Raw genomic sequence first — 57671 nt, forward strand, 5'->3', positions numbered from 1 at the left:
TCAAAGCGACTTTTTGCCGAATTTTTCGGTACTTTTTGGTTGGTGTTCGGTGGTTGTGGCAGCGCAGTGCTGGCCGCAGCGTTTCCACAATTAGGTATTGGTTTTGCTGGTGTTGCTTTAGCGTTCGGCCTTACCGTGGTAACCATGGCCTATGCTGTCGGCCATATTTCTGGTGGGCACTTTAACCCAGCGGTCACTATGGGATTATTTGCAGGCGGCCGTTTCCCTGCCAAAGACGTTATTCCCTACGTGGTTGCACAGGTAATTGGTGGTATTGCTGCCGCCGCGGTGCTTTATTTAGTCGCCAGCGGTAAAACCGGTTTTGATGCAACTGCCAGCGGTTTTGCTTCTAACGGCTACGGTGAGCATTCACCGGGTGGCTATTCTTTGCAGGCCGCCATCGTTATTGAATTAGTGTTGACCGCATTCTTCCTGATTGTGATCCATGGTGCGACAGATAAACGCGCACCGGCAGGCTTTGCGCCTTTGGCCATCGGCCTGGCGTTGACGCTGATCCACCTGATCAGTATTCCTGTTACCAATACCTCAGTTAACCCGGCACGTAGTACCGCCGTGGCAATCTTCCAGGGAACCTGGGCGTTGCAACAGCTGTGGGTATTCTGGCTGGTGCCGTTGATCGGCGGTGTTATCGGTGGTTTGATCTACCGTTGCCTGTTGGAAGACAAGAAGTAAGCATGGATTTTCAGGGCAGCCCGCAGCGGCTGCCCTGAAATATTATCCTTTCACGGCTTCAAACATCATGATGTCACTGGTAAATGAGCCGTCGTCCTGAATGGCAAAATGTTGGTGAACATCTTCTGCCACCCCCTGCTGTAATGCACGGATCGCCGTGACAAAATGTTCAGGCGTACGCATCCGGGCCACCCAACTGCTGAACTCCAAATCCAGGCGATCGGCCGTTACCTTCCGCACCAGCAACCCAGACTCGGTAAACATACTCAGCCACTCACCCGGAGCATAGTTGCGCACGTGCGAAGTATCCCGCAGCACTTCGACCGTTTGCAGATAGATATCCAATAAAGGATGCCCCGGGGAAACCACATCCATAAAGATGGCTCGCCCGCCTGGTTTCAACACCCGTTTAACTTCACGCAGTGCTCGCCCCACATCGTGCCAATGGTGCGCCGAGTAACGGCTGATCACCACGTCAAAGCTGGCATCATCAAAGGGTAAGGACTCCGCCACGCCCTGCTGCACCTGAATATTCGTCAATCCCTTTTCCTGTGCCGCGTTGCCGACCACCGTCAGCATCTGCGCCGACAGATCGTACGCCACCACCTGCCCGACATGGGCCGCAGCGGTAAAGCTGGCGTGCCCTGCCCCACACCCCAGATCGAGCAAGCGGGCATCGGAACTGCCTGCCAACAGCTTGGCCAGGCGTTGCAGGTCTTTCCCTTGCGCATGTACCGCACTGGTCAGGTAGGCATTGGCCTGTTCGCCAAACTGGCGGTCGACCGCATTTTTATGGCTGTTGCTGATGCTCATAGCTGCTCCCATTATTATCTGGCTTATGCCGGTGCCGAGATGGCTGGTAATGACTATAATCAAGCAGCTATACGGGTACAATATGAGCAGTTATCCTAGTATAAACAGGTACCACCCTAATGGAATCAGACGCAATTTCCAGCCAGAAAGCCCTTGGTGCCTTTTTACGTGCGCACCGCGAGCGGATCACGCCAGAAATGCTGGGCCTGCCCACCGCCACACGTCGCCGCACCAGTGGTTTACGCCGTGAAGAGCTGGCACAAATCAGCGGCATCAGCGCCACCTGGTATACCTGGATAGAACAGGGGCGCGAGGTGTCGATTTCCCCCTATACGCTGGCACGCATCGCCACCGCGTTACGGCTGGGCCATGCCGAGCGGCACTACCTTTTCACCCTGGCACATATCACCGATCCTGAAAAAGAACAGCCGCAGGAAACGGTTAATGCCGCCGTGCTGAAAAGCGTGCACCAAATGACCGTGCCCTGCTATCTGCTCGATCTCACCTGGAATATGATGGCCTGGAACCCACAGGCGGAGGAGCTGTTTTGCGATTGGCTAAAGCAGGCAAAAACCCCCAATCTGCTGCACTTCATGTTTTTTCACCCTCAGGCGAAGGTGCTGGTCAGTGACTGGGAAAATCGGGCTCGACGAGTGGTAGCCGAGTTTCGTGCCGAAACCAGCCATCATCAGGGAACGGAAGAGATACGCGCCTTTGTGCGCAATATGACCCACAACAGCGAAGCTTTTCATCATTGGTGGAAGCAGCAGGACGTCATGGCCCGTGAAGGCGGCGAACGCACCTTCAGCCACCCACAGCAAGGGGAACGGCATTTTCAACAGGTGACCTTCTACCCGGCGGAGCACAGCGGGTTGAAGTTGGTTATGTTAATGCCGTTATGCTAGCCCGGTGACTGCTTGCTCCCCGCCGCAAACGGCGTTAGGGGGTTTGGTCACTGTCAATCTTCGCCAGAACCTGGCGGTAGGCTTTGACTTTCTGGCGTTTCTTCAGCCAGGTGGTGATGGAAACGACAAAAATGGCACCGGACATGGCCAATACGCCAGTGGGATGACCATAAAACACCATCATGGCAAAGTAAGCGGCTGAAACAATCGCCACCCATTTCGCCGAATTGCCGACGGCATTTTTCTCTAGACTCAGCCGGCGGAGTGCTTCTTCTTCACTGATTCCCATACGCGCTCCTTGTGAAATTAACATTCCATTATATGTGGAAATACCGCTGCATTTTCAATCGCTTTCTCAGTAAAGAAGCGTAAATTTCAATACGTTGCCCGTAGAGCAAAGAGAGGGACCGGGAGTGGGGGAGAAATTTTATTGGAACAGGGCGCAGCTTGGCAGCTGCGCCACACCGATCACTTGCCTGAGGTCAGCGCACTGTAGCTAGTCATCAGGTTACGATAATCTGGAATATGGTTGGCAAACAGCGTCCCCAAGCCTTCGATGTCATTACGCCAGTCACGGTGCAATTCGCAAGCCACCCCGAACCAGGTCATTAACTGCGCCCCTTCGGCTTCCATGCGGCTCCATGCGGATTGCCGCGTCAACTCGTTAAAGGTGCCGGAGGCATCGGTCACCACAAAGACCTCAAAGCCTTCAGCCAGTGCCGACAGTGCCGGGAACGCCACGCAGACCTCCGTCACTACGCCAGCAATAATCAGCTGTTTGCGGCCAGTGGCTTTAACCGCCTTAACGAAATCTTCATTGTCCCAGGCGTTAATCTGACCAGGGCGTGCGATATAAGGTGCATCTGGGAACTGGGCCTTTAACTCGGGCACCAAAGGACCATTGGGGCCAGTTTCAAAACTGGTGGTCAGGATTGTCGGCAGATTGAAGTATTTCGCCAGGTCACCCAGAGCCAATACGTTATTCTTGAAACGATCGGGATCGATATCGCGTACCAGTGATAGCAACCCAGCTTGATGATCCACCAACAGCACGGCGGCCTGGTCTTTATCGAGACGCTTGTAATTTGCAGTCATGTTACAACTCCTTCCTAAGGGTAAGATCGGCCCGACGAATAGGGCCACGATACAGAGGTTGTCTTTAAGTAGGTGCCCGATACGGAGAACGTTTTCCGTATCGGGACACCGAGGTTACTGATTGCTGCCTGCGGTAGTCAGCGGCATCGCGCCAAACTGACCGCTGTTGAAATCACGGAAAGCCTGCTGGATCTCCGCCTCGCTGTTCATCACAAAGGGGCCGTAACCGACGATGGGTTCATCGATAGGCTCGCCGCTCAGCACCAGCAGGCTGACATCATTGTTGGCCTCAATCGTGATGGCATCGCCAGCGCGATCCAGCAGCACCATTTGCGTTTCCCGCACAATCTGCTCGCCGTTGACCAGAATCGCCCCATGCAGCATTACCACGGCCAGCGTATGCCCTTCCTCCACCTGCAAGGTAGTGGTATGCCCGGCGTTCAGCTTCATATCCCACACGTTGATCGGGCTGAAGGTACGCGCTGGGCCAGCATGACCGCCATAGTTCCCGGCTATCACCCTGACCTGCCCGGCGTTATCCGCCAGGGGCACGACGGGGATATCCTGGTTCAGCAAAGTCTGGTAACCCGGTGCCGCCATTTTGTCTTTGGCAGGCAGGTTGACCCACAGTTGCACCATTTCTATGGTGCCCCCTTTATGCGCAAAGTCTTTGGAATGAAACTCTTCGTGCAAAATGCCCGAGGCCGCCGTCATCCACTGCACATCGCCAGGGCCGATCACCCCACCGCTGCCGGTGGAATCACGATGCTCTACTTCGCCCTGATAGACGATAGTGACCGTTTCAAACCCGCGATGAGGATGCTGCCCTACGCCACGGCGACCACTGGCCGCACGGAACTTGGTTGGCGCAGCATGATCCAGCAGCAGGAACGGGCTCATCTCTGCCCCCAGCTCGTTATACGAGAACAGGGAATTCACCAGAAAACCGTTGCCGACCCAGTGAGCTTCCGGGCTGTTATAAACACCAAGGATCTTTTTCATCTTAAACTCCTGTTGCAGGCCACGCGGCCTTACGTTGATGACAGAAGTTTAATCCAAGGCGATTTGCCGCAGTAGTCGGCAAGATATACACTCAGTGTTCTATCAATAGAACGATAAGGGCACCGATGCAGACAGACCTGAACGATCTGTATTTCTTTGCCAGCGTGGTGGACCATCAGGGCTTTGCCCCCGCTGGGCGTGCGCTTGGCATTCCCAAATCGAAACTCAGCCGCCGCGTGGCGCAGTTGGAAGAACGACTCGGTGTACGCCTGATCCAGCGTTCAACCCGGCGTTTCTCGGTGACCGATTTGGGGCAAAGCTATTACGTGCACTGCAAGGCGATGCTGGTTGAGGCCGAAGCGGCACAGCAGGCGATCGAACAGACCCGGGCGGAGCCTTGCGGCACGGTACGCATGTCTTGCCCGGTGGCGATGTTGCATACGCGTATCGGTAGCATGGTGGCCCGGTTTATGGCGGATTATCCGCGGGTGACGGTGCATCTGGAAGCAACCAACCGCCGGGTCGATGTGGTGGGTGAAGGGTTGGATCTGGCGGTTCGCGTCAGGCCACCGCCGTTAGAAGACAGCGACCTGGTATTGAAAATCCTGGCTCAGCGCCGCTGGTGCATCGCAGCCAGCCCGGCATTGGTACGTACCATAGGGGCTATCGATTCACCCGTTGGACTACAGAATTACCCAACGCTCGATCTTGGCCCGGCCAGAACGCAGCATCAATGGCAACTCAGCGGCCCGCAAGGGCAGACATTCCAGTGGGAGCATCAACCCAGACTGGTCACCGATGATATGCTGATGCTGCGTACCGCGGCAATTGCCGGGGCCGGTATCGTTCAACTACCGACCATGATGATGCACGACGAGATCCTGCGGGGCGACCTGCTACAGCTGTTGCCCGGCTGGCAACCTCAGGGCGGCGTGATCCACATTGTCTATCCTTCACGCCGTGGCATGCTGCCAGCGGTTCGGCTGCTGATCGATTTTCTGGCTCAGCAGTTCGCCACCCTGGAGGAAACATGATCAGGCGGTGATTTCGATTGCATTGCCGTCTGGATCGCGCAGGGCCTTCTCTGTGGCAGACAGGCCCAATGGTAAGCGACCATTGACCTTTTCAGAGGAAGGGCCAGACCAATTCATCCGATCGGTGATAGTGAATTCTAGCCCCATGCCAGCGGGTTATTTTTTACTGGATGCAGCCCCCAAAGGGATCAGGAAATAAAGGATTTGCCCTGTTTCAGCACCAGATCGCAGGCTTTCTGCTTCACCTTCTCGGTAATTTGCGAGGTGCCAAGGCTATTGAGATCCAACGTGTTGCCCTTGCCGGTATTCAACAGGCCCCCCAGCCCTTGCTGATAATCTTCGCTCTTGGCATTGGCCGCGCTGGTGATGCCCAGTTTATTCAGCAGTTGGTCCTTCACCGCTTCGCTGCCGTTCGCCGACAGCACGTTATTCTGCACACAGTACTGCAATATCCCTGCCGCGTTGGTCATGCTGGAGGAACTCAGCGCTTTATCACCGCCGTTGAGTAATCCGCTGAGCGCAGACAGCGACATGCCGCCATTACTGGTGCTGCCGCCCGATTTACTCAGTTCAGTGGCGGCACTGCTGAGGGAGTCCATCAACCCGGCGGCCTGGGCGCTGCCCGCAGCCATTACCGTGGTCAAACTCAGGGCCAACAATAAGCGATATGGGGTATTCATAACGGTAAGATCCCTATTTAACTTCAAAATGACGATGCAATTAAACCCATGCTTAACTCGGACGCCGTGCCAGCCAACAAGTTCCTTTTATTCGGGCCGCAGCGCATTTTTCAGAATTCAGGCAAGTCGTCAGAACTGCCAACGTAACCAGGCGAAGAACACGTTGCCATTATTGTAAGTACCCGGAATATAGGTGGCCTGGAAGGTCAGTTGCTTATAGCCGATAGACGCCAAAGGCAGCGGCGCGGGGATCGGGATATATTTCCAGTTGTCACGCGCAGTCACGCTGGCGGTAAACCCCAGCCCCAGACGAAAATCCTGCCCTTCAATCGGTCGCCAGATATTCTCGTAGGCATAACCGCCAATCGGTTCCCACTTGTTAAAAGAGTCCTTGAACGCCATAACGTAGATCGCGTGCCAATCCCCATCGGCATCAAACCGCGAGATGCCATAGCCTGCTCCCCAGGGGCGCTCGTTGTACTCGTCGGTCTTTTCCTTGTCGTAGGTCCAGCGGTTATGCCAGGTGATCGCCGGGAGATAGAGCTCCTTATTGGGCGAGTTGTTCCAGGTTTCCGCCACGTTGCCGGTAAAACGCCCCCACCAACCCGGGTCTTCAACACGCATATTGCTATTTTCTGCACTAACCTCGGCGTATGAAGGCAGTGCAGGAAATATCAACGCCAACCAGCCAGCTAAAAAGATCCTTTTAACCATCATCTTTGCAACCCCTGTAAAAATCAAAGCCGGCGATTTTTACCGATCGTCCTATCTTGAGCAAGCCGTATCTCACTGACCCGATGTTTTTATCACCCCCCGTTGAGAGACGGTTAAGTTTGGCACCCAGCGGCGCGCTATCGCAAGTTATGCACCTGTCTACACGTTGTCTTTCAGAAAACTCCGGTTATCCTGCTTGCACCTCAACGGCTTATGGAGGACCCTTAGGTTTTATTTTCCGGGAGTGGGTATGGTTATCGGTCCATTTATTAATGGCGCAGCAATATTGGCCGGGGGCATTGCAGGGGCAATGTTGGGTCATAGGCTGCCGGAGCGGGTACGCCTGGCATTGCCAATGACCTTTGGTATTACCTCGATGGGGATGGGTGTCGTGCTGATCGGTAAGGTGGCTCATATGCCGGTTATGGTATTGGCACTGGTGCTGGGAGCACTGTTTGGCGAGCTTTGCTACATCGAACGGGGCATCAGCCGCATCGGTGGCTGGGCCCGTAATCTGATGGCCCCCAAAGGCGGTGTCAGAGGGGATCAGAAAGAATTTCTGGAGGCGTATGTCGCCATTATCGTACTGTTTTGCGCCAGCGGCACCGGTATCTTTGGCTCAATGCACGAAGGAATGACCGGGGATGCCAGCGTGCTGATCGCCAAATCTTTCCTCGATCTGTTTACCGCCGTGATTTTTGCTTCCACGCTTGGCCTGGCCGTAGCGCTGATCGCCGTCCCGCAGTTGGTCATCCAGTTAGCGCTGGCGTTTGGTGCCGTGTTCATTTTGCCGCTGACTACTCCGGCCATGCAGGCCGATTTCTCTGCCGTTGGCGGGTTGATGATGTTAGCCACCGGCTTGCGCATCTGCGGTATCAAGCTGTTTCCGGTAGCGAATATGCTGCCAGCATTGGTGTTGGCGATGCCGATTTCGGCGGCTTGGGTGATGTTCTTCTGAACGCCACCCCCCCTAAATTATCTTCCTCCTGGCGTAGCGAAAAATTGACGCCCAGCCAGGAGAAAAGTGGAGAAAGCGGAAAGTACCCGCCTGGCGCTTTCCTTCGGCCATTGCCGCAATTTTCAGCGGCCATCAGCGCAAGAAAAGTACCATCCCCCTGCGAGAACCGCCTTTGATACCCCTTTAGGGTCGTAAACTCCTTGATACGATCCGCAATAATCTCCCAAGTCCGCTCAACTTGAACAAGCCATCACTTTCACCAACTGTTAATGCTGACGCCCTACAAGCGACTCGCATTTTCAACGATTAACCGTGCGACATCGCCAGCCGTTCCCTGCTGCGCACGGTTAAATAACAATAAATTGACGTGAATGTGGAGCAATCAATGAGGATCACCATAGGTTCATTCATCCTGCAACAGCTGCGCGTCCTGAAAGTCGACCGCATCTACGGCGTGCCCGGCGATTACAACCTGGCACTACTGGAAACCATCGAGCATGACCCAGGCTGCGAATTTATTGGCAACTGCAACGAGCTGAACGCCGCTTACGCCGCCGATGGCTATGCCCGCCTCAAAGGCGCCGGAGCGTTGATCACCACCTATGGCGTGGGCGATCTGGCGGCTCTTTCCGGCATTGCCGGTGCCTACGCGGAATCGGCCCCGGTGATTTGCATTGCGGGCACGCCACCGCTGCACGCCATGCAGGGCCATGCGCTGCTGCACCACTCCCTGGCAGACGGCAATTTTGATAACGTGATGAGCTGTTTCCGGCAGTTCACCGTGGCACAGGCGCTTATCACCCCGGAAAATGCCGCAACGGAGATCCCGCGGGTTATCGCCTGCGCCTGGCAACGCAAGAAGCCCGTTTACCTGCAACTCCCCTCAGACATTTGTGAAGTGGAAATTGAGGTTGCCGATAATCCCGTCCCCTACCGCTTACCGAGCAGCGACGCCAGCCATCTTCAACTTGCCAGCGCAGCCCTGCTCGAACGAATTAACCTTGCTAAACGGCCAATCATCCTGATAGATCAGATGGTCGAACGGTACCAGCTTCAGGCGCAGGTGTTAGCACTGGCGGATAAATTCGCCATCCCGTTAACCAATATGCCCACGGCAAAATGCGCGATCTCGGAGAACACTCCGGGTTGGCAAGGTGGCTACGGCGGCGATCTGTCGCGCCCCGAGTTGTTTGAGTTGATGGCCCAGTCAGATTGCATCCTCAGCTTTGGCGTGCGCCTGGTAGATTCCACTACCGGTTATTTCAGCCAACAGATCCCGGCGCAGGCGGTGGTGGATATTCAGCCCTATTCGTTGAAGCTGGATAACCTCTCCTATCCAGCGGTAACGGCTAGCGAGCTGCTGCAAGACCTGCTGGATAAAGCCCCTATCACTAATCCGATACCACTGACTCAGCTACCCGATCCACAGCAAAAACTGGCTACGCCGAGCAACGCGCCACTCGATCAGGGCTATTTCTGGCAACGGATCAAACGCTTTATTCAGGTGGATGACGTGCTGGTCGTTGAAAATGGCACTTCTGGCGCAGCGATCGGCGGCATGCGGATGCCAAGCGGCGTTACCGTGATCAACCAACCGATTTGGGGATCGATCGGCTATACCTTACCGGCATTGCTCGGCACGATGATGGCCGCTCCACAACGGCGGCAGTTGCTGTTTATTGGTGATGGCTCCTTCCAGCTCACCGCCCAGGAACTCTCAACACTGTTACGCCATGAGCAAAAACCGATCGTCTTTCTGATCAATAACGACGGTTACACCATTGAGCGCCATATCCTTGGCGAAACGTCGTCTTATAACGATATTGGCTCGTGGGATTACGCCAAACTCCCGGCGGTACTAAGCCCGCAGAGCCAGGCGTTTTGTGTCACGGTAGAAACCGGCCAACAGCTGGAGATGGCGCTGGAGCAGGCTTCGCGTCAGGACCAGTTGGCGTTTATCGAGGTGAAATTACCGATGATGGATTCCCCACCGGTGATGAAAGAGTTCTGCCGCCGCTGCAATAGCTTTAACTTTGGGCTGCACAACCCAAGGCGCATTGCCTGATAAAACCAGGGCCTGGCGCAAGGATTCCGCCAGGCCAGGCTGAACGGGTATACTGTGCTCCTCTCAACGGCTAGGCAAAAGGCCAATAAAGATGTATTTTACATACATCAAATATAGAGGAACACCATGATGGATCAGCAGACCACCCTGCCAGAAAACTACTACACCCAAAAATACTCCCTGACGGCCACCCATTCCGAAGTCCTTGAGGCAGCCAGGCTGATCGCGCCCGGCAAGACGCTGGATCTGGGCTGTGGCAGCGGTCGCAATTCGCTGTATCTCAACCTGAAAGGTTTTGATGTTACCGCCTGGGACAAAAACGCGGCATCGATCGCCGCGATAAACCAGATCATAGCAACCGAGCAGCTTTCACACATCAACGCCAGCGAGCAGGATCTCAATACCCATCGCTTTAGCGGCCAGTACGACTTTATCCTGTCGACCGTGGTGTTTATGTTCCTGGATCGCCAGCAGATCCCGCATATCGTGCGCAATATGCAAGACAGCACGGTTAAAGGGGGCTACAACCTGATCGTCGCGGCCATGGATACGCCAGATTACCCCTGCACGGTGCCCTTCTCATTCACCTTCAAACCGGATGAGTTAGCAGACTATTATCAGGATTGGGACATCATCAAATATAACGAGAACCCCGGCGAGCTGCACCGCGTAGATGCCGAGGGCAACCGCATCAAACTGCGTTTCGCCACCTTGCTGGCGCGTAAATAGTCCGCCAGTGTCACGCAGTACAAACCAAATGTCAGGCAGATTAAAACCGCGTTGGGCATAACGCTATAAACTGTTAAGGGTAACGATCCGTTTATTCCCCTTAGGAGGGCGTATGCCTAATGTGACCATACTGGACAGCGTAGTCCGTTTCCTCGATCGTCAGCACGGCCTGTATATCAATGGCCAGTGGCAAACCTCACAGGCCGAATCGCGGCTGGCGGTCTATAACCCAGCCGACGGCAAACAAATCTCCTGCACCGCTGATGCCAACGCAGCCGACGTGGCGCTGGCGGTCACCTCGGCCCATCGGGCCTTTACCGCTGGCGTTTGGGCGCAGCGCCTGCCCGCCGAACGTGAGCGCATTTTACTGCGCTTCGCCGATCTGGTTGAGCAACACGCCGAGGAGCTGGCCCAGTTGGAAACCCTGGAACAGGGGAAATCCATCAACATCTCCCGCGCCTTTGAAGTGGGTTGCACGCTGAACTGGATGCGCTATACCGCCGGGCTGACCACCAAGATCGTCGGCCAAACCCTGGATGTCTCCATTCCGATGCCGCCGGGAGCCAAATATCAGGTCTATACCCGCAAGGAGCCGATCGGCGTAGTGGCCGGGATTGTCCCCTGGAACTTCCCGCTGCTGATCGGCATGTGGAAGGTGATGCCAGCGCTGGCCGCGGGCTGTTCCATCGTCATCAAACCGTCTGAAACTACGCCGCTTACCCTGCTGCGTATAGCGGAACTAGCCAGCGAAGCTGGCGTGCCACCGGGCGTGTTTAACGTGGTGACCGGCAAGGGAGCTATCTGCGGCAAGGCGCTGACGGAACATCCGCTCATCACCAAAGTGAGCTTTACCGGCTCCACGCCGGTGGGTAAAGGGATCGCACGCGCGGCGGCGGATCGCTTAACCCGCGTCACGTTAGAACTGGGCGGTAAAAACCCGGCCATCGTGCTGAAAGATGCCGATCTGCAACAGGTGATCGAAGGGTTGATGGCTGGCAGTTTCCTCAACCAGGGGCAGGTCTGCGCCGCCAGCTCACGTATCTATATTGAAGCACCGATTTACGATCGGCTGGTCGCCGGTTTTGAGCAGGCAGTGAAGTCGCTTTCTGTCGGGCCAGGGATGGATGGCAATGCCCAGATCAACCCGCTGGTGTCCAAAGAGCACCGTAACAAGGTGGCCGCCTATCTGGATGATGCCAGAAACAAAAGCGCCGAATTGATTACCGGTGCCGCCGGGCCTGACTTACAAGGCTTCTATATTCCCCCAACGCTGGTGATCAATCCAGACGATAGTCTGAACCTGACGCGGGAAGAGGTGTTTGGCCCGGTCGTCAACCTGATCCGCGTGGCGGATGCCGAGGAGGCGCTGCAGAAGGCCAATGATACCGACTATGGCCTGACGGCCAGCCTGTGGACCACCAGCCTGCAAGCGGCCATGGCTTATACGCCACGCATTCAGGCGGGTACGGTGTGGGTCAACACTCATACATTAATTGATGCCAATATGCCATTTGGCGGCTTCAAGCAGTCTGGCAGCGGCCGTGATTTCGGCCCGGACTGGTTGGATGCCTATACCGAATCCAAATCGGTGTGTATTCGCTATTAGTTAGCATTACATTGAAAGAGTCACGGGGGCGAATTCTCATTCGCCCCCGTGCTAGTAGCCGTCACCCGATATCGCTGTTCCCCCAAAAAGGAGAGGGGGCTTGTACGGCGCGGTGGTCAAGTACGGAAGTTAACCTGTAACACCTGCGATTATTGACCCCAACGGCTCACTGCTGCTTTTGCCCATTCAGATCCAGCGTTGGCGTTTCATCGAAGAAGTTCCAAGGTTTGAGCAAAGCGTGCACCCACTCGGTTGGCATGTTACAGATACTGCTTGCGGTATGCACTCGGCGAGACGCCAAAACGGGCCTTGAAGGCGGTGGAGAAATGGCTGTGATCGGTAAATCCCCAGTCATAACCTATATTGGCCAGCTTTTGCCGCTCCTTTGCCTGGCGCAAAACCTGGGCACAGAGATCCAGACGACGGTTTTTAATGTACTGCGCCACCACCAGCCCCTTGCGGGCAAATAGCCGGTACAGGCTACGCACAGAGACGCCGATCTCACTGGCAACCCATTCAGGGCGCAGCTGTTCAGACTGAATATGCTGGTCGATAAACGCCAGCGAACGGGTAAAAATGCGCTCATGGCTATCTTGCCCCTCATCTTGCTCCATCAGGGCTGGTTGTAACAAGGTGGCCACGGCGTTAAGTACCGCTTCGCTTTCCAGGCGGCTCATCTGCGTATTCTGCATACTGCCCAATACCAGTTGCTGGCTGAGTTTGGCCACCGCCGTATCGGCAGCAATGCGCCGCGCACCGGGCAGATCGGTAAAGCACAACTGCTGCTCGAGATAACTGCGTGGTAGCAACAGTGATAACTGGCGGGAACCCTGTTGGTAGGTAAAGCTGCTGGGCCGTGCGGCGTCGATCAGGGTGATATCCCCGGCAGACAGCACCGCCTGCCGATCGCCCTGCTCCATAACCGACTGGCCACGCAGTTGGAATACGGTAAAAAAGTGGCAACCGTCACTCTGCTCTACTTCTCGGTGGGTGCGGTAAAGCCGGGTCTGGGCAGCATCAACCACGCTCAGGCGTAATGCATGGGAGTGGAACTCCTGGATCGCACCGGCAAACCCAGGCGCCAGGGTTTTGGCACAAAACCGGCCACAGGCAGAATTGATTTGATCTAACCACTGTTCAAAACTGGCATCAGCGAGCCGGGTAGAGACTGCCATGATTAACCCCTTGAAACATATGTAACAAAAGAGAACAGGCTTATCGTACTGAGCTGCATGCCCCGGTATCTGCGGCGATTTGGGCATCAGTCAGGAAAGAAAACATAACAAATCACCAACATATGCACAACATTGTTCGGGGGGGGTTGATGCAGCGATCACAAACTACAGATAGAAGATAATTTTCGTTGCGGGGATAATTAATATTAATAATCGTAGAAAGACGGAAGAAGAGAATACCAAGAGGAAAAGGTACGGCACCATCCATAGTGCCATACCTTAACTATTTACTTACTTGCGATTAAGCCGCAGGGCAGCTAGCCAGATCGGCTGGCTCACGATTTACATATTCACCGAACTTACCTTGACAGGTAACAACACGACGGCAAACAGACTGCGTACCAACGGTTTGACGTTCAAAGTGACTAACGCAGCCAAATACATAGCCACCAATAACGTTTGAAACTTCTGATGTGTTTAATTTTTTCATAACAATATCCTTGTAGTGAGTAGTAAAACTAGCCTTGCGGCTATATTAAAAAAACCATCTTTTTCTTTATTGACAAGCCAGACTTGTCTTAAAGAGAAAAAATTATAGTAATCAAACAAACTTGCAGTCAACATTAAAACCTTATCCAAGCCACATTCTGGATTTGCCTTAATTCAAAATAGGCATTATCCTTATGCTTAATGAAAATATAAGCAAATCATATAATTACAAATTAAACCATCTGAGGGCATAGCTCGTAACATTAATAACAACAAAAGGCGTCACTTATTATCCATCGTCACGCCTAAAGCCAAAGAAATATGGGGGGCATATGCCTATGAATACGCAATTCGGGCTTTTAGCGATGACGTGCCAGTGTTCTGTATACCCCTACCAACAATGTGAGACGCACGGCTATTTAGCCAGCCAGCGCTATAGGTAGTGAACACAATTTGACAAAATTGTCTTTTTGCCATCTATTGAATGCCGCTGTTCACTCGGCCACGCTAGCCATCAGATCAGATAAAAAACTGATTAAGGCTGAAAAAACTATTTTTTATTTCATCAGGAAGGAAATATGCCGCTGCATTTACGCCATTTAGTCTTAATTCCGCTATTAACTTTGGTGGCTTGCCATCACCCCACGGGTCCCCATTCCACACAGCCCCTCGCCGTTACGGCTAAAAGTTCACCGGCGGTGGTAAGCAATGCCCGGTTGGAAATCTCGCAAAGTGCGCTGGAATACAACACCCACAAAATTCAGCAGTTGTTGGGCAATAAAACCACCCTTTGCGCCATTCTGAAAGGAGATGCCTACGGGCACGACCTTTCACTGGTGGCTCCCGTGATGATCAAGAACCACGTGCAGTGTATTGGGGTGGCCAGTAACCAAGAGCTGCAAACCGTACGCGAACTCGGCTTTAAAGGCCGCCTGATGCGCGTGCGCAATGCCACTGAGGCGGAGATGCGTCAGGCTACCGACTATGACACCGAAGAGCTGATCGGCAATCTGGAGATGGCGAAGCGCCTGGATGCCATTGCCGCCCAGCAGGGAAAAACCCTGCGTTTCCATTTGGCACTGAACTCTGGCGGCATGTCACGCAACGGGCTGGAAGTCAGCGATCGCGCCGGATTGGCCGAAGCCCAGGCTATCTCTGCATTACCTCATCTGAAAATGGTTGGCATCATGTCCCACTATCCTGAGGAAGATGCTGCGGCGGTGCGCAAGGATCTTGCCCGCTTCAAGGTACAGTCCCAGCAGGTACTAGACATTACCGGCATCAAACGCAGCGACGTAACCTTACACGTTGCCAATACCTTCGCTACCCTCACCGTGCCGGAGTCCTGGCTTGATATGGTGCGGGTTGGCGGGGTGTTTTATGGCGATACCATTGCCAGTAACGACTATAAACGCGTGATGACCTTCAAGTCATCCATCGCGGCACTCAACCATTATCCTAAAGGCAATACCGTCGGTTACGATCGCACCTACACGCTGAAACGTGATTCGGTATTGGCCAATATCCCGGTAGGTTATGCGGACGGCTATCGCCGTGTGTTCAGCAATGCCGGCCATGTACTGATCCAGGGACAACGGGTGCCCGTGGTCGGTAAAACCTCGATGAATACCGTGATGGTGGATGTGACCGACGTGAAAGGCGTCATTCCTGGTGATGAGGTGGTGTTCTTCGGCAAGCAGGGTAATGCCGAAATCACCGCAACCGAAGTCGAAGACATCAGCGGAGCGTTGTTTACCGAGATGTCGATCCTTTGGGGCGCGACCAATAAGCGCGTATTGGTGGATTAATTAACTCCCAGGCAACGGCTTGCGCCGTTGCCTGGGATGAAGCTATAGCAGCACGACTACTCGTCGAAGAACCAGTATCCCTGATTAACCAGAGCGGTTAACTCGGCAACGAACGCCGGGTTTTGCAACGCGCTCCCCAGCTCTCGTTTGCCGAGTATGGTATAGCGGCATAGGGCATCGGCGGCTTTAGGCTCGACGGTCTCCAGGCGTTCGCTGTTGATAAAGAAGCTGCCGCCAACCTCCAGCACTCTCAAGCCACTCAAGCGTGTCAGGACTGCCCCCTCCATCAGCGCTTCGATAACCTCATCCTGCTCGTAAGGCGGTTGCGCTGGGGCAATATCCAACTCGTGGCGTGGCGTCGTTACGAAGCGACCAAACCACTGTTTAAAATCTTCTGGCCGATTAATCATCTCGGTCATCATGCTGCGCAGGCGATCGAGCTCATACTCTTCAACCCGGCCGGGATGTTCCCGGCAGGTTAAATCAGGATCGCTGTAGTGCTCCCCCCCGAGATCGTTTTCCAGCGCATAGTCCGCAAAGCTGCTGATGAGATCCCTGCCGTTAGGGCCACGGAAACCAACGGAATAGTTAAGCGCGGTTTGGTGGGTAAAGCCGTCATGCGGGAAGCCCGGCGGAATATACAAGATATCGCCCGGTGCCAGATCTTCATCAATGATCGGCGTGAAAGGCTCAACGTGCAGCAAGGCCGGATGCGGACAAAACTGCTTCAGCGGTAGTTTGTCACCTACGCGCCAGCGGCGGCTCCCCATTCCCTGAATGATAAACACATCGTACTGATCGATATGTGGCCCAACACCGCCGCCAGGTACCGAGAACGAGATCATCAGATCGTCTAAACGCCAGTCTGGCAGCACGCGGAACGGGCGTACCAGTTCAGCCGACGGAGCATGCCAGTGGTTGACCGCTTGGGCCAACAACGACCAACCGCTTTCCCCCAGGTTATCAAAATGCTCGAACGGCCCGTGGCTGGCCTGCCATTGGCCATTGGTTTGGCTGACCAGACGGCTGTCTACCTCGACTTCCATCGCCAGGCCGGCCAATTCATCCGGAGTGATAGGATCGACAAAGTCAGGGAAGGCATTTTTTAATACCACAGGTTGTTTTTGCCAGTATTTTTCTAAAAATTCGGGCCAGTTAAGATTCAGTTGATAAGCCATGGGTCCACACCAGTGAGAAGACAAATGGGCTTGATTATAAAGAGGCTGACACTCGTGCCGCCTTGTCATTGGTCAATGACTGGGCGTTCAATGAGGCAAACGGGAATAGAGAGGCGCTGACGCGCCTCCTGATTTACTTAATCCGGTTGCCGGAGCCGTCAACAATCTTTTCGCCGTCCTCTTTGGCCAATGCCCCTATTTGCGGATCGGGCAGGATATCAAGCACCGTTTCAGAAGGGCGGCACAGGCGAGTCCCCAACGGCGTAACCACAATCGGCCGGTTAATCAGGATCGGATATTGCAACATAAAGTCGATCAACCGATCGTCGGTGAAGACATCTGCTACCAGCCCTAACTGCTCGTAGGGTTCCACGTTATTGCGCAGCAAGGCCCGCACGCTGATCCCCATGTCTGCAATGAGTTTCACCAATTCAGCACGGCCAGGAGGAGTCTCAAGATAATAGACGATCGTTGGCTCTGTACCGCTGTTGCGAATGAGCGCCAGCGTATTACGCGAGGTACCGCAGGCCGGGTTGTGATAAATCGTGATCATGGAAGTTCCTCGCTACAAAGTGATGGATAGACGTAACGCCAAAGCCGTCAGCGTGACCAACAACACGGGTACGGTCATGATAATTCCGGTACGGAAGTAATATCCCCAGGTGATCGTCATGTTCTTCTGTGACAAGACATGCAGCCAGAGCAGCGTCGCCAAGCTGCCAATCGGCGTGATTTTTGGCCCCAGATCGCAGCCAATAACGTTGGCGTAAATCATGGCCTCCTTAATCACTCCTGACGCAGCACTCCCCTCAATGGACAGCGCGCCAATCAACACCGTTGGCATATTGTTCATAACGGATGACAGGAACGCAGTCAGGAAGCCGGTACCCAGCGTAGCGGCCCATAAACCATTATCCGCCAGTAAGTTCAGCACACTGGAAAGGTATTCCGTTAGTCCGGCGTTGCGTAGGCCATAAACCACCAGATACATCCCTAGCGAGAAAATGACGATCTGCCAAGGCGCACCGCGCAACACCTTTCCGGTGTTGATGGCATGACCTCTTTTGGCCACTGCAAACAGGATCAGCGCCCCCACTGCAGCAATAGCGCTGACCGGAATGCCGAGCGGCTCCAGCACGAAGAAACCAACCAACAGCAGGATTAATACCACCCAACCAGTTTTGAACGTGGCCGGATCTTTAATGGCTTTCGCCGGTTGTTTCAGTCGTTCGAGTTCATAGGTCGGCGGAATGTCCCGGCGAAAGAACAGGTGTAGCATCACCAGCGTCGCGATAATCGCAGCGATATCGACAGGCACCATCACCGAAGCATATTGCGTAAACCCCAGATCAAAGAAGTCTGCCGAGACGATATTAACCAGATTGGAAACGATCAGCGGCAGACTGGCGGTATCAGCAATAAACCCGGCAGCCATGACAAACGCCAACGTGGTGCCTTTACTGAACCCCAGAGCCAGCAGCATGGCGATCACGATGGGGGTCAGGATCAGCGCCGCTCCATCGTTGGCAAACAAAGCCGCTACGGCTGCGCCTAGTAAAACAATGTAGGTAAACAGCAGACGCCCCCGCCCGTTTCCCCAGCGGGAAACATGCAGCGCAGCCCATTCGAAAAAGCCAGACTCATCGAGCAACAGGCTGATGATGATCACCGCGATAAAGGTCGCCGTGGCATTCCAGACAATATTCCACACCACCGGGATATCGGCAATCTGCACCACTCCGGTGATCAAGGCCAGCCCCGCCCCAAGTAGGGCACTCCATCCAATCCCCAATCCTTTCGGCTGCCAGATCACCAGCACAATGGTCAGGATAAATATCGCCCCAGCCAATAACATACTTACTTACCTCAAGTTTTATATATGTTTTTTCATATATGTTTGGACAAATATTTAGCTACACAGGGTTTTACCATCGCTGGAACAATTCGCCGCTGCCAGCTTACGCGCCATGGACAGGACTTCGTCGTGTTGGCTCAACCAGGCTTGTTCGACAACCAGGGCTGCCCAGGCAGGGATATGCGGGGAAAGACGATAATGCACCCACTTCCCCTGCTTACGATCCAGCAGTAACCCGCACTCTCTGAGCATCGCCAGATGGCGTGAGATCTTGGGTTGTGACTCTTCTAGCCCGGTGCAGAGATCGCAAACGCACAGTTCACCCAACTGTTTGAGCAGCAACACGATACCCAGGCGAGTTTCGTCCGACAGGATTTTGAACAGTTGCAAGGAAGTCAGGGCCATCGGGTTCTCCACTACGAAGGTGGACAAATCATACCCGCAAGCGCTTTCAAGTCAATAACACATTTGAATTTTCATATATGTAATCTCTCTCTTCCCTTGACTATAAAAGCTGTAAACGTTGTGTCGATACGTCGGTTAAACAGACGACTGTGGGGAAAAGGGACAGTACCCGCATTACGGATAAAGCAAAATGAAAGGCTCTGGCAACAGGGCTCGAACCTGTGTCCAGTCGGAAGGAGAGCCGACTGCTCTACCACTGAGCTATACCAGAGTCAGGGCTATTATCTACGAGCCGTCAGCCCGGTCAAGCGGGCTCAGCGCCTTTACCGGAAAAATAGCCCGCCTTGCGCAGTATCAGGGCTATTTCCGGTCGGGCTATCACCACGCCATGAACCAGCTCCGGCGTTGGGACAAAGGCCACCGCCTGCCGATTGCGGCGTGGGCTGATCCAACCCTTGCCATAAGGATCAACGCCAAACTGCGTACAGATCCGTTGCACATCTGCTTTAGTGCAACTTTGGGTTCCTGAAAATACCTCCCAGGGGAAAGGCAAATGCGCCCATACCTGAGTATCCGGCTCCAGCCCACCGCCCGTCTGATAGTGCCAGGCGGCGACGTCCCCGGCCATCAGGCGCAACACCTTGCCCAGGCACATCTGTTCGACCATCTCCTCCATGCCCAATACGTCAGCCAGCGCAAGCCACCCTTGCCGGGCGCTGTTCCAGGCTCCGGCCAGGGCATTCCAGGTGGAGGAATCATCGCCACGCTTCACAATCATGGTCTGGCGATTGAAGGTATTGCGTTGCCAGACCAATCGCAGCAATCCCGCCAGTTCGTTGAGCTGCGCCAGATAGTGGGCGAACAGGCTCAGCTTTTGCCGATCATCGAGGTGCTTTACGATGTCACGATCCGGCATGATATGGGCAATGGCATACCAACCCGCCGATGTCGGTGCCTGTTGTACCCGCGCCAGCAGCAACTCGGCAATCTGGTCAAAGGCGCGATCCTGTGCCTGGTTGGTAAACACGCTGCGGCGGTTCATACGGGCGGAAACCCAGACAATAAAACAGGCAACGTCCGGCGAGGAAGCAAAATCCTCATAGCGGATCAACATCGCCAGCCCGGATTTGGCCATCCGAGTCGCCTGATATTTTTGCGTTTCCAGTTGATAAGTCGCCAGTTTGCTCTCAAAGCGCTGCAGAAAACGGAACAGCTTGTTGTAGCGCCGCTTGGAGATATCCATACCCGCCTGCTGCCTCTGCGCACGGCTGAAACGGTCAGCGACAAAATTATTACTGCCCGGTATTTTCTGGATCTCCGTTGACAGTTGCGCAATCAACTGCCTGACCTGCTGAATATCACTGCAATCAATGCTGTCCAACACCGGCGCGCTAACAAACAACTCCCCCGCCTTCCGCACCTGCTTTTCTGGAGCGACCGGTTGACGAAACTCCTGCATCATCGAAGTCATCTGTACCAGGCCGGACTTCAGTGACCGGGCTGCCGCCTGCCGCAGCAGGGCCGTTTCCACCAGCGTCATGGAATCCCCCAGCTGCGTGAGGATCAATTCAGCCACATCTTCCGGACGTAAGCGGGTTTGCAGTGAGGAAAACAGCCGGGCAAGGTTATCCATCAGGGGTAATCCATTAAAAGTTAACGATCAGTTGGCACTGATTTCAGCCAGTGTGATAGATTCCTCCAAATCAACATCGCTCGTCAACCCGGCTAACGTGCCCCCAAAAACGCCATACTCCACGGTCGCCAGGAAAAAACAGAAGACCTCTCTGACCATATCGATAAAGCGGGGTTTAAGCTCGATGGTCTTGCCATCTTGCCTCAAGTTCAATAAATCCAAACGCTCGGCGGCCTGAAAACATCGCTTGATATGTGAGCGGGATACCGAAAACTCCGTCGATGCTTTTAAATAGTTGTATTGCACGCTTAAGGTTCCTTGCCTGAGACTTTCGATATACAGGTGAAACATCATCATGTGTCCCCCATCCTTGGTCAAAAATGCGCGGCTATCTGGCACCGCGTCATGCACAAACATTTCTTTCACTATGACCTGTGTATAATTTTTGAAAAAATCCGCCATGAAATCATCATGATCAACCATCTGTGCAAAATCGAATTCAGGGTAGATCATCGAGTAAGCCAGCAGCAGGCTACCAATCAACTCACGAACCTCATTCACTCCTTTGGCTGTCGGTTGGTAGGTTAATTTGCGTTTATCCTGTTCGTCACGCCCGATCGCCAAGCGTCCTCCTACCTGCAAGAAAGAGATAAATGAACCCACAGCATTAGCACTTAACAACTCATTGTTAATGCAAAGCTTCTTTACCCATTTAAAAGAAGGGCTTTTCAAGGTGTAATAGCCACCTAAAATGGCTAAAAAAATAACATTCCGGTTGGATTTAAACATCATCTTAAAATAGAGAGGGTGAGTCAGATAAATTTTCCGGGCCTCATTATAATAAGCCTCCACTGCAGCATCCAAGTCCTTACTTAGACCAATCTCACGCCTCCTGCCATTGATTATTGAAACGACCACACAATAAACTCCATTTCAGTTTCCCTATTGCTAAAAATGCGCAATAAATTAAAAAAACAACCTAGCGTTAATTTTTAACAATGTCAACGATTGTGGAAATTATTAAAAATTACATTAAAAAAAACAAACTAACACGTTAAATCAAAAGGATTTAATGAAATGTCCACCTTAAATTATAATTCATCAAACTTATAATTAACCATGATTATTACACATGCCAAAATTAACAACAAAAATAGACAGTGAGTAATCCAGGATACTGTGTGAGTCTGTCCCCCCCTTAAGGAAAGACCTGCTAAAGCTAAAAAGGACATCTAGCTAATGATTTATGGTTTTTAAGAGGTCTCACACCTGGCAACAAGATAAGGCGCTATGTGTGAGGCCTTTTATATAAGTAACCTCAAGGAAAGGTATAGCTGATTAATACCAAAGACAGCATGTATATATGGAGATTAAAAATGACTATCAAGAAAAACCTGCTAGCCGCTACCGTATTAGCCTCTTTAGCGCTGAGCGGTACCGTTCTGGCTGAAGTTCCCCCTGGCTCCCAAGGCAATGGCCAGATCCTGTTCAAAGGCTCGGTGTTAAAAGCCCCTTGCGGTTTAGCTCCAGGCATTGATGGCGACAACCAATCGATCAGTTTGGGGCAGGTTTCTGACGCCCAGTTGACCACTATCGGTTACAGCACCCCTATCGACTTTAAAATCAAACTCATCGGCTGCACATTCGATCCCAAGGCTGCCGCCGAAACCAAAGTCAACGTCCGTTTCGATGGCATGTCTGTCGGTGGTGCCAATGGTTTCCTGGGGGTCACCGGTGATGCCAAGGGTTTGGCCATCCGCCTGTTAGATGCGGCTAACAAACAGGTTAAGATTGCGACAAAATCTGAGCCTTATAGCTTGCGCACCGGAGACAACACCCTGCAATTCTCCGCTCAGGTAGTTGCCTTGGATGGGGAAGCGGTTATTGCCGGTCACTATGACGCATTAACCAGCTTCTCTCTGACCTACCTCTAAAATCCCCAAATGCATTAGTGGTAATTATCACCTAGCAGGTATGGCCTAGCCTGGCCAAGCCTGCTACTTACTAGCGTTCAGAAACTATCATTATGAACAATAAGAAAAATTACTCACCCGCTTCAACCCTATTGTTTTTTATCATTGTTGCACACTCAGCCCAGGCAAAAAACAATGATATTGAGTTTGAAACCAGAGCCTTGGACATCCTCGATAAACAGAGTATCAGCCTGAGTAATTTTTCACGTCCTGATTATATTCCGGCGGGAAACTACCTGCTTTCGTTAAAGTTGAATAATAGTACTCTCGGCACCCTCCAGTTCCAGATAGTCGATGTCGAAGGTGACAGCAAGGTTTGCTTTACCCCGGAACTATTGCAGAAATTTGATTTAAAAAGTAGTGCCTTGCAGGAAATGTTGGAACACCACGCACTAGGGGATAGTGCCTGTATTATCGTCCAGGATTATGCAGGCAGCACGTTGACAATCGATCGTAAAAAGAGCGAACTGCTGTTGACGATCCCGCAGGCCGCTTTAAAGTATAACGATCCCAACTGGACACCACCTGCACAATGGGATGAAGGTATTCCCGGTATCCTGCTTGATTATAACGCCAGTGGCAACGTCTATCAGAGTAAGCAGGGTTCAAACTACCTGTCATTATCTGGCTACGGGACTGCCGGTGTGAACTACGGCGCCTGGCGCCTGAGAAGTAGCCATCAGGCATTTTTATATAAAAGCAGGCAGGGCGTAAAACAATCCCGCTTCAGCACGCCAACAGCTTACCTGGCGCGCTCACTCAATAATGCCGGTGCTCATTTAACTCTCGGCAGAAACTACCTTTCAACCGATGTTTTCGACCCCATTGAATATACCGGGGTTGCCATTGCCAGTGACGATCGCATGCTGCCACCGGCATTGCGGGGTTATGCGCCGGTCATCGAGGGGGTTGCCAATAGCAACGCCAAAATTACCATCTCCCGTGGTGATAATAACGTTATCTATGAAAGGATGGTGCCGCCCGGCAATTTTATCATTAACGATCTCACCGACATGACTTCTGGCGAGTTAAAAATGACCATCCGCGAGGAAAATGGTGAGGAGAGAACCTCAACCATTCAAACCTCCAACGTCCCTTTCCTGACGCGTTCAGGTCATGTCAGATATAAAGCCATGCTGGGGCAATCAAATGAAAATAATGGCGGTTTCAATCCGTATCTAGCCACCGGTGAAGCCTCTCTCGGTATCCTTTCCGGGACGTCACTGTTTGGCGGTTTTATCCTTACGGATAAACAGTACTACGCTATCAACGGGGGGATTGGTTACGATATGAGCGTGCTTGGCGCCCTATCCTTTGACATAACCCACACCGATGCACAGCTGACAGACTCCCGCCCGCGGGGCCAAAGCTACCGTATCAACTACTCGAAAATGTTCGACAGCATTGATGGCCAAATTACCTTTGCGGGCTACCGCTTCTCAGAGGAAAGCTTCCTGACGCTCAGTGATTTTATCACGCTGAAAAACAGCCCGAGTTATGTCAGCACCAGCAAGGAAAGCTACAATATCGTCGCCAGCAAGAGCTTTACAGATCTCGGTTTCTCACTGAACGCCATTTATAGCAAGCAAACTTACTGGCAGGACACTTCCGACAGTAATACCTACGGGTTAAGCGTGTCAAAATCCTTTGACTTCGCCGGCATGAAAAATATCAATACCTACCTCTCGGTAAACCGGACAGAGTATAAGAAAAGCTATTATTCGCAGAGCCAGAAAAACAACAACTCGATCTACCTGAGCTTTAATATTCCATTAGGTGCCCACAGCTATATGAATACCGCTATGCGTACCAATACCGGCAAATTATCACCTAGCCTGTCCTATACCAATAATGTTGACCCCAATAATATCTGGTCCGTTGGCGCCAGCGCCTATGACGGCTTACGGCAAGGTAAAATCAATGCCAACTCCTCGCAAAAAATGGCCAAGGTCGCCACCACCTTGAACGCATCGATGAGTGACAACGATTACTATCTGGGCGGCAGCATTAAGTCCGGCTTCACGGCTACCGCTCATGGCGCCGTTATGCACCGTGAGGGCTACTCCGGAAACTCAAGATTGCTGATCGATACCAATGGTATTGCCGGTGTTTATGTTGGCAATGGTGACCGCAACGAGCCAACCAACGCCCAAGGCTTGGCCATTATCAATGACGTCCCGGAATATTACCGTACCGATTACTCGGTTGATGCTAAACGACTCCCCGATGATGTTGATGGTTCAGTCGCTAACATCCAAACGGTGTTAACCAAAGGGGCGATTGGCTACCGCAGGCTGAATGTTTACCGGGGGATCAAAGCATTTATTCGGTTAACCGATCCCCAGGGCCAGCCGATCCCGTTTGGCACCACCGTTGAAGACGCTGCCGAGAAGAGAAGCGTTGGCATGGTGGGTGAAAATGGCGAGGTCTATATTTCCGGAGTCAGTAATGATTCCACTCTGAAAGCGATGGATGCGGCTGGCCGACACTGTTTCTTCAGCCTGCAGGGCCAGAATGTGTCGCTGTCTTTCAGCTCTTCTACGGTATGTAAAACCCAATAACCTCACAAGGATATTCCCATGATCTCCCAAGCTACCAAGCTATTTTTTATTCTGACGCTGGCAGGTTTTAGCGTTTCCCAGGCCAACGCGGCGATCTCTATTGATAGAACTCGCGTAATTATTATGGGTGATGAAAAATCGGCACCGGTTAATATTATTAATCACAGTAAAAAATTACCTTATCTGGCACAAAGCTGGCTAGAAAATGAAAATGGGGAAAAAATAAACTCACCACTTACCGTGCTGCCACCGTTACAGCGACTGGAAAAAGACACTACGGTGCAGGTCAATATTACCCCGTTGCCTGCTGCTGCTCAGTTACCTCAGGATAGAGAATCACTGTTCTTCTATAACCTGCAGGAGATCCCGCCAAAATCTGATAAGACCAACGTCGTTCAGTTAGCTTTACGGATTAAAATAAAGCTCCTCTACCGCCCAGCGAGCCTCAAAAAAATGGCCACGGAGGTTTGGCAAGAGAAGTTAGTACTTACCCCCGTCAATAATGGCGTGAAGATCGTCAATCCAACGCCTTTTTATATCGTTATACCTACCCTCGACGTAGCTAATAAACCGATATCTCTGTCGGATGAGGCTATAACGCTTAAGCCGCTGAGTGAAGTCACTGTGCCAAACGCACTGGTAAAAAACCAGGCCATCCAACTACAGTACATTAATGATTATGGCTCTTATAACGCAATAAATTATCATTGCACAGCGAGCCAGTGTGATGTGGTAAAAAACGGTAAAAATCGCCCTTGATATAGAGGTTATTGTTATGATCAAGTTTATCCTATGCCTCTGTGCAGGGCTGTTTTCTGTTAACTCCGCCTTGGCTCAGTCATCTATTGCCTGCGACTTTGAGCCAAGCTCTAGCCTCGTTCCTAACGTAAGCCTCGCGGCCATTATCGAGGAAAGAGTCCAAAGGGACACTGAAAAATATGATTGTCATCTAGACGAAAATGGTATTACGCAATGTGACACTAAATTCATCTGGAAAATTCCCAACGCCATCTACTCCACCAGCCAAACCTCCAGGGTAACCTGCGTCAACTTTGGCGATAAAACAGATAGGATCACCTATAAATTTGCCAAGGCTACCGATCCTCATATCCCCATCCCTGCCAATTCTAACGTATGGAAAAACCTGACCTTAACGATCTCCGGCGCTGGCTCGCAGAAAACCTTTAGCAATATTGAAAACATGGAACACGATAAGCTGTTTAGCTGGAGCGATACCACTTTGGCACCATGCCAAAAGAACTGTTGGGACATAGCATTCGCAACACCGCGCTATACCAAGAATTTAACGTTTAATTTTCGCGTACAACCAAAAGTATTTAAAACCGAATTTGAGATCCACCCTTACTATGACCTGCAAGACTCAGTCGGCACCCTGTGGATAGCTGCTAGCTCGGATAACGAAATAACCTGGGCGACAACCGACATCCCCTACTTGATGATCTGCGGTCTTGACAATAAGATTTACTGCAATTTTAGCCCCAGCCTCGGTGGCGGTGATGGCGGCGGTGGTAGTGGTGGCGGCGGTGGTGGTGGTGGCGGTGGTTCAATCAAGCCACCGATCAAGCAGTGTACCTTGACCGTTGTCACCCCTGATGTGGTAGCATTCCAGCCAATCTCGTCTGACGATCTCAGCCGTGGCAGAGTCCGTAGTGAGGACTTCACCATGACCGTGATAAAAGGACCAGACCAATCCACCACCTGTATGGGCAGCGCTTATAATCTGCCTGGTGAAATCAAAACCCAAGGCGGTTACCCCATCAGTCCGACCTTTTGGGGGATTAGCCATAGCTCGGGAACACCACAGGGTATCGGCCTGAAGCTGTTTGATTTAGGTAAAGGTACATACTTGAGTTTCAACCAGAAATACTCTCGCTTTATTAGTGATATCAGCAGCATCAGCGAATCAAAAAGGATGCGGGCTGAAATATCCGCCACCACCAAGGATCTAAAAAAAATCAAGGATGGTGAATACAGCCAGGTGCTGACCTTCGAAGTTGCCATGCCGTGAATGTTATTGGTAAGGAAAGCAATGATGAACAGTAAATGTTTACTTTTTTTAGCCGCCATGCTGTTGGCAACCACGGTTCATGCGGAAATTACGGCGCGCAGTAGCACTAAGTTTGTGGGCAGGATCACCGTCGCCACCTGCAATATCGTGGTCGGTGACGATAATCAAACGATCAGCATGGGCGATATATCCAGCGCCGAGCTTGATGCCAAAGGGAAATCCACGCCGGTGCCCTTCCTCATCAATTTATACGGCTGCGATACAGAAAATAAGAACGTCAAGATTGCGTTCGACAGAACAGGTACCGGCGCATCTGGCAGCCTGATCCCGGTTGATGGCGTGAGTGGTATCGCGTTAGGGCTGCTGGATAGTGATGGCAGCCCGCTGTATTTTGGCAGAAAAAACATCGGCCAAAAAATAAAAAAAGGCGATAACACCCTGCTTTTCTCAGCTTACATTGCTAAAACGGGGCCGATTAATTCAGGGACATTTAGCCGGTTGCTTCACTATACGCTTTACTATGATTAACCTCCCCTCTGCACCTCGTCGTTTTCCTGCTTAACGCGTAGGTTCCGGCTGGGTTCATGCATTAATGAGCCCAGCGAGCTTTGGTGCCTTCCAAATGACGCACAGAGCGAGCACGCATCGCGATCCGGCCAGGGTGGCATGGCTGGCCGCAAACTCGACGTTTAACAACATAAAAGATAAAGAACTCCCGAATGCAAAAACGTTATCTCGGTAAGTCCGACTCCGGCAAAGTTGCTGATAAATCGCCAACAAAAATATTCTCATGCCGCCAGATTTTTTGGATGGTGCTATATTTTATGAACTGACCTCCCCCCACCGAGAAGATATATGAAGAAACATCCTGTTAGCGCTGCCGTAGGTGTTTTATCTCCCCACATGGCATTTTCGGCGGGCACTGCCAAAGTAGATGAAAAATATCAATATTCATAAATTACTATCCACTACAGTCAATGATAACCCACTAATACACGCCTAACAGACATGGTAGCGCAGCCACCAGCGCACTTACTTAATCCGTCGGGTTCGTTTGCTTAGCAGAGGCCACCATGTTCCTTAATTATTTTGCGTTAGGCGTGCTCGTTGTTGTCTTCCTCGTCATTTTTTACGGGATCATTATTCTCCATGACATTCCTTATCTGATCGCAAAATCACGCAATCATCCGCATGCGGACGCGATCCATGTTGCAGGTTGGGTCAGTTTGTTTACTCTACATGTGATATGGCCTTTTTTATGGATATGGGCCACGCTGTACCGGCCAGAGCGCGGTTGGGGAATGCAAGGCCAGCAGGATCCATTTGCCCGTTTAGAACAAAGAATAACCGAGCTGGAACAAAGCATCAGCGAAACCAAAACACCTTCTGCGGAGTAACTCAATGGACTTGCTCATTATTCTTACCTATGTCGCGTTGGCCTATGGCATATTCAAAATATTTAAAATCCCGGTAAACAAATGGACGGTCCCTACCGCAGCATTGGGCGGTGTTGTTTTAGTAGGCGCTCTGATTTTATTAATGAATTATAACCACCCCTATACTTTTCAAGCGCAAAAGGCCGTCGTTTCCATTCCCATCACACCGCAGGTGACCGGCATTGTCAGTGAGGTTACTGATAAGCAAAATACCTTTATAAAAAAAGGTGACATACTTTTTAAAATAGAACCGACCCGATATCAGGCACGTGTCGATAGGTTACAGGCCGATTTAATGACGGCAATCCATAGTATACAGGTGCTTCAGGGGCAATTAGATGAAGCCGTCGCCCATACCTCAGGGGTGATTGCCGAACGCGATCGTTTATATAAAGACTACCAACGCTATGTTAAAGGGAGCCGGGCCCAGGTAAACCCTTTCTCCGAAAGCGACATTGATAACGCCAGGCAAAATTTTCTGGCACAGGATGCGCTGGTGAAAAGTTCATTGGCTGAACAGGCACAGATAAGAAGCCAGTTAAACAGCGTCGTCAACGGAGAACAGTCGCAGATAGTCAGCCTCCGGGCCCAGTTAACGGAAGCCAAATATAATCTCGAACAAACCGTGGTTCGTGCTCCCAGTAATGGCTATGTGACCCAGGTGCTTATCCGCCCAGGAACTTACGCGGCAGCGCTGCCACTGCGCCCGGTGATGGTGTTTATCCCGCAACAAAAACGGCAAATCGTCGCGCAATTCAGACAAAATTCGCTGTTACGCCTGAAATCAGGCGATCAAGCCGAGATCGTTTTCAATGCGCTTCCTGGCCAGGTATTCCAGGGGAGGCTGACCAGCATACTTCCCGTCGTTCCCAGCGGGACATACCAGGCGCAGGGAACCCTGCAATCATTGAGCATGATACCGGGTTCCGATGGCGTACTGGCGGTAATTCAGTTAGAGCCGAATGCGGAGGTTGATGCCTTGCCAGATGGGATATTTGCCCAGGTGGCGGTGTATTCCGACCACTTTACCCATGTTTCCGTGATGCGTAAGGTGCTGTTACGCATGACAAGCTGGATGCACTATCTCTACCTGGATCATTGATCCCGTGTGGCTGAGTGGGCTGGAGCAAATAGGTTCGTCCCTGGCTATCTCAACGGGCGCAGCATGCTGCGCCCCTACAAAACAGCAAGCGGTTGCAGTTTGTCAGTAACCTCAAGCCAGGCTTTAGCTGCGCACCAAATCGTCGCCGTAGCCAATCCACTTGTAGGTGGTCAACGCATCCAGCCCCATCGGACCGCGGGCGTGCAGTTTCTGGGTGCTGACCGCAACTTCTGCGCCCAAACCGAACTGGCCGCCATCGGTAAAGCGGGTGCTGGCGTTGACATACACCGCAGAGGAATCCACCGCACGAACAAAATACTCGGCGTTGCTCAGCGAACGCGTCAGAATGGCATCGGAATGGCTGGTGCCGTGGGTGCGGATATGATCGATGGCCTGATCGATATCGTCCACCAGCGTCACGTTCAAATCTAACGATAACCACTCATCGTCGTAATCTTCCGCAGCAACCGCAACCACCTTCGCTGGCCCTTCCTGCAACAACGGCATGGCGTTATCGCTGGCGTGCAAGGTTACACCCACGGCGGCCATACGTGCGCTCAGCGCAGGCAGGAAGCTGTTAGCGATAGTGCGGTTAACCAACAGGGTTTCTACCGAGTTACAGGCGCTTGGCCGCTGGATCTTGGCATTTTCGATGACGGTCAGCGCCTTGTCGTAGTCTACGCTGTCGTCCACATAGATATGGCACACGCCGATACCGCCGGTGATCACCGGAATGGTCGATTGCTCGCGGCACAGCTTATGCAGCCCGGCACCGCCGCGTGGGATCAGCATGTCGACATAGCGATCCATACGCAGCAGTTCATTCACCAGTTCACGATCCGGGCTTTCGATCGCCTGCACCGCCGCCGCTGGCAGGCCGCACTGTTCCAGCGCCTGCTGGATCACTTTCACCGTCGCCTGGTTGGTGTGGTGGGTCTCTTTACCGCCGCGCAAGATCACCGCATTACCGGTTTTCAAACACAGGCTGGCGACGTCGATGGTGACGTTGGGGCGCGCTTCATAGATCACGCCAATCACCCCGAGCGGCACACGGCGACGCTCGAGTTTCAGACCGCTGTCCAGCAGATTACCATCCAGCACGTGGCCAACCGGATCATTCAGGCGACAGACCTGGCGCACATCGTTGGCGATCGCCGCCAGACGCGCTGGGGTTAGCAGCAGGCGATCCAACAGGGCTTCACTCATCCCGGTGGCACGCGCCTGCGCCATATCCTGCTCATTCGCCTGTAGAATGTCTTCGCTGCGAGCCTCCAACATGTCGGCCATCACCGCCAACACCTGGTTCTTTTTCGCCGTGCTCAGTACCCCCAACTGCCAGGAAGCCTGTTTGGCGGCCTTCCCCATCTGCTCGAGCATGTTCCCTCCTTAACTTACGATCATATCGTCGCGATGCACGGCCACCGGGCCATATTCATAGCCCAGGATCTCGCTGATTTGCTGCGAGTGGTGCCCGGCAATCATGCGCATGGCATCGCTGTTATAACGGCTGACGCCATGAGCCAGATCGCGCCCCGCCAGATTGCGGATACGGATCACCTCACCGCGTGAGAAGTCGCCTTTCACCTCGCGGATCCCCTTCGGCAGCAGTGAACTGCCACGAGCCATCATCGCTTCTACCGCTCCGTCGTCAACGGTGATCTCACCCGCAGGCGGCGCACCAAAGATCCAGCGTTTACGGTTCTCCAACGGAGTTTCCAGCGCATGGAAGCGGGTGCCCACCGGGTTGCCTTCAATCACATCGGCTACCACGCCCGGCTTGCTACCGGCGGCGATAATCACATCAATGCCCGCGCGGCAGGCCACGTCGGCTGCCTGTAGCTTGGTACCCATGCCGCCGGTACCCAGCCCGGAAACGCTGTCACCGGCAATGGCACGCAGCGCATCGTCAATGCCGTGCACTTCACGGATCAGCTCAGCTTCCGGGTTATTGCGCGGGTCGGCGGTATATAAGCCCTGCTGATCGGTCAGCAACAGCAGTTTATCGGCCCCGGCCAAAATGGCAGCCAGTGCAGACAGGTTATCGTTGTCGCCAACTTTGATTTCTGCGGTGGCAACCGCGTCGTTCTCATTGATCACCGGGACAATGCGGTTATCCAGCAGCGCGGTCATGGTGTCGCGCGCGTTGAGGAAGCGCTCGCGGTCTTCCAGATCGGCACGCGTCAGCAGCATCTGCCCGATATGAATGCCATAGATCGAGAACAGCTGTTCCCACAGCTGGATCAGCCGGCTTTGCCCCACCGCCGCCAGCAACTGCTTGGAAGCGATGGTGGCGGGCAACTCCGGGTAGCCCAGGTGTTCACGCCCGGCAGCAATCGCCCCGGAGGTAACAATAACGATGCGGTGGCCCGCTGCATGTTGCTGGGCGCATTGGCGCACCAGTTCGACAATATGGGCACGGTTCAGACGCAGCGAACCGCCGGTCAACACGCTGGTGCCCAATTTCACAACCAATGTCTGGCTGCCGTTCATAATAGTTCTGCCGTTGGAGTTAAAAGGAATGCAAAGGACGTTGTAACAGGAGAGACGCGTTATGCCAACAGGCACAACGCGATTTCGGCGTAAATATGCGGGGAAATGATCTAGGCGGAGAGTTTTATCGGTTGCTCGTTGAAATCATCGGCGGGTTCCAACTTCAGCTCCATCGTGGTCAGCAGTTCACCCAGCCGACGATGGAAGACGCGCAGCGTGGTTTCCAGCTTCTCTTTTACTTCAGAGTCTTTAATCTTTTCCTCGTTCCAATGCCCTTCTTTGTCAAACAGACCAAAGTGGTAGCTATAGGTGAAACGGGAATTATCAGCCTGCAGTTCGATCCACCAGCCCCAGAACTCACGCTTTTCCGGCGCTGGCTTGGCGTTGACGCAGACCGCCAGACAGTCAAAGAAAAAGCGGTCGTTCTCACATTGCCCTTCGCGCAGGTAAGGACCCAGGCTGGCAAAGCGTTTCATTAGTCGGCTTTTAGGGTGGCCACTCGGTAGCGTCATTTTTCAACCTCCACAATGTAGTCCACCCTTTTTAACAAACTGTTAAAAATTAGCAACTGGTTAGCGCATTTTATCTCTTAGCCAATCACAAATTTGCAGTAAGGATTGATGGAAACTCTGATAAACCGGCGTACGCGGGATGGCGATCAGTTTGCCGTTCAGTGAAGAGGACGCGATCAGCTGCGACTCTTCTTTTGGGCTGAGCGGATCCTCATCCCAATAGGCGGCCAGCATCGGCGTCGGGCAACGGCGGCCCAGCAGCCCCTGGGTTTTCAGGGAATAGCGGTTCAGCTCGGTTTTCAGCACGCTGTCAGAGGCGTTGGCCATGCCCATACGGCTGGCCAGCACGTCCATATACATATCCGGCACGTGGTCCTGGCATTTCAAGTCACATAGCAGGCTATGCACCACCGGCCCAACGCAGGCCACACCGCGCAAACGCTGCGACTCCAGATAGGCCAGGCGAACCGCCACGTTGGCACCAAAGCGAAAGCCGAAGGCGCTGACACGCGTGTGATCAATCCAAGGCACGGAAGACAATTGAGCCAACACCTGCTGATGCAGGAAGCTGGAATCTTGCGTCAGCTTCCACTTATAGGATGAACCGATAGACGGCATATCGATGGTCAGCATCGCAATGCCGTGCGGCGCAAGATAATCACGGAACAGGCGATGATAATCGGTCTGCAGGGTATCCAGGCTGCCACACATCAGTACCGTGGGGTACGGTGCCTGGCCGTTATCAGGCATATGCAGGAAGCCGGTGATGGAGCTGCCGCCCTCAATGGCGAACTCCAGCTCTTTTAGCTGGTACGGCAACAACAATGCGGCTTCTTCATAAGCGCGGTTAGAGAGTACCTCTGCCTGCTCGGCCAGTTCATCCCCTTTCAGATGCGGGTAACCGGCAATGCTGTATAGATTGGCGGCATTCAGCCAATACTGTCCACCGACCAGCGGATCTTTTTGCTCCAATGCCCGCTGCTGCCATAGCATCCCCTGGCGTACCCACTCGTAGATCCAGTTACCGTTACGGTAGCCGACCACGGTATCCAGCAGGTGATCGTCGCTATGTTCCGCGTTGGAGGCCGCAATACGCGCCAACACTTCGCTGATCTCCAGCGGATCTGTGCCGCGCCAGGTCCACAGCAGATGATTGAGCATGCGATACCAATTGCCGTCGGTGTCGCCCTCCAAGGTGGAGTGCAGATCGGCACCTACCGCATGATGGGCACGGGTGACTAACGTCGAGGTTTCGACATGTTTGAATGAGGGTTTGAACAGTACTTCAGAAAGGTTGGCTTGTGCCATGGTAACAACAGCCTCCTAAGACTTACATCAAGGCTTGAATAGCCGGGATATCTAGGTGCCAGTGTACCTAACTCTGGAGATATAAGGCGGGGAATTTACCGAATTTGACGAAACCACGGCATAAACAACAACGCCCGGTATTGCCGGGCGTTTGAGGCTGGAACGGATTAACGGCCGCCGATCGGTGGCACGAAGGTCACTGCCATATCCCAAGGCTGCTCGATCCAGGTATCCTGCGGGATATCCACCACGTAATCGTCAACCAGCGGGCGACCTGCCGGCTTGGCGAAGATGGTCACGAAATGAGCTTTCGGATACATCTCGCGGATCGCTTTGGCGGTGCCGCCGGTATCCACTAAATCGTCAACCACGATAAAGCCTTCGCCATCACCCTCGGCGCGCTTGAGCACCTTCATTTCGCGCTGGTTGTCATGGTCATAGCTGGAGATGCAGACGGTATCTACATAACGGATGCTCAGCTCACGAGCCAGCAGCGAAGCAGGCACCAGGCCGCCACGGCTTACGGCAATAATGCCTTTCCATTGATCGGCAGGCAGCAGGCGGTGAGCCAGTTTGCGCGCTTGCATTTGCAACATATCCCAGGTAACAACGTATTTTTCGCTCATAGAATGGTGTCCCGGCCAGCAATGATGTGGCTTACTCAGTAGTTCAGGGGGAAAAAAGGTTGCGCGAGATTATAGAGACTGCGCGCCACGAATACCAGTTGAACCGAGGCGTTGATGCATTTTTCCTGTGAATATCTTGGTGGCGAGTCGCGCGGCTTATCTGCGCAACCGCCCGTAAAACGGGGAACCCAAGCCGATAAACAGCGTCATACGGGGCGCGCACAGCCGCGAATAAAATGATATTCTCAGGTTCACGTGCCTGAAGCACAGATAGCTACTCACCCTAACCGCACAGCATTCACTCCTTGCTGAAAATGCTGTCACAGGAGACTTATAGTGTCTGAATTGTCTCAACTTTCGCCACAGCCGCTGTGGGATATTTTTGCCAAAATCTGCTCGATCCCGCACCCTTCCTACCATGAAGAAGCGCTAGCACAGCATATCCTCGACTGGGCAAAAGAAAAGAACCTGCATGCCGAACGCGACCAGGTCGGCAATATTCTGCTGCGCAAGCCTGCCACCAAAGGTATGGAAAACCGCAAGCCGGTAGCGCTGCAAGCACACCTGGATATGGTGCCGCAAAAGAACAACGATACGGTTCACGATTTCGCCAAAGACCCGATCCAGCCTTATATCGACGGCGAATGGATCAAGGCACGCGGTACTACGCTGGGTGCCGATAACGGTATCGGTATGGCCTCTGCGCTGGCGGTGCTGGCCGATGACAGCGTAGAGCATGGCCCGCTGGAAGTCCTGTTGACCATGACGGAAGAAGCCGGTATGGACGGTGCCTTTGGCCTGCAGCCAAACTGGTTACAAGCTGACATCCTGATCAACACCGACTCCGAAGAGGAAGGCGAAATCTACATGGGCTGCGCCGGGGGGATCGATTTCATCACCACCCTGCCACTGCAACGTGAAGCACTGCCAGCCGGTTACCAAACGCTGAAGCTGACCCTGAAAGGGTTGAAAGGCGGCCACTCCGGTGCCGATATCCATCACGGCCTGGGCAACGCCAACAAGCTGCTGGCCCGTTTCCTGTTTGCCCACACGCCAGAGCTGAACCTGCGCCTGCTGGAGCTGAACGGCGGTACGCTGCGTAATGCCATCCCACGTGAAGCCTCTGCCGTAGTAGCCGTTCCGGCCGCCAAAGCCGATGCGCTGAAAGCCCTGAGCCAGCAGTTCCTGGCTACGCTGCAAAACGAACTGTCTGCCAAAGAGAAGAACATTACCGTTCTGCTCGAGCCAGCCACTACCGCTTTGCAGGCACTCACCGCAGACTGTCAGAGCCGCTTGGTGGCACTGCTCAACGGTACCCCTAACGGCGTGATCCGCATGAGCGACGAAGTGAAAGGCGTGGTAGAAACTTCGCTGAACGTCGGCGTGGTGACCACCAGCGAGCATGAAGCCGAGATCATTTGCCTGATCCGCTCCCTGCTCGACAGCGGTAAAGACTATGTGGTGGATATGCTGACCGCATTAGGCCAACTGGCCAACGCCAAAGTAGCACCGAAAGGCGGCTATCCAGGCTGGCAGCCAGATGCCAAATCTCCTGTGATGCAGTTGGTGCGTGAAACCTACCAGAAGCTGTTCAACAAGACGCCAAACATCATGGTGATCCACGCCGGGTTGGAGTGTGGCTTGTTCAAGAAACCTTACCCACAGATGGATATGGTGTCGATTGGGCCGACCATCACCGGGCCTCACTCGCCGGATGAGCAGGTGCATATCGCCAGCGTTGGCCAATACTGGACGCTGCTGACCGCCTTGCTGAAAGCGATCCCTGAGCGCGGATAAGATATTGGGCCCAGTTTAACGCTGGGCCCAATAACTCAGTTGAAAAAACTATCGGCCCTACCTGTCAGGATTGCGTTTCGTTGTTAGCCAGATTGCCGCTAATTTCATTCATCTGCGACTGTATCAGCGCTGCGCTAACCGGTGGCAGCAGGAAAGCAAACAGAATTATCAGCCAAGTCTTATACCTTGCTTGTTGCCCGTGGCTTTCAATTATCGCCCGAAGAGTATCGTTTAGCGTGGAGAAAATTGCTGGCGTGACAATAGGCACAACAAAAGCCGACCACCCAGCCCCTCTAGGGGTTAGTAGTATCGCAGATTGGCTATAGTTTCTGATTTCCGCATGTATTTTTACCAACCAATAAATATTGTAAAACGGCACAAAATACAGCAGGAAGGTAATTCCAGGTTCGCGGTATGTCGGCGCAAGAGGAGCAGCCTGCCGTACCGGCGGCGCCACATTAAATAACTGTGGTTTCATCGGCATCAACAACAATGTGCCAATGATCGCCGGTGTCGCTAATACAGCAAAAAAGTATGTTGGATTGTCAAGCAACGGATCCATATCAAAAACCCGTCCTGTCAGAGACGCAATGGATAAATTATTCAACAACTTCAATGTTGCCATCAACCCAAATGCCAAGACATAAGTTTCTGTACTGCCGACTGCACCAGCAATAAACGCAGGAATGATCAGTATGATAGCCCCTATCCCCAGCCCTATCAGCATCTCCCCGGCCATCAGCGCAACAACGTTTTCCACATTGAAACAGAATAATGCTATACCCAGTAAATAGAAGGCACTAAACAGGTACAGTAAATAGTAGCTTTTCATCCGGCTGGCTATCCAGGCCAGAATCACACCAAATAAAAAACCGGCCTGTTGGAATGAAAAAGCGATGCCAATCGTCAAATAGGACAAGTCTGAACCTTTCTTCATATAAAGCGCCGAATATAAGCTCAAGATATATTGACTCGAAGCAATAAAAACAAAATAAAAAACCAGCCCCCAAAATCGATAGCTACTGTGTAAATCGGCCCACGTCCATTTTGTTGCGGACGCTTGGTGAGTCTTTTCCATTGTTCCTGCTTCCCTGTAAGGATATAACCCCAAAAAATAAGCGTTGATTGTACCCAGGCGAGTGGATTAAACATACTCGTTTTTCGCCTCACCACGTCAGTACCAGCTGCCGCTCCAACTGGGGATCGAGCAGCGTTACGTGCAGGCCAACCAACCTGACGCCGCGCCCTTCCCGCCGCTCATGCCACGCCTGGCGGGCAACATTGAGCAAGTCCTCAATATTGAGCACCGGCCAAACGTGCTCCTGGGTGGTTTGCTGGAAATCCTGGAACTTCAGTTTCACCCCTTGGCGGGCGATATGCAGATCCGGTTTGACCTTGCGCAGCCGCATTTCCAGCTCTGGATAGAGTTTTTCAACGATCAGCGTTTCACAATCTTCCCAATGATGAATGTCCTCGACCAGCGTTCGCTCAACCCCTACCGATTTGCGTAAACGATCGGGGGAAACCTCACGCTCATCGATACCCTGACAGCGTTCCCACAGCACCCGGCCAAATTTGCCGAAGCGCTTTAACAAATCGGCCAGATTATAGTTCTGCACATCGGCGCAGGTGATTAACCCCACCTCTTCCAACCGTTTGGCGGTGACCTTGCCCACGCCGGGAATTTTACTCAGCGGCAGCTGCTGCAAGAAAGCGGGCACCTGCGCCGGTGTGATGACGTATTGGCCGTTTGGCTTGTTCAACTCGGAGGCGATCTTGGCCAGGAATTTGATGGGGGCAATGCCCGCCGAAGCGGTCAGGTTCAATTCAGCGGCAATTTCCTGGCGGATCTGTTGGGCAATCAGGGTGGCGGAGCCGTTGCATTGGATGCTGTTGGTCACGTCCAGATAGGCTTCATCCAGAGAGAGCGGTTCGATCAGCGGAGTATAACGGGCGAAGATTTCACGGATATGCAGTGAGGCTTCTTTATAGGCCGCCATGCGGCCCGGTAACAGCGTCAAGTGCGGGCAGAGCTTGAGCGCCGTGGCGGTCGGCATGGCGCTATGCACGCCATAACGGCGCGCCGGGTAGTTGGCGGTGCTGATCACGCCACGCCGATCGGCGCTGGCACCGATAGCCAGCGGGATATCGCGCAGGCTGGGATTGTCGCGCATTTCTACCGCTGCGAAGAAGCAGTCCATATCGACATGAATGATTTTACGCATCGCGCCTCCAATAATACTGTATAAGTATACAGCCAATTATTAAAAGCTCAATATGGAGAGTGTAGACTAGTGGCGCCCCTCACCCTAACCCTCTCCCACAGGGAGAGGGGACCGAACGTGCCACAAATTAGCTCCGGCACCTGACCGCAACTCCGGACTAGCCCCTCTCCCCAAACAAGTGTTCATGAGGTACTCGGTATGTACATTGGGAGAGGGTTGGGGTGAGGGGCCGTACAGCGCACCGGTGTAGGAAATCCCGAACGGCTAGAGGATCCGGTGTTTTTCCAGCATTTCGCGGCGCAGCGCTTCCTTGGCGATGCGCTTTTTGCGCGCGTCGCAAGGCTCCGGGCAGTCACAGACCTTTTCCATCCCCAGCGCCGTAATGCCGCCACAGCTGCCCTGCAAGGTTTTGCGCTTGAACACATAGCCCAGTGACATCCCACCAACCACCAGCAGAAACAGCACAAAGGATGCAGCGAACATCGTCAACATAACGTCTACCCTTTCTTCAGATAGGGCTTGAACGCATCGGAATAGCGCTCCTCAAACCCCTTGGCGGTTTTCACGATCATAAACACCGGGATCCCCAGCAGGTTGGCCAGCGCCATACCTCGCTCCGGCCCCATCACGTTTAACCCGGTAGAAAGCCCGTCAGCCGTCATACACAACGGGCTGATCACCGTGATCGACACTAAATGGTGGCGGATCGGTTTACCGGTGAGCGGGTCGATAGTATGAGAATAGCGAACTCCGTCCTGCTCGAAGTAATTTCGGTAATCCCCAGAGGTGGCCATCGCCATCTCACCCGGCTCGATCACCAGTTGCGCCTGCTGCTCCCCCCCGGCGGTTGGCCGTTCGATGGCAATGCGCCAGGGCTTCTTCTCGCCGTTATGACCACGGGTGCGGACTTCCCCGCCAATATCAACCATGTAGTTTGCGACGTGCTGTGATTGCAGATATTGAGCAATCGCATCAACGCCGTAGCCTTTGGCAATGGAAGAGAGGTCGACGTACAGCTCAGGAATGCGTTTCACCAGCGCATTGCCTTCAACCGCCAGTTTGTCGATCCCCGTCCAGCTGCGGCGCTGTTCCAACTCGGTGGCACTCGGCACTTTTTCCGACCGCCCTTCCGGGCCAAAACCCCACAGGTTCACCAGCGGCCCGACGGTCACGTCCAGCGCGCCGTCGGTCACACGGTTGATGCGCAGCGCTTCCAGCACCACTTCCGTGGTGGCAGCAGAAACCGGGAAAGGCTTGTCTACTTCACGGCTGGCGTTAAACCGACTCAGCTCGGAATCAGGTTGATAGGTCGACATCTGATCGTTGACCTGTACCAGCCGTTGGTCGATCTCCGCTTGCAGCCTTGCCACCGAAGGCGTTCCGTCCCCAGGGAGATAACTGATCGAGTACGACGTGCCCATGGTTTTGCCACGCAGGTTTTCCTGTTTCGGCTCACAACCGGTCAGTAACACTGCAGCAACCAACGCCGCCACCTTCATCCAAGCCTTCATTCCATCGCCACCTACTGCCCGCATTTAACCGCCAAAGTCATCGAGCATGATGTTTTCGTCTTCCACACCCAAGTCCTTCAACATCTTGATCACCGCCGCGTTCATCATCGGCGGTCCACACATATAGAATTCACAATCTTCCGGCGCTGGATGGTTACGCAGATAATTTTCCAGCAGGACATTATGAATAAAGCCGGTGTAGCCCGTCCAGTTGTCTTCCGGCTGCGGATCGGAGAGCGCCACATGCCAGGTGAAGTTTTCGTTCTCTTCCTGCAGATGGTTAAAGTCGTCCTCGTAGAACATCTCACGCAAGGAACGCGCACCGTACCAGAAAGTGATTTTGCGCTGCGACTTCAGGCGCTTCAACTGGTCAAAGATGTGTGAACGCATCGGTGCCATTCCGGCCCCGCCGCCGATGAAGATCATCTCGGCATCGGTGTCTTTGGCAAAGAACTCGCCAAACGGCCCGGAGATGGTCACCTTATCCCCCGCCTTCAGCGACCAGATATAGGAAGACATAATACCTGGCGGCACGTCCGGGTTGCTCGGCGGTGGCGTAGCGATACGCACGTTGAGCATGATGATGCCTTTCTCATCGGGATAGTTGGCCATCGAATAGGCGCGCACCGTTGGCTCTTTCACTACCGAACGGTAGCGGAACAGATTGAATTTATCCCAGTCGCCACGGTATTCCTGCGGCACGTCGAAATCGGCATAGCTCACTTCATGCTCGGGCGCTTCGATCTGGATAAAGCCCCCGGCGCGGAAAGGCACATCTTCCCCGTCCGGAATGCGCAGCTTCAGTTCTTTGATAAAGGTGGCTTTGTTATCGTTGGAGATCACCTCGCAGTCCCATTTCTTCACGCCGAAGATCTCTTCCGGCAGCTCGATTTTCAGGTTCTGCTTCACGTTAACCTGGCACGCCAGGCGGCAGCCCTCTTTGGCTTCACGCTTGCTGATATGGGAAAGCTCGGTGGGCAGAATATCGCCGCCGCCCTCTTTGATCACCACCCGGCACTGACCGCAGGAGCCGCCGCCGCCACAGGCCGAGGAGACAAAGATCCCCTGGCTGGACAACATATTCAGCAGCTTGTCACCCGCTGGGGCGGTAAAACTTTTGTCTTGATCGCCGTTAACCTCAACGGCAATGTCACCGGTGTTCACCAACTTGGATTTGGCAAACAGGATCAGTAACGCCAGCACCATCACGATGCAGGTAAACATCACCACGCCTAAAATAATTTCCATAAATGCTTCCTGCCTTTACAACTGGACGCCGGAGAACGACATAAAGCCCAATGCCATCAATCCGGTGGTAATAAAGGTAATGCCCAGGCCACGCAACCCGGCTGGCACATCGGCATACTTCAGTTTTTCACGGATCCCCGCCATGGCAACAATCGCCAGCATCCAGCCGGTGCCGGAGCCGAAGCCATACACCACGGATTCCATAAAGTTGTAATCACGCTGCACCATGAACGACACGCCGCCGAAGATGGCACAGTTCACCGTGATCAACGGCAGGAAGATCCCCAGGGCGTTGTAGAGCGCCGGGAAGAAGCGATCGAGGATCATCTCCAGGATCTGCACCAGCGCCGCAATCACGCCGATAAAGGTGATGAAGTTGAGGAAGCTCAGATCGACGCCTTCCACCAGCGCCCCGTCACGCAGGATCAGGTTATAGACCAGGTTGTTGACCGGTACCGAGATACCCAGCACCAGCGTTACGGCAATCCCCAAGCCAAACGAGGTCGAGACCTTCTTCGACACCGCCAGGAAGGTACACATCCCCAGGAAGAACGCCAGCGCCATGTTCTCAACGAACACCGCACGCACAAACAGGCTGATATAGTGAGCCATCGGCGGTTACTCCTTTTCTATCTGCGCTGGCTTGAGGGAACGTAGCCCCCAAATCAGCAGGCCGATGATAAAGAACGCACTCGGTGCCAGCAGGAACAGACCGTTGGGCTGATACCAGCCGCCGTTCTGCACCGTTTCCAGCACCGTGATGCCAAACAGCTTGCCCGAGCCGACCAGCTCGCGCAGGAAGCCCACCAGGATCAGGATCACGCCGTAGCCCAGGCCATTGCCGATACCGTCCATAAAGCTCTCAATCGGCGGCGACTTCATGGCGTACGCCTCGGCGCGGCCCATCACGATACAGTTGGTGATGATCAGCCCGACGAACACCGAAAGCTGTTTGGAGATTTCAAACGCATAGGCACGCAGCAACTGATCGACCACGATCACCAGCGAAGCGATGATCGTCATCTGCACGATAATGCGCACGCTGTTGGGGATATGGTGGCGGATCAGCGAAATAAAGAAGCTGGAAAACGCAGTGACCAGGGTGACCGCAATCGTCATCACCACCGCCGTTTCCAGCTTGGTGGTCACCGCCAGCGCCGAACAGACGCCAAGCACCTGCAGCGCGATCGGGTTATTGTCAAACAGTGGCCCCAACAGGACCCGTTTAACCTCTTTGGAATCAGCCATTTTTCAGCGCTCCTTCACGGACTTTCTGCAGGAATGGGCCAAAGCCGTGCTCGCCCAACCAGAAATTAAACGTATGCTGTACGCCGTTAGCGGTCAGCGTCGCGCCGGACAGGCCATCCACACCGTGGATATCCCCTTGCCGCGCTCCGCCTTTCACAATGCGGATTGCCGGGTTGCCGCTGTCATCAAACAGCTGCTTGCCGATCCACTGCGCGCGCCAACTGGCGTTCTGGATCTCGCCGCCCAGGCCCGGGGTTTCGCCATGCTGATAGAAACTCAGCCCGCGTACCGTATTGCCATCGGCATCCAGCGCAACGAAGGCGTACATCATCGACCATAGGCCAGTGCCATAGACCGGCAGCACAATCTTGTTCACCGCGCCGCTTTCGTCGCGCACCAGGTAGATTTCAGCCTGATTGCTACGGCGGCGGATGCCGGCCAGATCCTGCTCGGCGCTCAACGCCCGGCTCTTGGCATCGCTGCGTAGCGCGGCGGCCAGATCGAAGGAGGTCGCATCCCCAGGCACAAACTCACCGCTGTCCAGATCCAGCAAACGCGGTTCGATGCGCTTGCTAAAGGTGGCTTTCACCCGTTCGCCAGTCATCCCCGGTTGCAGTAAACCGGCTACGTCAAGGATGTTGCGTTGCTTATCCAGCAACCGCTGTTCCTGCTGCCTGGATTGCAACCCAACAGCGGAACCCGCGACCACCACCGAACACACCAGACACAGCAGCAGCACTACCAGCAGCGTTTTGCCAAAGCTGTCATTTTTAGATTCATTCGCCACGTGCTTTTCTCCGCTTGATGTTAGCCTGCACCACCAGGTAATCGAACAGCGGTGCGAACAGGTTGGCGAACAGGATCGCCAGCATCATGCCTTCCGGATAGGCCGGGTTGACCACCCGGATCAGCACGCACATCACGCCGATCAGGATGCCGTACCACCATTTCCCTTTGTTGGTAAACGAGGCGGAAACCGGGTCGGTAGCCATAAACACCATACCGAAGGCAAAACCGCCCAGTACCAGGTGCCAGTACCAAGGCATGGCAAACATCGGGTTGGTGGTAGAGCCGATGGCATTGAACAGATACGCCGTGGCGATCATGCCGATCATCACACCGGCCACGATGCGCCAGGAAGCGACACGGCCAAACAGGATAATCGCCCCGCCCAGCAGGATCATCAGGGTTGAGACTTCCCCGATCGAACCAGGAATGTTACCGATAAACGCGTCCATCCAACTGATGGATTGGCCGGTGGTGACGTTGGTCAGGCTGTGAACTCCGCCGACGCTCCATTGCGCCAACGGGGTTGCACCGGAAAAGCCGTCTGCCGCAGTCCACACCAGATCGCCGGAAATCTGCGCCGGGTAGGCGAAGAACAGGAAGGCACGCCCCGCCAACGCCGGGTTGAGGAAGTTACGCCCGGTACCGCCGAAGATTTCCTTGGCAACCACCACACCAAAGCTGATGCCCAGCGCGGCCTGCCATAACGGCATGGTCGGCGGCACAATCAGGGCGAACAGAATGGAGGTAACGAAGAAGCCTTCGTTGATCTCATGTTTGCGTACCATGGCAAACACGACTTCCCAGAAGCCGCCCACCAGGAATACCACGGCGTAGATCGGCACGAAGTAGGTGGCACCGAGCACCATCTTGCTGATCCAGCCAGCATCGGCGCCAAGCGTTGCCCCCAGCATCTGTGCCAGCCAGTAATGCCAGTCCCCCGCCAGCACCTGTTGCAGCTGTTCGCCGCTGTACAGATGGTGCAGTGCAGGAATGGTCTGCTGGCCCACGTTATACATGCCCCAGAACATGGCCGGGAATACCGCCAACCACACCAGGATCATCATGCGTTTCAGATCGATGGCATCACGTACGTGCGAGGCACCGCGCGTTACCGTGCCGGGGGTGTAGAACACCGTCGCCGTCGCCTCAAACAGCGGGTACCACTTTTCCAGCTTGCCACCCGGCGTGAAGTGATGCTCAATCTTGTCAAAAAAATTCTTCAGGCCCATCGGTTATCCTTCCTGCTCAATCTTGGTCAGCACTTCGCGCAGCACCGGGCCATATTCATACTTGCCGGGGCAAACGAAGGTACACAACGCCAGATCTTCTTCATCCAGCTCCAGACAGCCCAGCGCCTGGGCACTGTCCGTATCGCCTGCCAGCAGATCGCGCAGCAGATGGGTCGGCAGAATATCCAGCGGCATCACCCGCTCGTAATTGCCGATCGGCACCATCGAACGCTCACCGCCGTTGGTGGTGGTGGAGAAAGCGAACAGCTTGTGCTTGAGGAAATGGCCCAGCGTGGTGCGGGTGATGGAGAACTTGTCCGATGCCGGAGCAATCCAGCCGAACAGCTCTTTCTCCCGGCCTTCCAGCAACACCGAAACCTGGTTGTGGAAACGGCCAAGCCAGGCACTCGGGCCGCTGGCATGGAAACCACTCAGCACCGAGCCGGAAATCACACGGTTCTCACCGGCCTTCAGGCGGCCCGCCGTCAGTTGCTCCAGGCTGGCCCCCAAACGGGTGCGCAGCAGCACCGGCTGTTCCACCTGTGGCCCCGCCAGGGCGATCACGCGCTGGGTATCCAGCTTGCCGGTAGTAAACAGGGTGCCGATGGCGATCACATCCTGGTAACCGATGTGCCAAACGGTTTTCTTCAGGCTGACCGGCTCCAGGAAGTGAATATGCGTGCCCACCAGCCCCGCAGGGTGCGGGCCAGCAAACTCGCTGTAATCAATCTGCGCCCCGGCAGCCGTATCCAGCCGCGTACCCGCTGCGTGGCAAACGTGTACCTTGCCTTCCGTCAGGCGTGCCAATACCGTCAGCCCGGCATTAAATGCCGCCAATTGCTCGTTGATGATCACCAACGGATCCGCTGCCAGCGGCTGAGTATCGATAGCGCTGACGAAAATAGCGCGCGGTGAGGTGCCTGGACGGGGGGTTTTGCTGAAGGGGCGTGTGCGTAGCGCGGTCCACAGGCCGCTGGCGATCAGATCGCTTTCAACCTGTTGGCGCTCCAGCATCGGCAAATCGGCCTGCTGATAATAGGCCAGTTCCACCTGTTGTTCGCCGCCGTGGTCGATGTCAATCACCACCGATTGCAGCATACGGCGTTCGCCGCGATTGATAGCGGCGATCTGCCCACTGGCCGGTGCCGTGAAGAAAACCCCAGGGATCTTCTTATCTTCAAACAGCGCCTGGCCTTTTTTAACGCGATCGCCAACCTGTACCAACATTGAGGGGCGCATACCAATATATTCCTGGCCGAGCAGCGCCACTTGTGTGACCGCTGGGCCATCCTGGATCACCTGCGAAGGCGCCCCAGCTATTGGCAGATCTAACCCTTTTTTTATTTTGATCATAGGATTTATACGATGTTTTAAATTTTCACACGCCCAACCAACCCAGAGGCAGGCATAAAGCATGCAGGATGATGAGGTGGCCCTAGCCCCCTCCGGATGAACACGCTGACCTCATGCCCAACATGAAATATTCACACTGACCGCTGACACCCAGATCAATGATTAAGCCAATGCTGCATATTGTTAAAACATTGCTATCAACGATGGCGAAATTGATGCTGTTTCACACAATTCCCACGTACTGATTACCGACTAATAACGATACAGCATGGGCAAGATATTAACATTTTCGACAGAATTTTTCCGTGCTATCTAGTGACCTGAGTCGAGGAAATGCAATTAAACTGCTGTTATCTCTTGACACTACTCGTTAAAAACGCAGGTTCATTTCACTTTTACCGATGATTGTAGTTTTTTTATACACTTCGCATATTGCTAAAAAACAACACGCTGGTAATCTGACAGGGTTAAATACGAAATCTCGTCAGTGGCATGCTGGCTACATTAGTTTTTATCCCCTATGAATTTCAAGCTGCAGCTAGGCGACTAGCTTGTTCATCCCCAGGAGCTTACTTAGATAAGTGACTGGGGTGAGCAAGCGCAGGTAACAACGCTGCAGCTTGAAAGGCGACGGGGATATGCCAGCAAATAAATATAAGCAGGATAAATTAATAATGAGCAAAATCGCGCTGTTGTTTGCGATGCTATTTTGTACGCCGCTGATCACGGCGTGCAGCGCCAGTGAGCCAGCCCCGGCTCCCCAGTCCCCTTTAGTTGCACAGCAGTTATTAGGTTCACCGGTCTATATCCAGATATTCAAAGAAGAACGCAAGCTGGAACTGTATGCCAAGATGGGCAACGAATTCCGCCTGGTGAATAGCTTCTCTATCTGCAACTTCTCTGGTGGCCTTGGCCCGAAGCGCCGTGAAGGGGATTTTAAAAGCCCTGAAGGCTTTTATAGCGTCGATACCCGCCATCTGAAGCCGGACAGCAAATATTATCGCGCCATCAATATCGGTTTCCCGAATGATTACGATAAAGCGCAGGGATATTCCGGAGCCTATCTGATGATCCACGGGGAATGTAAATCAATTGGTTGCTACGCAATGACCAACGCCTATATGGACGATATCTATCGTTACGTTGAGGCGGCGTTTGCCCATGGGCAAAGCCGGGTGGATATCAGCATTTATCCGTTCCGCATGACCGAACAGAACCTGCAACGCCACCGTTCTTCAACCTACATCAGCTTCTGGCGTCAGTTGAAACCGGGTTATGACTACTTCGTCAAAAACCGTCAGCCACCGATGGTTAGCGTGGCCAACGGCCAATATGTGATGGCTCAGCCGGTGATTGGCAGCGGTCAGCCAACGCAGTACGCCTCAACGATTGAGACTAGCAACAACCCGTTCGCCCGCAGCCAGCCGCTCACCGTAGTAAAATAACGCAAACTCGCCTGGTGCAATCTTGTGCCAGGTTTCATTGCCCGTCAGCGGTTGGGTCGCAATGACCGTGACCACGTCATCCGGCGTGGTCTGCCGCTGAAAATCAATCTCTACGTCCTGATCGAGCAAGGTAGCTTTGCCAAACGGTGCTCGCCGGGTGATCCAGTAAAGGTTGGTGGAGCAATAGGCCATCACAAAGCGCCCGTCCGACAACAGCATATTGAACACCCCTTTATCCCTGAGCCGATCGGCCAATAACGCGATATAGCGAAACACGGCCGGCCAATTGCTGGGAGTGCGGGGGTATTTCAGCGCCAACTGGTGTAACAGCCAGCAGAAGGCATATTCACTGTCGGTCTGCCCTACCGGGCGGAAATTGCCGGTCGCCAGTTGGCGATAGCCTTTCAGTTGCCCATTGTGAGCGTAAGTCCAGTTGCGGCCCCACAGCTCACGGGTAAAGGGATGGGTATTTTCCAGCGCCACCTCGCCACGATTAGCCTGGCGGATGTGGGAGACCACGGCACAGGACTTGATCGGGTATTCCTGTACCAGGCGGGCGATAGGTGAATTGAAGCTGGGTTGGGGATCCTTGAATGTGCGACAGCCGTTGCCTTCATAGAAGGTAATGCCCCAGCCATCTTTATGCGGCCCGGTTCGGCCACCGCGCTGTACCAGCCCGGTAAAGCTAAAGCAGATGTCGGTTGGTACGTTGGCGCTCATCCCGAGCAGTTCACACATCGATTGCCACCCCTTGAGGACTACTGACATAAGGGCGCAGCTTGATGCCACGCCCTACATTAATGCTGATAGAGGACGCATGCGCCCTCGCTCGCCGTTAAGCCTTAACCATCTCTTTTTCGATCAACAGGATCAAGATGTGGATCGCTTTGATGTGGATTTCCTGGATACGGTCGGCGTAACCAAAGTGCGGCACGCGGATTTCCACGTCGGCGCTACCGGCCATTTTGCCACCGTCTTTACCGGTCAGGGTGATCACTTTCATCCCCTTGGCGCGGGCCGCTTCAATGGCTTTGATGATGTTGCCAGAGTTGCCGGAGGTGGAGATCCCCAACAGCACGTCGCCTTCACGGCCTACGGATTCCACATAGCGGGAAAACACGTATTCATAGCCGAAATCGTTGCTGACGCAGGACAGATGGCTAACGTCAGAAATCGCAATCGCCGGATAACCTGGGCGATTCTCACGGTAGCGGCCAGTCAGCTCTTCCGCGAAGTGCATCGCATCACAATGCGAGCCACCGTTACCGCAGGAGATCACTTTCCCGCCGGCTTTAAAGGAGTCCGCCAGCAGCACTGCCGCGCGTTGGATGGTATCAATATTGGCGTCATCGCTGAGGAATTTCGCCAGGGTATCAGCCGCTTCATTCAGTTCACTGCGAATTAAATCGTGGTACATAGAGATCGCCTCAAGTTGTGCGGTGGCATCGTCAATCTTTCGTCTTGCAGTGTAACGGATTGCAGAAAAACCGAGAAGCGTTGCGACGCAAACAGCGCCAGTGTGAAACGACCCGGCGATTTTTTGACAATTGATGCTATCAGTTTGTGACTTGAGTTGTAATTAAAGTGTAAATACATTGATAAAAAAATAGGTATGGACTAAAACCATTAGTTATACACAACAGGTCGGACCTCTTACTACTTCGGAGCTTCTTATGATGGTTCTTAGTATCGTTATTCTACTCGCACTCATTGGTGTGGTGTTTTATCACCGAGTGAACCTGGCTCTCAGCAGTCTGTTGCTGTTGGCCTTTACGGCGGCCATGGGCGCAATCGGCCTTTGGACTTACTGGATGCTGGTACCGCTGGCGATCGTACTGCTGCCGCTGAACGTCGTTTCGCTGCGCCGCTCGCTGCTTTCTGCCCCTGCACTGCGCGCCTTCCGCAAAGTGATGCCACCTATGTCCACCACGGAAAAAGAAGCCATCGACGCCGGGACCACCTGGTGGGAAGGCGATCTGTTCCGCGGCCAACCGGATTGGAACAAGCTGCACAACTATCCGCAGCCCAAGCTGACAGAGGAAGAGCAAGCCTTTATCGACGGCCCGGTGGAAGAAGCCTGCCGCATGGCCAATGACTTCGAGATCACCCACGAACTGGCCGATCTGCCGCCGGAACTGTGGGCCTATCTGAAAGAGCATCGCTTCTTTGCGATGATCATCAAGAAAGAGTACGGCGGGCTGGAATTCTCCCCTTATGCTCAGGCCCGCGTCCTGCAAAAACTGGCGGGTGTTTCCGGTATTCTGGCGATCACCGTCGGCGTGCCTAACTCCCTCGGTCCAGGCGAACTGCTGCAACATTACGGCACTGAAGAACAGAAAGATCACTATCTGCCAGGCCTGGCGCGCGGCGACGAAATTCCTTGCTTCGCCCTGACCAGCCCGGAAGCGGGTTCCGACGCAGGAGCCATCCCGGACGTGGGCACCGTGTGCATGGGCGAATGGCAAGGTAAACAGGTGCTGGGCATGCGCCTGACCTGGAACAAGCGCTATATTACCCTGGCACCGATTGCCACCGTACTGGGGTTGGCCTTCAAGCTGCATGACCCAAGCCGCCTGTTGAGCGATAACGAATCCCCCGGGATCACCTGTGCGTTGATCCCAACCAACACCCCAGGGGTAGAGATCGGCAACCGTCACTTCCCGCTCAACGTGCCGTTCCAGAATGGCCCAACCCGCGGCAACGACGTGTTCGTACCGATCGATTACATCATTGGCGGGCCAAAAATGGCCGGTCAAGGCTGGCGGATGCTGGTTGAATGCTTGTCGGTTGGCCGTGGTATCACCCTGCCGTCCAACTCCACCGGTAGCCTGAAATCGGTGGCTTTGGCGACCGGCGCGTACGCCCATATTCGCCGCCAGTTCAAAATCTCTATCGGTAAGATGGAAGGGATTGAAGAACCGCTGGCCCGTATTGCCGGTAACACCTACGTGATGGATGCCGCCGCCTCACTTATCACCTATGCGTTGATGCAGGGCGAAAAACCGGCGGTGCTGTCCGCCATCGTGAAATACCATTGTACCCACCGTGGCCAGCAGGCCATCATTGATGCGATGGATATCACCGGCGGTAAAGGCATCATGCTGGGCGAAGCCAACTTCCTGGCCCGTGCTTACCAGGGCGCACCGATCGCCATCACGGTGGAAGGTGCCAATATTCTGACCCGTACCATGATGATCTTCGGCCAAGGGGCGATCCGCTGCCACCCTTATGTGCTGACCGAAATGGCAGCCGCTCAAAACAACGATCTGCACAGCTTCGACCAGGCGCTGTTTGGCCACCTCGGCCACGTTGGCAGCAGCAAAATGCGCAGCCTGTGGCTCGGCCTGACCAACGGCCGCACCAGCAGCACACCAACCAAGGATGCCACACGCCGCTACTACCAGCAGCTCAACCGTCTGAGCGCCAACCTGGCGTTGCTGTCTGACGTTTCCATGGGCGTACTGGGCGGCAGCCTGAAGCGCCGCGAGCGTATCTCAGCCCGCCTGGGTGACGTGCTGAGCCAGATGTACCTGGCCTCAGCCACGCTGAAACGCTTTGAAGATGAAGGGCGTCAGAAAGAAGATCTGCCACTGGTTCACTGGGGCGTGCAAGACAGCCTGAACCAGGCAGAGCAGGCGTTGGACGATTTGCTGCGCAACTTCCCGAACCGCTTTATCGCCGGGGTGATGCGTCTGGTGGTGTTCCCATTCGGCCGTGTGCATACTGCGCCTTCGGATAAGCTGGACCACCAGTTGGCGAAGATTATCCAACAGCCTTCAGCCACCCGTAGCCGCCTTGGCCGTGGCCAATACCTGACGCCAAGCGAGCATAACCCGGTTGGCCTGCTGGAAGCCGCGTTGCTGGACGTGATTGCCGCAGAACCTATCCACCAGCGCCTGTGCAAACAATCCGGTAAGAACCTGCCGTTCACCCGTCTGGATCGTCTGGCACAGCGTGCACTGGATGAAGGCAAGATCAGCGCCGACGAAGCCAAGATCCTGGTGAAAGCGGAAGAGAGCCGTCTGCGTTCAATCAACGTTGATGACTTTGCTCCGGACGCGCTGGCGGCGCAGCAGCCGGTAAAGCCAGTAAAGCTGGAAAAACGCCAGCAGCAGACTGAAGCCGCATAACGGTCACCGGTCGTAAATACCAAAGGGGCGATGCCATAACGGATCGCCCCTTTTTTATTGCAGATTCAGATTGGCTCAGCCATGTTGGCGGATACGCGCCAGCAAGGCATCGATATGTTCTATGTGCGGCGCATTGACGATCAGCGCGCGGCCCAGATTGAGGGCGTTGCGCTGACATTCGGCACGCATTTCCCCATCACTGATGCTGTCCAGATCGGCCACATGCGCCAGCCCGATGGTGCGACGTATCAGCTCCGTGCCGCAATAACCCACCGCATCTGTCCATACCTGTTGCAGGAACTGCTCGGCATAGCCCGGCAGCGCCAGCGTTGCGTCACGGCTATGTTGATGGCACAACGCCAGAAAGCGATCGGCAAAGATCAGCCACAGCTCACGCACATCCTGCAACCGCTGCTCACGCCCGGCCGCCGCATCACGCGGGCCGAACAACCCCGGCCAACCGCAATAGTTCAGCAGCAGATTGCCCAGCGCAGTGCCAATATCGAAGCCGATCGGCCCGTAGAAACCGAATTCGGCATCGATCGCCTTCAGCTTGCCTTCCGCGACAAAGATCGAACCGCTGTGAATATCACCGTGCAGCAACGCCTCGGCCTTGCTCAGGAAGCGATGCTTCAGCCCGGCTACCGCCAGCTTCAGCGCCGCGTCATTGCGCAGCGCCAGCACCTGCGGCAACAGCGCTTCGTCAAACCGATTACGTTCATGATCCTGATAGGGATCGCTGAAAAACAGATCTTCGGTGATCTGGCACAACTCCGGGTTGGTGAAACGGCTGACTTCCGCCTTTTTCAGCTGTGCGGTCTGGTAAAAATCAGAGGTGTGGAACAGGGTCTGCGCCAGGTATTCCGCCAGTTGCCCGGCGGCCAGCGGATAGTAGCGCCCTTTCACCAGTTCGCTGCGCCAGATGTGATGATCAGAGAGATCTTCCTGCACCATCACCGCCAGCTCTGGATCGTGATGCAGCACCTGCACCGTGTGGCGTGGGCACAGCGCCCCGTGGATCAGCAGCGTTTCCGCTTCGATACGCGCCCGATCCAGCGTCAACGGCCAGGACTCCCCCACGCAACGTACGTACGGCAGCGCCTGTTTGACGATCACTCGGCTGACGCCGTCCGCATCACGGATTTTAAACACCAGGTTCAGATTGCCATCACCGATCTCGTCGGCACTCACCAGCGCCTGTGGATCGGCCAGTTGCCCATATTGGCGCGCGTATTCAACGGCATCGGCAGCAGTAAACGTACGATATTGTGACATCCCCCAACCCCTCTGTTCTTTCCCATAGCGATGATTTTTTTATTTTTAGACGCAAAAGCGTTTGGACGTCTATACATCCAGATGTCATGTTGGCAGAATGGGTTCACAGATGCAATAAGAAACACACAAGGATTTAACCACTGATGCAAGCACTTAACACCACCAGCCTGAGCCTGCAAAACAACCGGCTGCAGATCCTCGATCAGCAAGCCTTACCGCAGGAAAAGCGCTGGCTGCCCTGCGATAGCGTGGACGAATTGGTTGGACATATCCGCGCCCTGCGGGTACGCGGCGCACCGTTGATCGGGCTGTCTGCCAGCCTGCTGCTCGCCCTGTTGGCCGAGCGTGGCCTGTCGCAGTCTGAACTGGAGCAGGCATTGCAGACGCTACGCGCCTCACGCCCAACCGCGGTGAACCTGATGAACAATCTGGATCGTATGAAGCAGGCTTTGGCACAGCCGGATTGGGTGAGCGCCATGAGCGAGGAAGCGCTGCGCCAGGTCGAGGAAGATCGAACCCTGTGCGATCGCATCGCCGATAACGGGGCCGAGTGGGTGAAACCGGGTAGCCGCCTGCTCACCCATTGCAACACCGGAGGGCTGGCGACGGCGGGCGTGGGTACGGCGATTGGCGTGCTGCTACGTGCGCATCAGCAAGGCAAGATCGCCCAGGTGTGGGTCGATGAAACCCGCCCGTTGCTGCAAGGAGGCCGCCTTACCGCCTGGGAACTGGGTGAGCTGGGCATTCCTTACCGCTTGATCTGCGATTCCATGGCTGCCAGCCTGATGGCTACGGGCCAGGTCGATGCCGTCTGGGTAGGTGCGGACCGCATTGCGGCCAACGGTGACGTGGCCAATAAAATCGGCACTTACAGCCTGGCGGTGCTGGCCCATTACCACCGTATCCCGTTTTACGTGGCCGCCCCACATACCACGCACGATCCTCATTGCCCCAACGGCGCAGCCATTCCTATCGAACAGCGCGCGGCCGAAGAAATCACCGGCGTCAGCGGCAGCTTTGGTTCCTGCCAGTGGGCACCGCTCAATGCGCCAACCTACAACCCGGCATTTGATGTGACTCCTGCGGCGCTAATCAGCGGCTGGGTGTTGGATAGCGGCGTCATTACGCCAGAGCAGGTTGCCGACGGGATTTTCCAGCGCGCATTGGCATAACTTTTTGCCCCTCACCCCAACCCTCTCCCACAGGGAGAGGGAGCTGCCCGGAGCGCGTGGTTGGATCGTGCAACTTCGGGAAGTTGGGAGCAAGAACAACGAGGATGGCAGTAGAATGCAGAAAAATCAGCGAACTCGATCGGGCCTCTCTCCTTGTGGGAGAGGATTGGGGTGAGCAGCCCGGAGCGCGTGGTTGGATCGTGCAACGTCGGGAAGTTGGAAGCAAGAACAACGAGGATGGCAGTAGAATGCAGAAAAATCAGCGAACTCGATCGGTCCCCTCTCCTTGTGGGAGAGGGTTAAGGTGAGGGGATTCAATCTAGCTTTGGATATGCCTCGGCAATTTTGTCGCCGGTGAAATGGGCCACCCAACCTTCAGGATTATCAAAGACGCGGATGGCGGTGAAGTTGGGGGCCGAGCCCATATCAAACCAGTGGCGAGTATTGGCTGGCACCGAGATCAGGTCGTTTTTCTCGCACAGGATCTGGAAGATTTTCCCTTCCAGATGCAGGCAAAACAGCCCCGCCCCTTCGACAAAGAAGCGCACTTCATCCTCGCCATGGGTATGTTCGGCCAGGAATTTTTCCCGCAGCACCGCACGCTGGGCGTTATCTGGACGCATGCTGATCACATCCCAGCTCTGGTAGCCCTTTTCTGCCACCAGCCGGTCGATCTCATGCTGATAGGCGGCGATCACCGCTGCTGGCTGTGGGTTCGCGCCCAACTCGCGATCGGCCTGCCAACGCTCAAAGCGCACGCCAATCTGCGCCAACTGCTGCTGGATAGCCTGCGCATCCTGGCTCTGCCATAACGGCTGCTGCGGCTCTTTATCGCTAAAAATGGTCAATCCACTCATTAGACAAACTCCCCTAATTCGATGTGATCAAAACGCTTAACCTGCCGGTGTTGGCTTTGCAGATCGGCGGCGTCACGGATCAGTTGGCAGGTATGCCAACCTGCCAGCCGTGCCGCGTCCAGCTCCTGATGGATATCGGAAAGGAACAGCAGCTCAGTTGGCTCCAGACCGATGGCCTGGGCGATATTGTGGTAAGACGCGCTTTCACGCTTGGCCCCCACGTGCGTATCAAAGTAACCGCTGAACAGCGGTTGCAGATCTCCTGCATCGCTGTAACCAAACAACAGCTTTTGCGCTTCAACCGAGCCGGAGGAATAGACGTACAGCTTCAGCCCTTGCTGCTGCCAGGCGGCCAGTTGTTCGGCCACCTCAGGGTAGAGATGCCCCTGGAAATCACCGTTCAGGTAACCGCTGCGCCAGATAATGCCCTGCAGGGCCTTCAGCGCGGTCGATTTGCGATCTTCATCCATAAAGCGATAAAGGATGGTAATAAGCCGCTCATTATCGGCGTCCGGCTGTCCGATCTCTGCACGCAATGCCGTCAGCGGAGCCGTAACTTCGGCGTCATTAGCATGGCTGCGGATAAACGCCCCCAGGCGTTCACGGGCATAAGGGAACAGCACCTGATGTACAAAGCGGATATCGCTGGTGGTACCTTCAATATCGGTGACGATGGCGCGGATCATTTTGCCTCCAGTAAACGGCGTTGCAGTTCGCACTGGAACAGGAACTCCAGCCCTTCAAGGTGGCGGTGCGCTTCCTCCACCTGTTTGCCCCAGCAATACAAGCCGTGGCCGCGCACCAGAAAACCGTACTGCAAGGGCGTTACCTCGGCAAATGCGGCCACACGCGCAACCAGCGCCGGAATATCCTGGTCGTTATCAAAAATGGGGATGCTGACGCTGTCGAGATGGCTCTTCTGACCGCTGAGGGATTTCTGCATTTCATACCCTTGCAGCACCAGTGCTTCACTTTTCTCCACGCGGGAAAGCACGGTGGCATTGACCGAATGGGTATGCAGGATGGCACCGACGGTGGGATAGAGGCGGTAGATCAGCGTGTGCAGGCCGGTTTCCGCCGAAGGCGTGCGGCCGCTGGGGACATGGTTGTTTGCCGTTTCCACCAGCAATAAATCCTGTTCGCTCAGGCTGCCTTTGTCTTTACCGGACTCGGTCACCAGGCAATGTTGGGTATCAAGGCGCAGCGACATATTACCGCCGGTCGCCGGACACCAGCCTTTCTCACCGATCCAGTGGCAGGCGGCCAATAGGGCAGATAATTGCGGGTTTTCCATCATTCTCTCTATTTCCTGGCAGGTAGCTTTTGGCGATTGATTGAATGTGACTCACCTATCCTCTAAGAATTTCAAGTTGTAGTTAGGTGACGAGGATAGACGTCTATACGTCTTGATTGCCAAATATTAACACCGTGTTATATTGTTCGCAACATAAGCGCCAGGAGAAATAGCCTGATATGAGCACCGCACCTGTCCCAGCCAGCAAGTTACCTGACCTCGGCACCACCATCTTTACCCAGATGAGCGCTCTGGCGCAGCAGCATCAGGCGATCAACCTGTCGCAAGGCTTCCCGGATTTTGATGGCCCGGAGTATTTAAAACAGCGCCTGAGCTGGCACGTCAGCCAGGGGGCAAACCAATACGCACCGATGACTGGCGCAGCGACGCTGCGTGAGGCCATTGCGGAAAAAACCGCTCAGCTCTACGGCTGGCAACCCGATGCCAATAGTGAAGTGACCGTCACTGCGGGTGCAACCGAAGCGTTGTTCGCTGCAATAAGCGCCCTGGTACGCTCCGGCGATGAAGTGATTTGCTTCGACCCAAGCTACGATAGCTATGCCCCGGCGGTACAGCTTTCCGGCGGCGTTCTGAAACGCATTGCCCTACAGCCGCCAGCCTTCAAGGTAGATTGGCAACGGTTCGCCGATCAGCTTTCACCGCACACACGGCTGGTGATCCTTAATACTCCGCAGAATCCCTCCGCCACGGCCTGGTCGGCAGAGGATATGCAGCAGCTATGGGCTGCCATCGCCGATCGGGAAATCTATATTCTGAGCGATGAGGTTTACGAGCATATCTGCTTTGCCAAAGGGGGACACGCCAGCGTGCTAGCCCATCCGCAACTGCGTCAGTGGGCGATAGCCGTTTCCTCGTTTGGCAAAACCTTCCATATGACCGGCTGGAAAGTGGGTTATTGCGTGGCCCCGGCAGCGTTAAGTGCCGAGGTGCGCAAGGTTCACCAGTATCTGACGTTCTCGGTCAACACCCCTGCCCAGTTAGCCTTGGCCGATATGCTGCGCAACGAGCCGGAACACTGGCAGCAGCTACCCGCGTTCTACCGTGCCAAGCGCGATCGCTTTGTGCAGGCGTTAGCTAACAGCAGGCTGGAAATCCTGCCCTGCGAAGGCACTTACTTCTTACTGGCCGATTACAGCGCCATTTCCGATCTGGATGACGTCGCCTTCTGCCATTGGCTGACCGAGCACGCAGGCGTGGCGGCGA

The 57671-nt window shown here is 54.1% G+C and carries 56 protein-coding genes and 1 tRNA gene (2 of these 57 cut by a window edge); 20 read left to right on the plus strand and 37 right to left on the minus strand.

The window, feature by feature from the left end; all coding sequences use genetic code 11:
- On the plus strand, positions 1 to 693 hold the 3' portion of the coding sequence (aqpZ, locus tag ABIE29_RS06585; RefSeq protein ID WP_024483892.1) for an aquaporin Z. The gene continues 3 nt to the left of window position 1, outside the view; 693 of the gene's 696 nt are visible here — the last part of the coding sequence; its start codon lies off the left edge, out of view; the stop codon is at positions 691 to 693.
- Between the two features lie 42 nt (positions 694 to 735).
- Here aqpZ and ABIE29_RS06590 read toward each other — a convergent pair whose 3' ends face one another.
- Positions 736 to 1506, minus strand: a complete 771-nt coding sequence (locus tag ABIE29_RS06590; protein WP_429617362.1) for a class I SAM-dependent methyltransferase — start codon at positions 1504 to 1506, stop codon at positions 736 to 738.
- Between the two features lie 119 nt (positions 1507 to 1625).
- Here ABIE29_RS06590 and ABIE29_RS06595 point away from each other — a divergent pair, with 119 nt between their 5' ends.
- Positions 1626 to 2411: a helix-turn-helix transcriptional regulator gene (locus ABIE29_RS06595; protein WP_429617364.1), complete on the plus strand. Its 786-nt coding sequence runs from the start codon at positions 1626 to 1628 to the stop codon at positions 2409 to 2411.
- Positions 2412 to 2445: 34 nt separating this feature from the next.
- Here ABIE29_RS06595 and ABIE29_RS06600 read toward each other — a convergent pair whose 3' ends face one another.
- The 3 genes from ABIE29_RS06600 to ABIE29_RS06610 form a co-directional block, all read right to left on the minus strand.
- Complete coding sequence (locus tag ABIE29_RS06600) at positions 2446 to 2700, minus strand: ABC transporter ATP-binding protein (RefSeq protein WP_429617367.1); 255 nt, start codon at positions 2698 to 2700, stop codon at positions 2446 to 2448.
- 179 nt (positions 2701 to 2879) lie between these two features.
- Complete coding sequence (gene ycaC, locus ABIE29_RS06605; RefSeq protein WP_065683886.1) at positions 2880 to 3506, minus strand: isochorismate family cysteine hydrolase YcaC; 627 nt, start codon at positions 3504 to 3506, stop codon at positions 2880 to 2882.
- 114 nt (positions 3507 to 3620) lie between these two features.
- Positions 3621 to 4508: a pirin family protein gene (locus ABIE29_RS06610; RefSeq protein WP_429617370.1), complete on the minus strand. Its 888-nt coding sequence runs from the start codon at positions 4506 to 4508 to the stop codon at positions 3621 to 3623.
- Positions 4509 to 4633: 125 nt separating this feature from the next.
- Here ABIE29_RS06610 and ABIE29_RS06615 point away from each other — a divergent pair, with 125 nt between their 5' ends.
- Positions 4634 to 5542, plus strand: coding sequence for a LysR family transcriptional regulator (locus ABIE29_RS06615; RefSeq protein WP_429617371.1), 909 nt, complete (start codon positions 4634 to 4636; stop codon positions 5540 to 5542).
- On the opposite strand, the gene ABIE29_RS06620 is transcribed toward ABIE29_RS06615, so the two are convergent.
- From ABIE29_RS06620 to pagP, 3 genes are all read right to left on the minus strand, one after another.
- On the minus strand, positions 5543 to 5689 hold the full coding sequence (locus ABIE29_RS06620; RefSeq protein WP_429617373.1) for a hypothetical protein: 147 nt from the start codon (positions 5687 to 5689) through the stop codon (positions 5543 to 5545).
- Positions 5690 to 5730: 41 nt separating this feature from the next.
- Complete coding sequence (locus ABIE29_RS06625) at positions 5731 to 6222, minus strand: DUF2501 domain-containing protein (RefSeq protein ID WP_429617376.1); 492 nt, start codon at positions 6220 to 6222, stop codon at positions 5731 to 5733.
- Positions 6223 to 6351: 129 nt separating this feature from the next.
- A complete protein-coding gene (gene pagP / locus ABIE29_RS06630; RefSeq protein ID WP_429617377.1) occupies positions 6352 to 6939 on the minus strand; it encodes a lipid IV(A) palmitoyltransferase PagP in 588 nt (195 codons plus the stop codon).
- Between the two features lie 247 nt (positions 6940 to 7186).
- Here pagP and ABIE29_RS06635 point away from each other — a divergent pair, with 247 nt between their 5' ends.
- The 4 genes from ABIE29_RS06635 to ABIE29_RS06650 all read left to right on the plus strand — a co-directional run bounded on the left by ABIE29_RS06635 (position 7187) and on the right by ABIE29_RS06650 (position 12294).
- A complete protein-coding gene (locus ABIE29_RS06635; protein ID WP_429617378.1) occupies positions 7187 to 7894 on the plus strand; it encodes a DUF554 domain-containing protein in 708 nt (235 codons plus the stop codon).
- 385 nt (positions 7895 to 8279) lie between these two features.
- Complete coding sequence (locus tag ABIE29_RS06640; protein WP_429617381.1) at positions 8280 to 9959, plus strand: alpha-keto acid decarboxylase family protein; 1680 nt, start codon at positions 8280 to 8282, stop codon at positions 9957 to 9959.
- Between the two features lie 126 nt (positions 9960 to 10085).
- On the plus strand, positions 10086 to 10688 hold the full coding sequence (gene tehB, locus ABIE29_RS06645; protein ID WP_429617383.1) for a tellurite resistance methyltransferase TehB: 603 nt from the start codon (positions 10086 to 10088) through the stop codon (positions 10686 to 10688).
- A 112-nt stretch (positions 10689 to 10800) separates the two neighbouring features.
- Entirely contained in the window at positions 10801 to 12294 is a 1494-nt protein-coding gene (locus ABIE29_RS06650; protein ID WP_429617385.1) for an aldehyde dehydrogenase family protein, read from the plus strand.
- A gap of 260 nt (positions 12295 to 12554) precedes the next feature.
- Here the strand turns inward: ABIE29_RS06650 and feaR are convergent, their stop codons facing one another.
- Positions 12555 to 13469: a transcriptional regulator FeaR gene (gene feaR / locus ABIE29_RS06655; protein ID WP_429617387.1), complete on the minus strand. Its 915-nt coding sequence runs from the start codon at positions 13467 to 13469 to the stop codon at positions 12555 to 12557.
- Between the two features lie 301 nt (positions 13470 to 13770).
- A complete protein-coding gene (locus tag ABIE29_RS06660) occupies positions 13771 to 13959 on the minus strand; it encodes a DUF4762 family protein (protein ID WP_429617389.1) in 189 nt (62 codons plus the stop codon).
- 577 nt (positions 13960 to 14536) lie between these two features.
- On the opposite strand from ABIE29_RS06660, the gene alr reads away from it, so the two are divergent.
- Complete coding sequence (gene alr, locus ABIE29_RS06665; protein ID WP_429617392.1) at positions 14537 to 15766, plus strand: alanine racemase; 1230 nt, start codon at positions 14537 to 14539, stop codon at positions 15764 to 15766.
- A 56-nt stretch (positions 15767 to 15822) separates the two neighbouring features.
- Here alr and ABIE29_RS06670 read toward each other — a convergent pair whose 3' ends face one another.
- The 7 genes from ABIE29_RS06670 to ABIE29_RS06700 all read right to left on the minus strand — a co-directional run bounded on the left by ABIE29_RS06670 (position 15823) and on the right by ABIE29_RS06700 (position 21755).
- Positions 15823 to 16944, minus strand: coding sequence for a JmjC domain-containing protein (locus tag ABIE29_RS06670; protein ID WP_429617394.1), 1122 nt, complete (start codon positions 16942 to 16944; stop codon positions 15823 to 15825).
- A gap of 133 nt (positions 16945 to 17077) precedes the next feature.
- Positions 17078 to 17497: a glutaredoxin-dependent arsenate reductase gene (gene arsC, locus ABIE29_RS06675; RefSeq protein ID WP_429617396.1), complete on the minus strand. Its 420-nt coding sequence runs from the start codon at positions 17495 to 17497 to the stop codon at positions 17078 to 17080.
- A 12-nt stretch (positions 17498 to 17509) separates the two neighbouring features.
- A complete protein-coding gene (locus ABIE29_RS06680; RefSeq protein WP_429617399.1) occupies positions 17510 to 18799 on the minus strand; it encodes an arsenic transporter in 1290 nt (429 codons plus the stop codon).
- Positions 18800 to 18853: 54 nt separating this feature from the next.
- Entirely contained in the window at positions 18854 to 19204 is a 351-nt protein-coding gene (locus ABIE29_RS06685; RefSeq protein ID WP_429617400.1) for a transcriptional regulator, read from the minus strand.
- Between the two features lie 198 nt (positions 19205 to 19402).
- Positions 19403 to 19475 (minus strand) — tRNA-OTHER (locus tag ABIE29_RS06690).
- A gap of 33 nt (positions 19476 to 19508) precedes the next feature.
- Entirely contained in the window at positions 19509 to 20837 is a 1329-nt protein-coding gene (locus ABIE29_RS06695; RefSeq protein ID WP_429617403.1) for a hypothetical protein, read from the minus strand.
- 27 nt (positions 20838 to 20864) lie between these two features.
- Entirely contained in the window at positions 20865 to 21755 is an 891-nt protein-coding gene (locus ABIE29_RS06700) for a hypothetical protein (RefSeq protein WP_429617406.1), read from the minus strand.
- Between the two features lie 458 nt (positions 21756 to 22213).
- Here ABIE29_RS06700 and ABIE29_RS06705 point away from each other — a divergent pair, with 458 nt between their 5' ends.
- The 7 genes from ABIE29_RS06705 (at position 22214) to ABIE29_RS06735 (ending at position 29938) form a co-directional block, all read left to right on the plus strand.
- Positions 22214 to 22771, plus strand: coding sequence for a fimbrial protein (locus ABIE29_RS06705; RefSeq protein WP_429617408.1), 558 nt, complete (start codon positions 22214 to 22216; stop codon positions 22769 to 22771).
- A 92-nt stretch (positions 22772 to 22863) separates the two neighbouring features.
- Positions 22864 to 25371, plus strand: coding sequence for a fimbria/pilus outer membrane usher protein (locus tag ABIE29_RS06710; protein ID WP_429617411.1), 2508 nt, complete (start codon positions 22864 to 22866; stop codon positions 25369 to 25371).
- 18 nt (positions 25372 to 25389) lie between these two features.
- The gene (locus ABIE29_RS06715; protein WP_429617413.1) at positions 25390 to 26130 is read left to right on the plus strand and encodes a fimbrial biogenesis chaperone; all 741 of its coding nucleotides are present in this window, start codon (positions 25390 to 25392) and stop codon (positions 26128 to 26130) included.
- Between the two features lie 16 nt (positions 26131 to 26146).
- Positions 26147 to 27400, plus strand: a complete 1254-nt coding sequence (locus ABIE29_RS06720) for a hypothetical protein (RefSeq protein ID WP_429617414.1) — start codon at positions 26147 to 26149, stop codon at positions 27398 to 27400.
- A 21-nt stretch (positions 27401 to 27421) separates the two neighbouring features.
- Positions 27422 to 27928: a fimbrial protein gene (locus tag ABIE29_RS06725; RefSeq protein WP_429617416.1), complete on the plus strand. Its 507-nt coding sequence runs from the start codon at positions 27422 to 27424 to the stop codon at positions 27926 to 27928.
- Between the two features lie 545 nt (positions 27929 to 28473).
- Entirely contained in the window at positions 28474 to 28797 is a 324-nt protein-coding gene (locus ABIE29_RS06730; protein ID WP_429617417.1) for a DUF3302 domain-containing protein, read from the plus strand.
- Positions 28798 to 28801: 4 nt separating this feature from the next.
- The gene (locus ABIE29_RS06735) at positions 28802 to 29938 is read left to right on the plus strand and encodes an HlyD family secretion protein (protein WP_429617419.1); all 1137 of its coding nucleotides are present in this window, start codon (positions 28802 to 28804) and stop codon (positions 29936 to 29938) included.
- Between the two features lie 123 nt (positions 29939 to 30061).
- On the opposite strand, the gene proA is transcribed toward ABIE29_RS06735, so the two are convergent.
- The 5 genes from proA to gpt all read right to left on the minus strand — a co-directional run bounded on the left by proA (position 30062) and on the right by gpt (position 34874).
- Positions 30062 to 31315, minus strand: coding sequence for a glutamate-5-semialdehyde dehydrogenase (gene proA, locus ABIE29_RS06740; RefSeq protein WP_429617421.1), 1254 nt, complete (start codon positions 31313 to 31315; stop codon positions 30062 to 30064).
- Between the two features lie 9 nt (positions 31316 to 31324).
- Entirely contained in the window at positions 31325 to 32428 is a 1104-nt protein-coding gene (gene proB / locus ABIE29_RS06745) for a glutamate 5-kinase (protein ID WP_429617422.1), read from the minus strand.
- Between the two features lie 110 nt (positions 32429 to 32538).
- Complete coding sequence (gene crl / locus ABIE29_RS06750) at positions 32539 to 32940, minus strand: sigma factor-binding protein Crl (RefSeq protein ID WP_429617424.1); 402 nt, start codon at positions 32938 to 32940, stop codon at positions 32539 to 32541.
- Between the two features lie 60 nt (positions 32941 to 33000).
- The gene (frsA, locus tag ABIE29_RS06755; RefSeq protein ID WP_429617426.1) at positions 33001 to 34248 is read right to left on the minus strand and encodes an esterase FrsA; all 1248 of its coding nucleotides are present in this window, start codon (positions 34246 to 34248) and stop codon (positions 33001 to 33003) included.
- A gap of 167 nt (positions 34249 to 34415) precedes the next feature.
- The gene (gene gpt, locus ABIE29_RS06760) at positions 34416 to 34874 is read right to left on the minus strand and encodes a xanthine phosphoribosyltransferase (RefSeq protein WP_429617429.1); all 459 of its coding nucleotides are present in this window, start codon (positions 34872 to 34874) and stop codon (positions 34416 to 34418) included.
- Between the two features lie 336 nt (positions 34875 to 35210).
- Here gpt and pepD point away from each other — a divergent pair, with 336 nt between their 5' ends.
- Entirely contained in the window at positions 35211 to 36671 is a 1461-nt protein-coding gene (gene pepD, locus ABIE29_RS06765) for a beta-Ala-His dipeptidase (protein WP_429617431.1), read from the plus strand.
- A gap of 64 nt (positions 36672 to 36735) precedes the next feature.
- Here the strand turns inward: pepD and ABIE29_RS06770 are convergent, their stop codons facing one another.
- From ABIE29_RS06770 to ABIE29_RS06815, 10 genes are all read right to left on the minus strand, one after another.
- Complete coding sequence (locus ABIE29_RS06770) at positions 36736 to 37749, minus strand: hypothetical protein (RefSeq protein ID WP_429617434.1); 1014 nt, start codon at positions 37747 to 37749, stop codon at positions 36736 to 36738.
- Between the two features lie 88 nt (positions 37750 to 37837).
- Entirely contained in the window at positions 37838 to 38896 is a 1059-nt protein-coding gene (gene dinB, locus ABIE29_RS06775) for a DNA polymerase IV (RefSeq protein ID WP_429617435.1), read from the minus strand.
- A gap of 264 nt (positions 38897 to 39160) precedes the next feature.
- On the minus strand, positions 39161 to 39388 hold the full coding sequence (nqrM, locus tag ABIE29_RS06780; RefSeq protein WP_065683846.1) for a (Na+)-NQR maturation NqrM: 228 nt from the start codon (positions 39386 to 39388) through the stop codon (positions 39161 to 39163).
- 5 nt (positions 39389 to 39393) lie between these two features.
- Positions 39394 to 40407 (minus strand): FAD:protein FMN transferase, encoded by a 1014-nt coding sequence (locus ABIE29_RS06785; RefSeq protein ID WP_429617436.1) that lies wholly within the window; start codon positions 40405 to 40407, stop codon positions 39394 to 39396.
- Positions 40408 to 40431: 24 nt separating this feature from the next.
- Positions 40432 to 41655, minus strand: a complete 1224-nt coding sequence (gene nqrF, locus ABIE29_RS06790; RefSeq protein WP_429617438.1) for an NADH:ubiquinone reductase (Na(+)-transporting) subunit F — start codon at positions 41653 to 41655, stop codon at positions 40432 to 40434.
- A 15-nt stretch (positions 41656 to 41670) separates the two neighbouring features.
- Positions 41671 to 42267: an NADH:ubiquinone reductase (Na(+)-transporting) subunit E gene (gene nqrE / locus ABIE29_RS06795; RefSeq protein ID WP_021181925.1), complete on the minus strand. Its 597-nt coding sequence runs from the start codon at positions 42265 to 42267 to the stop codon at positions 41671 to 41673.
- A gap of 6 nt (positions 42268 to 42273) precedes the next feature.
- Positions 42274 to 42903, minus strand: coding sequence for an NADH:ubiquinone reductase (Na(+)-transporting) subunit D (locus tag ABIE29_RS06800; protein WP_021181926.1), 630 nt, complete (start codon positions 42901 to 42903; stop codon positions 42274 to 42276).
- Complete coding sequence (locus ABIE29_RS06805; protein ID WP_429617442.1) at positions 42896 to 43690, minus strand: Na(+)-translocating NADH-quinone reductase subunit C; 795 nt, start codon at positions 43688 to 43690, stop codon at positions 42896 to 42898. The genes ABIE29_RS06800 and ABIE29_RS06805 overlap by 8 nt, the downstream gene beginning before the upstream one ends.
- Positions 43680 to 44921, minus strand: a complete 1242-nt coding sequence (locus tag ABIE29_RS06810; RefSeq protein ID WP_429617445.1) for an NADH:ubiquinone reductase (Na(+)-transporting) subunit B — start codon at positions 44919 to 44921, stop codon at positions 43680 to 43682. Before ABIE29_RS06810 ends, ABIE29_RS06805 begins: the two co-directional genes overlap by 11 nt.
- Positions 44922 to 44924: 3 nt before the next feature.
- A complete protein-coding gene (locus ABIE29_RS06815) occupies positions 44925 to 46274 on the minus strand; it encodes a Na(+)-translocating NADH-quinone reductase subunit A (RefSeq protein ID WP_429617447.1) in 1350 nt (449 codons plus the stop codon).
- Positions 46275 to 46948: 674 nt separating this feature from the next.
- Between ABIE29_RS06815 and dpaA the strand changes: the two genes are divergently transcribed.
- On the plus strand, positions 46949 to 47719 hold the full coding sequence (gene dpaA / locus ABIE29_RS06820) for a peptidoglycan meso-diaminopimelic acid protein amidase (protein ID WP_429617450.1): 771 nt from the start codon (positions 46949 to 46951) through the stop codon (positions 47717 to 47719).
- Here dpaA and ABIE29_RS06825 read toward each other — a convergent pair.
- Positions 47657 to 48457, minus strand: a complete 801-nt coding sequence (locus ABIE29_RS06825; RefSeq protein WP_429617452.1) for a class II glutamine amidotransferase — start codon at positions 48455 to 48457, stop codon at positions 47657 to 47659. The genes dpaA and ABIE29_RS06825 overlap by 63 nt on opposite strands.
- A gap of 97 nt (positions 48458 to 48554) precedes the next feature.
- On the minus strand, positions 48555 to 49136 hold the full coding sequence (gene lpcA / locus ABIE29_RS06830; protein WP_021181931.1) for a D-sedoheptulose 7-phosphate isomerase: 582 nt from the start codon (positions 49134 to 49136) through the stop codon (positions 48555 to 48557).
- 256 nt (positions 49137 to 49392) lie between these two features.
- Here lpcA and fadE point away from each other — a divergent pair, with 256 nt between their 5' ends.
- On the plus strand, positions 49393 to 51849 hold the full coding sequence (gene fadE, locus ABIE29_RS06835) for an acyl-CoA dehydrogenase FadE (protein WP_429617456.1): 2457 nt from the start codon (positions 49393 to 49395) through the stop codon (positions 51847 to 51849).
- A gap of 75 nt (positions 51850 to 51924) precedes the next feature.
- On the opposite strand, the gene mtnK is transcribed toward fadE, so the two are convergent.
- Positions 51925 to 53124, minus strand: coding sequence for an S-methyl-5-thioribose kinase (gene mtnK, locus ABIE29_RS06840; RefSeq protein ID WP_429617458.1), 1200 nt, complete (start codon positions 53122 to 53124; stop codon positions 51925 to 51927).
- A 143-nt stretch (positions 53125 to 53267) separates the two neighbouring features.
- On the opposite strand from mtnK, the gene mtnA reads away from it, so the two are divergent.
- Positions 53268 to 54296 (plus strand): S-methyl-5-thioribose-1-phosphate isomerase, encoded by a 1029-nt coding sequence (gene mtnA, locus ABIE29_RS06845; protein ID WP_429617459.1) that lies wholly within the window; start codon positions 53268 to 53270, stop codon positions 54294 to 54296.
- Positions 54297 to 54610: 314 nt separating this feature from the next.
- Here mtnA and ABIE29_RS06850 read toward each other — a convergent pair whose 3' ends face one another.
- Genes ABIE29_RS06850 through ABIE29_RS06860 form a run of 3 tightly spaced genes read right to left on the minus strand, consistent with a single transcriptional unit; the run spans position 54611 to position 56450 of the window.
- Complete coding sequence (locus tag ABIE29_RS06850; RefSeq protein WP_429617461.1) at positions 54611 to 55153, minus strand: 1,2-dihydroxy-3-keto-5-methylthiopentene dioxygenase; 543 nt, start codon at positions 55151 to 55153, stop codon at positions 54611 to 54613.
- On the minus strand, positions 55153 to 55839 hold the full coding sequence (mtnC, locus tag ABIE29_RS06855; RefSeq protein ID WP_429617463.1) for an acireductone synthase: 687 nt from the start codon (positions 55837 to 55839) through the stop codon (positions 55153 to 55155). The genes ABIE29_RS06850 and mtnC overlap by 1 nt, the downstream gene beginning before the upstream one ends.
- The gene (locus ABIE29_RS06860) at positions 55836 to 56450 is read right to left on the minus strand and encodes a methylthioribulose 1-phosphate dehydratase (protein ID WP_429617466.1); all 615 of its coding nucleotides are present in this window, start codon (positions 56448 to 56450) and stop codon (positions 55836 to 55838) included. The genes mtnC and ABIE29_RS06860 overlap by 4 nt, the downstream gene beginning before the upstream one ends.
- Positions 56451 to 56626: 176 nt before the next feature.
- Here ABIE29_RS06860 and ABIE29_RS06865 point away from each other — a divergent pair, with 176 nt between their 5' ends.
- On the plus strand, positions 56627 to 57671 hold the 5' portion of the coding sequence (locus ABIE29_RS06865; protein WP_429617468.1) for a pyridoxal phosphate-dependent aminotransferase. It continues 113 nt past the right edge of the window; only the first 1045 of its 1158 coding nucleotides appear in the window; it begins with the start codon at positions 56627 to 56629; its stop codon lies off the right edge, out of view.

The organism is Serratia sp. 2723 (assembly GCF_050434425.1).
Lineage (GTDB): Bacteria > Pseudomonadota > Gammaproteobacteria > Enterobacterales > Enterobacteriaceae > Chania.

Bases quoted from the DNA above. Each gene is read 5' to 3' on its own strand.
- ABIE29_RS06590 (WP_429617362.1), bottom strand. From the start codon at position 1,506: ATGAGCATCAGCAACAGCCATAAAAATGCGGTCGACCGCCAGTTTGGC.
- ABIE29_RS06595 (WP_429617364.1), top strand. From the start codon at position 1,626: ATGGAATCAGACGCAATTTCCAGCCAGAAAGCCCTTGGTGCCTTTTTA.
- ABIE29_RS06600 (WP_429617367.1), bottom strand. From the start codon at position 2,700: ATGGGAATCAGTGAAGAAGAAGCACTCCGCCGGCTGAGTCTAGAGAAA.
- ycaC (WP_065683886.1), bottom strand. From the start codon at position 3,506: ATGACTGCAAATTACAAGCGTCTCGATAAAGACCAGGCCGCCGTGCTG.
- ABIE29_RS06610 (WP_429617370.1), bottom strand. From the start codon at position 4,508: ATGAAAAAGATCCTTGGTGTTTATAACAGCCCGGAAGCTCACTGGGTC.
- ABIE29_RS06615 (WP_429617371.1), top strand. From the start codon at position 4,634: ATGCAGACAGACCTGAACGATCTGTATTTCTTTGCCAGCGTGGTGGAC.
- ABIE29_RS06620 (WP_429617373.1), bottom strand. From the start codon at position 5,689: ATGGGGCTAGAATTCACTATCACCGATCGGATGAATTGGTCTGGCCCT.
- ABIE29_RS06625 (WP_429617376.1), bottom strand. From the start codon at position 6,222: ATGAATACCCCATATCGCTTATTGTTGGCCCTGAGTTTGACCACGGTA.
- pagP (WP_429617377.1), bottom strand. From the start codon at position 6,939: ATGATGGTTAAAAGGATCTTTTTAGCTGGCTGGTTGGCGTTGATATTT.
- ABIE29_RS06635 (WP_429617378.1), top strand. From the start codon at position 7,187: ATGGTTATCGGTCCATTTATTAATGGCGCAGCAATATTGGCCGGGGGC.
- ABIE29_RS06640 (WP_429617381.1), top strand. From the start codon at position 8,280: ATGAGGATCACCATAGGTTCATTCATCCTGCAACAGCTGCGCGTCCTG.
- tehB (WP_429617383.1), top strand. From the start codon at position 10,086: ATGATGGATCAGCAGACCACCCTGCCAGAAAACTACTACACCCAAAAA.
- ABIE29_RS06650 (WP_429617385.1), top strand. From the start codon at position 10,801: ATGCCTAATGTGACCATACTGGACAGCGTAGTCCGTTTCCTCGATCGT.
- feaR (WP_429617387.1), bottom strand. From the start codon at position 13,469: ATGGCAGTCTCTACCCGGCTCGCTGATGCCAGTTTTGAACAGTGGTTA.
- ABIE29_RS06660 (WP_429617389.1), bottom strand. From the start codon at position 13,959: ATGAAAAAATTAAACACATCAGAAGTTTCAAACGTTATTGGTGGCTAT.
- alr (WP_429617392.1), top strand. From the start codon at position 14,537: ATGCCGCTGCATTTACGCCATTTAGTCTTAATTCCGCTATTAACTTTG.
- ABIE29_RS06670 (WP_429617394.1), bottom strand. From the start codon at position 16,944: ATGGCTTATCAACTGAATCTTAACTGGCCCGAATTTTTAGAAAAATAC.
- arsC (WP_429617396.1), bottom strand. From the start codon at position 17,497: ATGATCACGATTTATCACAACCCGGCCTGCGGTACCTCGCGTAATACG.
- ABIE29_RS06680 (WP_429617399.1), bottom strand. From the start codon at position 18,799: ATGTTATTGGCTGGGGCGATATTTATCCTGACCATTGTGCTGGTGATC.
- ABIE29_RS06685 (WP_429617400.1), bottom strand. From the start codon at position 19,204: ATGGCCCTGACTTCCTTGCAACTGTTCAAAATCCTGTCGGACGAAACT.
- ABIE29_RS06695 (WP_429617403.1), bottom strand. From the start codon at position 20,837: ATGGATAACCTTGCCCGGCTGTTTTCCTCACTGCAAACCCGCTTACGT.
- ABIE29_RS06705 (WP_429617408.1), top strand. From the start codon at position 22,214: ATGACTATCAAGAAAAACCTGCTAGCCGCTACCGTATTAGCCTCTTTA.
- ABIE29_RS06710 (WP_429617411.1), top strand. From the start codon at position 22,864: ATGAACAATAAGAAAAATTACTCACCCGCTTCAACCCTATTGTTTTTT.
- ABIE29_RS06715 (WP_429617413.1), top strand. From the start codon at position 25,390: ATGATCTCCCAAGCTACCAAGCTATTTTTTATTCTGACGCTGGCAGGT.
- ABIE29_RS06720 (WP_429617414.1), top strand. From the start codon at position 26,147: ATGATCAAGTTTATCCTATGCCTCTGTGCAGGGCTGTTTTCTGTTAAC.
- ABIE29_RS06725 (WP_429617416.1), top strand. From the start codon at position 27,422: ATGATGAACAGTAAATGTTTACTTTTTTTAGCCGCCATGCTGTTGGCA.
- ABIE29_RS06730 (WP_429617417.1), top strand. From the start codon at position 28,474: ATGTTCCTTAATTATTTTGCGTTAGGCGTGCTCGTTGTTGTCTTCCTC.
- ABIE29_RS06735 (WP_429617419.1), top strand. From the start codon at position 28,802: ATGGACTTGCTCATTATTCTTACCTATGTCGCGTTGGCCTATGGCATA.
- proA (WP_429617421.1), bottom strand. From the start codon at position 31,315: ATGCTCGAGCAGATGGGGAAGGCCGCCAAACAGGCTTCCTGGCAGTTG.
- proB (WP_429617422.1), bottom strand. From the start codon at position 32,428: ATGAACGGCAGCCAGACATTGGTTGTGAAATTGGGCACCAGCGTGTTG.
- crl (WP_429617424.1), bottom strand. From the start codon at position 32,940: ATGACGCTACCGAGTGGCCACCCTAAAAGCCGACTAATGAAACGCTTT.
- frsA (WP_429617426.1), bottom strand. From the start codon at position 34,248: ATGGCACAAGCCAACCTTTCTGAAGTACTGTTCAAACCCTCATTCAAA.
- gpt (WP_429617429.1), bottom strand. From the start codon at position 34,874: ATGAGCGAAAAATACGTTGTTACCTGGGATATGTTGCAAATGCAAGCG.
- ABIE29_RS06770 (WP_429617434.1), bottom strand. From the start codon at position 37,749: ATGGAAAAGACTCACCAAGCGTCCGCAACAAAATGGACGTGGGCCGAT.
- dinB (WP_429617435.1), bottom strand. From the start codon at position 38,896: ATGCGTAAAATCATTCATGTCGATATGGACTGCTTCTTCGCAGCGGTA.
- nqrM (WP_065683846.1), bottom strand. From the start codon at position 39,388: ATGTTGACGATGTTCGCTGCATCCTTTGTGCTGTTTCTGCTGGTGGTT.
- ABIE29_RS06785 (WP_429617436.1), bottom strand. From the start codon at position 40,407: ATGAAGGCTTGGATGAAGGTGGCGGCGTTGGTTGCTGCAGTGTTACTG.
- nqrF (WP_429617438.1), bottom strand. From the start codon at position 41,655: ATGGAAATTATTTTAGGCGTGGTGATGTTTACCTGCATCGTGATGGTG.
- nqrE (WP_021181925.1), bottom strand. From the start codon at position 42,267: ATGGCTCACTATATCAGCCTGTTTGTGCGTGCGGTGTTCGTTGAGAAC.
- ABIE29_RS06800 (WP_021181926.1), bottom strand. From the start codon at position 42,903: ATGGCTGATTCCAAAGAGGTTAAACGGGTCCTGTTGGGGCCACTGTTT.
- ABIE29_RS06810 (WP_429617445.1), bottom strand. From the start codon at position 44,921: ATGGGCCTGAAGAATTTTTTTGACAAGATTGAGCATCACTTCACGCCG.
- ABIE29_RS06815 (WP_429617447.1), bottom strand. From the start codon at position 46,274: ATGATCAAAATAAAAAAAGGGTTAGATCTGCCAATAGCTGGGGCGCCT.
- dpaA (WP_429617450.1), top strand. From the start codon at position 46,949: ATGAGCAAAATCGCGCTGTTGTTTGCGATGCTATTTTGTACGCCGCTG.
- ABIE29_RS06825 (WP_429617452.1), bottom strand. From the start codon at position 48,457: ATGTGTGAACTGCTCGGGATGAGCGCCAACGTACCAACCGACATCTGC.
- lpcA (WP_021181931.1), bottom strand. From the start codon at position 49,136: ATGTACCACGATTTAATTCGCAGTGAACTGAATGAAGCGGCTGATACC.
- fadE (WP_429617456.1), top strand. From the start codon at position 49,393: ATGATGGTTCTTAGTATCGTTATTCTACTCGCACTCATTGGTGTGGTG.
- mtnK (WP_429617458.1), bottom strand. From the start codon at position 53,124: ATGTCACAATATCGTACGTTTACTGCTGCCGATGCCGTTGAATACGCG.
- mtnA (WP_429617459.1), top strand. From the start codon at position 53,268: ATGCAAGCACTTAACACCACCAGCCTGAGCCTGCAAAACAACCGGCTG.
- ABIE29_RS06850 (WP_429617461.1), bottom strand. From the start codon at position 55,153: ATGAGTGGATTGACCATTTTTAGCGATAAAGAGCCGCAGCAGCCGTTA.
- mtnC (WP_429617463.1), bottom strand. From the start codon at position 55,839: ATGATCCGCGCCATCGTCACCGATATTGAAGGTACCACCAGCGATATC.
- ABIE29_RS06860 (WP_429617466.1), bottom strand. From the start codon at position 56,450: ATGATGGAAAACCCGCAATTATCTGCCCTATTGGCCGCCTGCCACTGG.